Below are 57,671 nucleotides of genomic sequence, written 5' to 3'. Positions count from 1 at the left end.
CGGCGGTCGCCGCGGCCATCGCCACGAAGTTCCACAGCGTGATGCGCGCCCCGCCGAACCGGTCCGCGAGCCGGCCGCCGACCGGCCTGATGAGCGAGCCGAGCAGCGGGCCGATGAAGGTGATCGACGCCGCCTGCAGGGGCGTCCGGCCGAACTGCGTCTGCAGGACCAGGCCGAACGCGAACGAGTAGCCGATGAACGAGCCGAACGTGCCGATGTAGAGGAACGCCATGATCCAGGTGTGGGCGTCCTTGACGGCCTCCTTGGCGGCGCCGGTGTCGTTCTTCACCGTCGCCAGGTTGTCCATGAACAGGGCCGCGCAGACCGCCGAGACGACGATCAGCGGGATGTAGATGCCGAGCAGGACACGCGGGCCGCCGTTCGCGCCGATGACGGCGAGCGCGATGAGCTGGATGACGGGGACGCCGATGTTGCCGCCGCCCGCGTTCAGGCCGAGCGCCCAGCCCTTCTTCCGCATCGGGAAGAAGGAGTTGATGTTCGTCATGGAGGAGGCGAAGTTGCCGCCGCCGACGCCGGTGAGCGCCGCGCACAGCATGAACGTGCTGTACGAGGTCCCCGGCTCCATCACCACGAACGCGACGACCGTCGGCAGCAGCAGCGTGGTCGCCGCGATGACCGTCCAGTTGCGGCCGCCGAACAGCGCGACGGCGAAGGTGTAGGGCACGCGCGCGAAGGCGCCGACGAGCGTGGCCATGGACACGAGGAAGAACTTCCCCGCCGGGTCGATGCCGTACTCGGGCCCCATGAACAGGACCATGACCGACCACAGGGTCCAGATGGAGAACCCGATGTGTTCGGAAAGGATGGAGAAGACGAGGTTGCGCCGGGCCACCTCGGCGCCCGTCTCTGCCCAGAACGCCTCGTCCTCGGGGTCCCACCGCTCGACCCACTCACGGGTCCGGCTCCGGCCTGCCATCTCACGCCTCCAGGGTCGCGGTTCGTGCCTGATGCGACCGAAGGTAGGGAGGCCGGATTTCCGGACTGTGCCGTGGAGTGACCGTGGGGGAACGTTGCTCTCACCTGGCCGCCGGGCGAGTGGTGAGGCTCAGGGCGGAGGTTGACCGGGCAGCCGGATCAGGTCGAGCCGGGACCGGACCACGGCAGCTGCACCGAACCGCCCTTGTCCCACTTCAGCGTGACCACGTCGGAGGCCTGGGTGAGATTCGCGGCGAAGACCTCGTCGCCGGTGTCCTGGCCCACGCACGACACCGCGATCCGGAAGCCGTTCCCGCTCTGGGGCTGGCCGATGCCGCTGCAGATGCCCTTACCGCCCGCGTCGATGTAGGAGACGCTGTACTTGCCCTTGGCGTTGCCCGAGGCGATCTTGGCGCCGACGGTGAGGGTCTGCGCCTTCTCGTTCTGCCACTGCCCCTGGTACCCGGTGTCGCCCGCCGGGCGCTCGCTGGGCTCGTCGTCGGCGTACGGGTCGTCGGTCGGCTCGTCGCTGTACGGTGCGTCGGACTCGGGCCCCTCGGGGCTCGGTTGGTCCGTCTCGCTCGGGGCCTGGCCCGCGCTTCCCGTCGCGACGACGCTGCTCCGCGCGGCGACCGGCTTGTCGTCGCCGCCGTCGTCCCCGCTGGTGGCCAGCAGGATGCCGCCACCGGCGAGCGCGGCGACGACCACGACCGCGACGGCGATCAGCACGGCCCGCTGCTTGCCGCCGCCCTGGTTCGGCGGCGGGGGCGGGAACGGGCCCTGGGGCGGCGGGAACTGACCGTACGGCGACTGCTGCGGCGAGGGCTGCTGACCGTAACCGGGCTGCGCGGGCTGTCCGTAGCCGGGCTGCGGCGCGGTGGGCGCGCCCGCGTACGGGTTGTCGGCGCCGTACGGTCCCGGGGGCTGTGGCGGGGCGCCGTAGGGACCCTGCCCTCCGTAGGGCCCGGCCGGGGGCTGTCCGGGCGGCGGCTGCTGGGGCGGCGGGCCCCCGTACCCGTACCCCTGACCGTCCTGCGGCGGCTGCGTCATGGCTGTCCCCGTCCCCCGTGGTTCCCCGTACGAACCATGCGGCCCACGCCGCACAGTTCGCACAAGTCAACCCGGAGGGGGCCTGCGGGCACAACCCCGCCCGGCGGCCCCGGAACCCGGGATCAGTGCCGCTTCCGCTTCTTCCGCGCGCCGTCCGGCCACAGCCGGGGCGAGCGCTTGGCGGCCAGGTCCTCGATCCAGCCCACGCTCACGATCGCGAGTGCGATCAGTGGCCACACGAGAACGAACATCCAGATCATGTACGTCGTGTCGAGCGCGCCGCTCCAGCGCGCGTCCTCCATGAACGGCAGGTCGTACGCGAGGTCGATGAGCGGCACCGTGGCCATGATCAGCATGTTGTGCCAGAGATAGATCGTCACGGCACGGTTGTTGGACAGCGTGATGAGCTTGTCCCACTTGGCGAGCGCGCCGGGCAGCTGCTGCCAGGACGGCGAGTACTGGAGCAGGATGACGACGAACCCGAAGGACCAGGTGGCCTGGGCCATCGGGATGTCGTTCAGGTCCCAGCCGTCGGGCCCCAGATGGCCCGAGGCCCACCACAGGCCGAACGCCATGACGAGCGCGGCGCACGACACCGCGAGATACCGCGGGACCTTGGCGAGCAGGCCCTCGTGGTGCGCGAAGCCGAGCACCCAGCAGCTGCCGTAGACGGCGAAGTCCGTCACCGCGTTGCCCGTCTCGCCCGGGATGGTGACGAGGCCGGTGCCGACGATCGCGGTGAGGCCGAGCGGGGCGAGCAGCGTCGCCCACGGCACCTTGCGGAACGCCCACAGCAGCAGCGGCGAGGCGATCACGAACCACAGGTACGCCCGCAGGTACCAGAGCGGACCCGCGGCCTGGGCCGGCCAGGTGTCCTCCAGCAGGCCCGCCTTCTCGCCGAGGTGCCACGGGAAGCTGGGCGCGCCGATCGGCACGAGGTAGTTGAAGAGGCTGACCCAGCCCCAGGTCCCGCCGTTGTCCGGGTCCTTGCCCGGGTTCCAGCCGCCCAGGAACAGCAGGGCGAGCACGGCCGCGCTGAACGCCCACATCGGCGGCAGCAGACGCCGGACGCGCCCGCGGATCACGCCGAGCGCGGGGCGGCTGAGGGAACGCGCCATCAGCGACCCGGCGAGCGCGAACATCACGCCCATGGACGGGAACACCACGCTCAGCCACGCCCACCCGAAGAGGTGGTAGATGACGACGCGGACGAGCGCGATGGAGCGCAGGAGGTCGAGGTACCGGTCCCGGCCGGGCTTCTTGGGCGCGGCCGGAGCCGGGGCCTGGGTCTGAGGCTGGGCCTGGGTCTGTTTCTGGGCCGGAGCCCGGTCGGTGGCCACGGCGGACCGGTGCGGCGGGTGCGGCAGCGGTCGCGTGGCGTACGTCTGCGGGGGTGCCTCGGCGACGCGGGGGGCGACGGGCTCGGGCTGCGGCCAGGACGACGTGCGGGGCCCGCCCGCCGCCGCCGAGGGCCACTCCGTCAGCGCCGCGGCGGGCTCCGCCGTCTCCGCCTCGCGCCGCCACTCCGACTCGCGGCGGGATGCCCCGGGGACCGACTGCCCGGTCCCTTCGGACCAACCGCTCTGCCCGGCCTGCCCGGTGACCCCGGAGCCGTCCTCGTACGGAGGGTGCGTCATCCCACCGGCCTCCTGTCGTCACCGGGCACCGAGGCGGACCGCTGCCGCGGCAGAGCGCCGGCCGGGGCGGAGCCCACGGCGCCCGTGCGGCGCAGCTTCTGCCAGCGCAGCCGGCCGCCGGTGAGCGCGGTGATCCAGGACTGGAGCAGCACGACGTACATCAACTGCCGGTAGAGGAGCTGCTGGAGCGGGAGGGATATGAGGTGCGTCATGCGTTCCTTGTCGAGCCGGAAGGCGTACGCCGCGCAGACCGCCTGGACGGCGAGCACACCGAGCCAGGCCACGACCGTCTTCTCGGTGGGACCGAACACCACCCCGTACAGCAGGAAGACGTCGATCAGGGGGGCGAGGAGCGGGGCCAGGACCATGAACAGGGAGACCAGGGGCAGGCCGACGCGGCCGAAACGGCCGGACGGGCCGCGCTCGATCAGTGCGCGGCGGTGCTTCCAGATGGCCTGCATGGTCCCGTACGACCAGCGGTAGCGCTGCGACCAGAGCTGCTGCACGGACTCGGGGGCCTCGGTCCAGGCGCGGGCCTTCTCCGCGTAGACCACGCGCCAGCCGTCGCGGTGCAGCGCCATGGTGACGTCGGTGTCCTCGGCGAGCGTGTCGTCGCTCATGCCGCCGATGGGTTCGAGCGCCGACCGGCGGAAGGCTCCCACGGCGCCGGGGATCGTCGGCATGCAGCGCAGGATGTCGTACATGCGGCGGTCGAGGTTGAAGCCCATCACGTACTCGATGTGCTGCCAGGCCCCGATGAGGGAGTCCCGGTTGCCCACCTTCGCGTTGCCCGCGACGGCGCCCACGCGCGGGTCGCCGAACGGCTGGACCAGTTCGCGCACGGTGGCCGGCTCGAAGACGGTGTCGCCGTCCATCATCACGACGAGGTCGAACCGGGCGTTCGCCAGGCCCCTGTTGAGCGCGGCCGGCTTGCCCGCGTTGTGCTGGCGCACCACCCGGACGTTGGGCAGCCGCAGGTTCTCCACGATGCGGGCGGTGCCGTCGGTGGAGCCGTCGTCGATGACGATGACCTCGACGGGGTGCTCGCTCGCCATCAGCGAACGGACGGTGTTCTCGATGCACTTGGCTTCGTTGTACGCCGGTACGAGCACCGACACCGGTTCGGTGACCGGCGGGCCCCAGGCGAAGCCGCGGCGGCGGACCCGCCGGGCGTGCGCCGCGGACAGGATCAGCATGAGGCCGAAGCGGCCCATGACGAGGACGCCGATGACGGCGAGCCCGGCGACCAGGACGTCCGTGATGTGCTCCGAGGCCTGGACCGCGTAGATCCACGCCCGGCCCTTCCACAGCTCGACGCCGGTCACGGGCGTGTGCGCGCTCGGCATGCCGAGGGCCTCGGTGAGGTTCTGGAACCTGTAGCCCTCGCCCTGGAGGTCCGGCAGGAAGCGGTCGAGGGCGGCGACGGTCTGCGCGCGGTTGCCGCCGGAGTCGTGCATCAGGACGATGGCGCCCTTGCCGCCGTGCGGCGTGGCACGGCGGATGATCTCGTCGACGCCGGGGCGCTTCCAGTCCTCGCTGTCCGTGTTGTTGACGACGGTGATGTAGCCGCGCGAGCCGATGTACTGGGTCACCGGCCACGACTTGTCGTCCATGGCGTCGGCGAACGAGGAGTAGGGCGGCCGGAACAGGGAGGTGCGCACGCCCGCCGCGCCCTCCAGCGCCAGCTGGTTCTGCGACAGCTCCCAGTCGATGCGCTTCTTCGACTGGTAGGAGAGGTCGGGGTGGTTGAAGGTGTGCAGGCCGACCTCGTGGCCCTCGTCCACCATGCGGTGCACCAGGTCCGGGTAGCGCGAGGCCATGGTGCCGGTGACGAAGAAGACGGCGTGCGCGTGGTGCTTCTTGAGGACGTCGAGGACCTTCGGGGTCCACTCCGGGTCGGGCCCGTCGTCGAAGGTGAGGACCAGCTTGTGCGGGTCGATGGAGCGGCTGCTCTCCTGGCCGCCCCGGGTGTCGATGACGGGTCCGCCGTCGAGGATCTTCTCGGGGACGCGGTCGGTGGCGGCCTCGGGCTGGATGCGGTGGTCGGCCATGATCTCGCTGTGCACATAGCCGCGCAGCATGAGCATCGCGATCATCGCCACGAGGAGCAGCGAGGGCAGCAGGTAGCGCAGCGGAAGGCGGCGCTTTCGGGCACGGGCCCGCCGGGGACGTGAGCGGTCGGACATTTAGAGGACGCTGCTTTCCAGGGACGCGACGAACGGTGCCGTCGGCTCGGCGCCGAGGCTCTGCGCGATGAGCGCGCTCAGGGCGCCGACGGCGACGGTGCCGGCTTCGGCGCCGCCGCCCACGGGTTCGGTGGCCGGGTCGGACGGCTCGACGGGCGGGGTGGACGGGTCGGCCGGCGGCGTCGACGGGTCGGCCGGCGGCGTGGTGTTCTTCCCCGGCTCGGAGGGCTTGGCGGGCGGCGTCGTCCTGTCGTCGGCGGGCTTGCCGGGCGACTCGGTGCCGGCGCCGGGCCGGTCGTCGTCCGGGCTGGTGCCCGTGGACGGCGCTTCGCTGCCGCCCGGGGTGGCTTCGGCCCCGGACGCGGTGCCGGAGGCACTCGGGTCCGGGGTGCCGCCGGGCGACGCGGACGGTGCCGCGGATTCGGCGGGCAGCACCGGCTTGGTGTCGACCTGGCCCGCGGGCCCCTTGTCGTCGGGCATGGGCAGCCAGGGCGCGCTCGAATTGCCCGACAGCAGCGTGACCACGATGACGACGGCGTACACCGCGCAGGCGATGCCCATCATGACGCCGACGCGTCTGAACGTACGGCTGCGCCGCCCCGAGTCGTCGACGAAGACGGGGACCTCTTTGCCGTCACCCGGCGGCGCCGTCGGCGCTCCCGGCTGCCCGTCCATGCCGAGCAGTGCACCCAACTGGCGGCCTGCGCCGTCGAGTTGGACCGTCACCTCGTTCGGATCATGGGTATGCCCGGGCAGGGCATCCTCTCGCCAGCTCTCCACCGTACGCACATCCCCCCAAGGACATGATCAACGGGTGCGCACGCGACTCACCGGGCACTTGTCGGTTCGGACCGGGCCCCCACCCGATCCGAGCGCCCCCCTTATCACATGGCACCCGGACCACGAATGTAGCGCACACATGTGACAGCCGTGTCCCGGTGTCATCTCCGGCTCATCATGATGAGTGCATCCATGGCCGGTATCCACCCGTTCTCCGGGCGGCGAAGCCAGCCGTTCTCCTCGGCGAGCGCGGCCGCCGCGGCCCTCAGCGCATCGATTCCGGGGTGCTGTCGCCCCTTTCGCCACACCAGCGACACGGGCGACAGCGGTACGGGATCGACGAGCGGCCGGAGCACCGCGCCCGGCATTGCCGGAAAGTCGACCCCGGTGAGGACCGGATTCCGGTACTTGGCCATGATCCGCCGGAACTCCTCCTCGCCGACGGCGAGCGGCGCGGGCGGCGCGATCCCGATACCGCGCCCGGCGAACAGCTGCCGGGCCAGATCGGTCCATTCGGGCGTGCGCGGATTGCCGGCTCCCGCGTAGACCGTCTCCCCCGCGAGCCGGTCCAGCGGCACGGTGTCGAGGGCGGCCAGCGGATGGTCCTCGGGGAGCACGACCGCCATCGGCTCGTACCGCATGGGCTGTTGGGCGAGGCGCTCGCGCACGGCCGGGTCGAGCCCCGCGAAGCGGCCGAAGGAGACGTCGATCCGTCCCGCGAGGAGTTCGGCGGCGGCGCCGGTCAGGCCGCTCTCGTAGCGGGCCATCAGTTCGCAGTCGGGGGCGAGTTCGCGGGCCCGCGCGAGGACGCGTTCGTTGACGAGGCCGGGGCTGTTGACGTCGACGAGCAGCGGCCGGACCTCGGGCGCGGGCCGGGTGAACGCGGTGAGCAGCTCGTCCTGCGCCTCGATCGCACGCCGCGCGTACGGCAGCAGCCGGGCGCCCTCGGCGGTGAGCGTGACCTGCCGCGTGGTCCGGCCGAACAGTTCGGCGCCCAGCTCCCGCTCCAGGCGCCGGATGTCGCGGCTGAGGGCCTGCTGCGCGACGTAGAGCCGGGCGGCGGCACGGGTGAAGTGCAGCTCGTCGGCGACGGCGAGGAAGGCCCGCAGCAGGCGCGGCTCGACGTTGCGCGGGGAGATCGACATCGGGCGAACTTACAACGCAGGCGCGTGAATCGGTACCGAGTAGGTGTTGGACCTCACAGGTGACCTGCGGCGACGCTCTTGGCATGGCCGACACCACGACTGCCGCCCCGCCCCGCAGGACCACCTACACCCGGCTCTTCACGATCCCCGGCGCCCGCGCCTTCACCCTCGGCAACCTCATAGCCCGCTTCCCGCAAGGGATGTTCAGCATCAGCGCGGTCATCATGATCTCGGGAGCGCGGGGTTCGTACGCGCTCGCGGGCGCCGTCACCGCGACGGGCCTGGTGGCCAACGCGGTCGTCGGCCCGTGGACGGCCCGGCTGGTCGACCGCCACGGGCAGGCGCGCGTCGCCGTCCCGGCCACGGTGATCTCCGCGTGCGGCTCCCTCGCCCTGCTGCTGTGCGTGCACTTCGGGGCGCCGGACTGGACGCTGTTCGCCGCGTACCTGGCGTCGGCGGCGACCCCCAACACGGGCGGCATGTCCCGGGCCCGCTGGGCGCATCTGCTCAAGGGCGACGCGGACGCGCTGCACACCGCGAACTCCTTCGAGCAGGCGGCGGACGAGCTCTGCTACATGCTCGGCCCGGTGGTGGCCGCCTTCTTGTGCGGGTCCCTCTTCCCCGAGGCGGGCACGCTGGTCAGCGCCGTGCTCATGGTGACGGGCGTCCTGATCTTCGCCGCACAGCGCGCCACGGAACCGCCGCCCCACGCGCGTACAGAGGCGACGAGGTCTCCGCTCCGCGCGCGTGGCATGCCGCCCCTGCTGATCGCGTTCCTCGCCACCGGCGCGATCTTCGGTTCGCTGGAGGTCGTCACGGTGGCCTTCGCGGACGCGCGGGGCCACAAGGTGTGGGCGGGCGGCATCCTGGCGCTGCAGGCGGCGGGGTCGTGCGCGGCGGGACTGGTCTACGGAGCGCTGAAGCCGGCGGGCCCGGCCGACCGGCGCCACCCGCTGTGCGTCGCGGCGATGGCGGTCCTCATGACGCTGCCGCTGCTGGCGGCCGCTCTCACCGGCTCGCTCCTCGCCCTCGGCGGGGCGCTCCTGATCGCCGGGATGGCGACGGCGCCGACGATGGTGACGGGCATGACCCTGGTCCAGCAGCGCACCCCGGAAGGACAGTTGAACGAGGGCATGACGCTCGCGGTGACCGGTCTGCTCGGCGGCATCGCCTGCGGCTCGGCGACGGGCGGCGCCGCGGTGGAGCACTGGGGCCCCACCGCGGCGTACACGGTGCCCGTCACGGCGGCGGCGACGGCACTGCTGCTGTCCCTCTACGGCTCCGTACGACGGGCCGGGTAGCTCTGTGCGCTCAGCACGTGGCGGGCTTGCGCCACGAGCACTCCAGGTCGCCGTCCCGCTCGGCGGCGGGCAGGGAGCGGGTGGACTTCGGCAGGACGGCCGCGGCCTCCTCGGCGGTGGACTTGGCGAGGGTCACGACGATCGCGTCCTCCAGGGGTTTCACGGAGTCGACGAGGTAGTTGTTCTGGACGACGCTGTAGACCAGCTCGCGCCCGTCGGCGTCCTTCACGTAGCCGGACAGCGCGCTGGCTCCCGTCAACGACCCGGTCTTTCCGACGGCGTTGAGGGCGGCCGGGGTGCCGCACATCCGCGACCGCAGCGTCCCGCCGACGAACCGGTCCGGATCGCAGGCCACCGGCAGCGCCGTGCGCCAGTCCGCGTACCAGGGCTCCTGCCGTACGGACAGCAGCAGGTCGGCGAGCTGCCGGGCGGCGAAGTTGTCCTTGCGCGAGAGGCCCGAGCCGTCGACCTGCCGGATCTTCCCGGCGTCCACCCCGGCGCCCTTCAGGTAGGAGGCGATGGCGGCGGTCCCGTCGCCCCAACTCCCCGGCCGTCCGGTCGCCTTGTACCCCATGGCCTTGGTGAGCGCCTCGGCGTGCATGTTGTTGGACAGCTTCATGAAGGGGACGAGCAGGTCCTTCAGGGGCATGGACTCGTGTGCGGCCAGCGTCCTCGCGCCCGCCGGGGTGGCCCGGCCCAGCTCGGTCGAGCCGCTCACCCGCACTCCGTGGGCGGCGAGCGCGTCGCGGAAGACGGCCGCCGCGTACCCGGTCGGCTCCCACACGGTGACCCACTCCTTGGTGGTGTCCCCGCCCACCGGCACGGTCCCGCTGACGCTGATCGTGTTGGTGCCGTGCCGCCGCTGGACGACGACGCCGTCCTCGCCGCCGGCGGCCCCGGTGCGCGCCCGCACGTCGAGGTGCACGTAGTCCGTCTTCGGCGTGACGTGGACGACGGGCCTGTCCCCCGCCTTCTTGCCCGGCGCGACCTCGACGATGACGGTGCCGGTGTCGTAGTCGGTGTCGGGGGCGACGCTCAGGGCGGAGATCTGGGCGGCGTAGTACGAGGACTCGTCGTCGGCGCCCCAGGTGTCGCCCTGCCGCTGGTCGTCGAACCGGGTGTCGTCGGCGACGAGCCGCCCGCCGACCTTCTTCACACCGGCGGCGGCGACCTCGGCGGCGAGCTTGTCGTAGTCGGCGGCGAGCGTGGTGGGATCACCGGTCCCGCGCAGATACAGGTCCCCGTCGAGGACCCCGCCGCGCACCCGCCCACCGGCCAGCACGTCGGTGCTGAAGCGGTGGTCGGGGCCGAGGAGTCCCATGGCCGCGGCCGACGTGGCGAGTTTGGTGTTGGAGGCGGGCATGAGCCGCCCGGTCGGGTTGTGCTGGTACAGGGTCTCGCCGGTCGTGGCGTCGGCGACCACGACACTCGCGGCGCCGCCCTCCATGCGCGGGTCGCCGAGGATGGTGTCGATGGCCTCGGGCAGCCCGCCGGGGGTGGAGTCGGCGCCGGCGGGCGCGCCCCAGGAGAGCGTGGCGGCGGCCACGCCCAGGACGGCGGGCCAGACCCATTTCCTGAACCGCGTGCGGGAGTTGACGCGTGGGATCGCGAATCCGTCAGGTCTGCTCATGGAAGAGGAGCATTCCGGATCCCGGCGGCCGGGGACAGACCTTCCCCGGCCGCCGGTGCCCGTGTCTCAGCCGAGCCCCCACGAGTGGCCCATGGCGTAGGCGGCGCACAGGTTCACGTCGAGGACGTACGCCCCGGCGGTCCCGCACTGCGCGGCCCCGCTCCCGGGATCGACGGGCTGCCCGTGTCCCATCCCCGTGATGCTGTACGTCTCGACGGCCGCGGCGCCGGACGCGTCCCGGAAGACCTGGTGCGGATAGCCGCCGACGGTGTCGCTCACATCGGCGGTCTGGTCGGCGCCCCGCACATTGCTCCACTGCTTCATCAGGTCGGTCATGTTGACGGGCTTCACGGTGTAGTCGGCGCTGCCCTGGAACACGGTCAGCCGCGGCCACGGCCCCGTGTACCCGGGCCGCGCGGCCCGCACCCGGTCGCCCCACTGCGCCGCGGTCTGGGTGGCCCCCACGTACATGCACACGTACGGCGACCCGGCGGCCTGCGCGCACCCGTAGGGCAGCCCGGCGACGACACCGCCGGCGACGAACTTCTCCGGGTACGCGGCCATCATCACGGACGTCATGCCGCCACCGGCGCTGAGCCCGGTGACGTACACCCGGGTGGCGTCCGCGCCCGCGTCGGCGACCTGCTTGTCGACCATCTGCGCAATCGAAGCGGCCTCGCCCTGGCCGCGCTCGATGTCGCCGCTCTGGAACCAGTTGAAGCAGGAGTTGAGGTTGTTGCCGGAGGTCTGCTGCGGCAGCACGACCGAGAAACCCCACCGGTCGGCGAGCTCGGTCCAGCCGCTGCCGGTGCCGTACCCGGCGGCGTTCTGCGTACAGCCGTGCAGGGCGACGACGACGGGCCGCCCGCTCGGCAGGCCGTCGGGAACGTAGCGGAACATCTTCAGCGCCCCCGGGTTGGTCCCGAACCCGGTGACTTCCTGGATGCTCGCGGCGGCAGAGGCATGGGGGACGGCGGGCAGGAAGAAGGCCAGCAGGGCCACGAGGACGGTGGCGGCTCTGGTTCTGCTGTGGGAGGAGGTCATGAGCAGGGACCGTAGAACCGTCCCGCGACCCCAGACATGTAGTGGGCCCACACAACGACAAAGGCCCGACTGTGGTGAACAGCCGGGCCAAGGTCTACATGGGTTGGTGGAGATGGCGGGAATCGAACCCGCGTCCAACGGTGCAGCAGCAGGGCTTCTCCGTGTGCAGTTCGCTTCGATTTTCTCGGCCCCGGTGATCACGCGAACAAGTCGCCGACGGGCCCAGTCACTGTTTGATTTCCCATCGAACCCCGTGACCGGGCTCGATGGTTTAGTTCCCTAGATTATGCCAGGGTCCGGGTCGGGAACACCCCCGGGCTGACACCCTTTTAGGGTCCTTCAGTCGCTGTTATTAGGCAGCGAGGGCGAAGGACTGGGAATCGCTCTTGGAATTGGCGATTATTGGTTGCGACATATGGTTAACGAGATCATTGCCGCTTCCTCGACACGCTTCACCTGCTTCGACAGCCGCTGTCGAAACCGATCATCCCCATGTTGATTTTTCAAAGTGGATCTCTCGATCCGGTGCCCCTGCGTGAGGAGCAGTGCCATCGTACGTGACCAACGCCCGACGGTGCCAGCGTATTCCCCGGCGCCCGTCGCGGCCGGTCAGCGCTCGCGGGCCCGCTGGCGCCGCTTCGCCGCCGCGATGGCACGGTCCGAGTCCCTGCGGTCCTGCTGTTCGCGCAGCGTCTGCCGCTTGTCGTACTCCTTCTTGCCCTTGGCGAGCGCGATCTCGGCCTTGGCGCGGCCGTCCTTGAAGTAGATCGCGAGGGTCACGATCGTGTGACCCGACTCCTGGGACTTCGACTCCAGCTTGTCGATCTCCTCGCGGTGCAGGAGCAGCTTGCGCTTGCGGCGCACGGCGTGGTTGGTCCAGGTGCCCTGGCTGTACTCGGGGATGTGGGCGTTGTGCAGCCACGCCTCGCCCCCGTCGATCTGGACGAAGGCGTCGGCCAGGGAGGTCCGCCCCTGGCGCAGCGACTTGACCTCGGTGCCGGACAGCACGATGCCGGCCTCGTAGGTGTCCATGATCAGGTAGTCGTGCCGCGCCTTCTTGTTCTGCGCGACGATCTTGCGCTTGCCGTCCTTCTGGTCGGACGCCTTCCCCTTGCCCTGCTTGGGCTGGGACTCCTTCGGTACGTACATTCCCTTGGCCATAGTGCTGGCCATTTTCGCACTACGAGGGGTCCCCGAGGCCACTCAATACTGTCTCGGCCCGCTCCTGGGCCCCGTCGGCGGCCTCCAGGTCGGGGGTGATGCCCCGGCCGTCCACGCTCCGGCCCGAGGGGGTGCGGTAGTGGCCGACGGTGAGCTCGGCGACGGAACCGCCGGGCAGCCGGCTCGGCATCTGGACCGAGCCCTTGCCGAAGGTACGGGTGCCCACCACGACCGCGCGGCCGCGGTCCTGCAGGGCTCCGGTGAGCAGCTCGGCCGCACTCATCGTCCCGCCGTCGACGAGCACGACCACCGGTCTGGTGGTGTCGCCGCCGCGCTCGGCGTGCAGGGCGCGCTGCGCACCGCGTACGTCGTACGTCGCCACGAGCCCGCCGTCCAGGAACGCCGAGGCCGCGCTGACCGCCTCGGTGACCAGGCCGCCCGAGTTGCCCCGCAGGTCGAGGACGAGGCCGGCGCCCGCGGGCAGCGCGCGCACCGCCTTGCGGACCTGCGCGCCGGAGCCCTTGGTGAAGGCGCTGACCTTCAGCAGGGCGGCGCCGGAGCCGAGACGGGTGGCGGTGACGGAGTCGGTCGACAGGTTGGCGCGGCGCAGCGTCTCGCTCCACGCGCGCGTGCCGCGCTGCAGACCGACGCGTACGGGCGTGCCGGCGTGCTCGCCGCGCAGCAGGCCGAGGACCTCGGTGACGGGGCGGCCGGTGACCGGGCTGCCGTCGACGGCCGCGATGCGGTCGCCCTCGCGGATGCCGGCGAGCTGCGCGGGCGATCCGGAGCGGACCCTGGTGACCTGGACGTCGCCGTCGGCGGCCCGTCGCGCCCAGAGCCCGACGCCGGTGTACTCGCCGTCCAGGGACTGCTCGAACTCCTCGTACTCGCCCTGGGAGTAGACCGCGCCCCAGCGGTCGCCGCTGCGGCTGACGGCCTCCTCGGCGGCCTGCGTGGGGGACTTGCCGTCCTCCATCGCCTCGGCGGCGGCCTCGGTCGGGTCGGCGAGCGGTTTGTCGTGCGCGGCGGCGGCCACCGAGCTGCCGGTGTCCGCCCCGGTCCCGTCGGCCTCGTCGGGCCAGGACCCGGTCGCGGCGCCGGTCGCGAGGATGCTCGCGAAGACCAATGTCAGGGTCGCCCCACGGCCGATGCGGCGGGGCCGGGAGAACAGTTCCGGGCCTGACATGTCGGTGAGTCTAGGACAACGCGGGGCGCCGTACGGGGTGTTGACCCGCTCGGCGCCCCGCGTTCCGGGGGACTCTCGTCACACCTTCAGGTACTTGCGCAACGCGACGAACGCGGCCAGCGCAGGCATCAGAACGCTCACCGCGAGGATGAGCGGCAGCTTCGTGAGCACCGCGTCCCAGCCGATGAAGTTGATGAGCTGGAGCTTGTCGGAGAGCGCGACGCCGTTGTCGATGACGAAGTACTGGCCGGCCGCCAGGAAGACGCAGGCGATACCGCCGCCGATGAGTCCGGCGACCGCGGCCTCCATGATGAACGGCGCCTGGATGTAGAAGCCGGACGCGCCGACCAGGCGCATGATGCCGGTCTCGCGGCGGCGGCTGAACGCGGACACCCGGACGGTGTTCACGATCAGCAGCAGCGCGACCACGAGCATCACCGCCATCACCGCGCCGGCCGCGTAGTTCAGGTAGCTGAGCAGCCGGAAGAGGTTGTCCAGCACGCCCTTCTGGTCCTGCACGGACTGCACGCCGGGCCGCCCGTTGAACGCGGTCGCGATGACCTGGTACTTCTCCGGGTCCTTCAGCTTGATCCGGTACGACTCCTGCAGCTGGTCCGGCGTGAGGGAGCTGGCCAGCGGGGAGTCGCCGAACTGCTCCTTGTAGTGCTTGTACGCCTGGTCCTGGGACTCGTACGACACCTTCTGTACGACGCCCATCTTGCCGAGGTCGTCCTGGATCTGCTTCTTCTGCTCGGCGGTGACCGGGCCCTTGGCGCAGTTCGGGTCGGACTCGGAGTCTCCCTTGTTGCACAGGAAGATCGAGACGTTGACCTTGTCGTACCAGAAACCCTTCATCTGGTTGACCTGGTCGCTCATGAGCAGCGAGCCGCCGAACAGGGCGAGCGAGAGGGCCACCGAGATGATGACGGCGAAGGTCATCGTGAGATTGCGGCGGAGACCGACGCCGATCTCCGACAGAACGAATTGGGCACGCATAACGCTTACTGAGCCTTTCGCAGCTTCTCTCTCGGTACTTCTCAGTGCTGGTAGCCGTAGACGCCGCGCGCCTGGTCGCGGACGAGACGGCCCTTCTCCAGCTCGATGACGCGCTTGCGCATCTGGTCCACGATGTTCTGGTCGTGGGTGGCCATCACCACGGTGGTGCCCGTGCGGTTGATCCGGTCGAGCAGCTTCATGATGCCGACCGAGGTCTGCGGGTCGAGGTTGCCCGTGGGCTCGTCCGCGATCAGCAGCTTCGGCCGGTTCACGAAGGCGCGGGCGATGGCCACGCGCTGCTGCTCACCACCGGACAGCTCGCCCGGCATCCGCTCCTCCTTGCCGCCCAGGCCGACGAGGTCGAGGACCTGCGGCACGGCCTTGCGGATCTCGCCGCGGGACTTGCCGATGACCTCCTGCGCGAACGCGACGTTCTCGCCGACGGTCTTGTTGGGCAGCAGGCGGAAGTCCTGGAAGACCGTGCCGAGCTGGCGGCGGATCTGCGGGACCTTCCAGTTGGAGACGCGGCCCAGGTCCTTGCCCAGGACGTGCACCTGGCCGTGGCTGCACCGCTCCTCGCGCAGGATCAGCCGCAGGAACGTCGACTTGCCGGAGCCGGACGAGCCGACCAGGAAGACGAACTCACCGCGCTCGACCTCCAGGGAGACATCCCTGAGGGCGGGCCGGGTCTGCTTGGGGTAGACCTTGGAGACGTTGTCGAATCGGATCACGGGTGCGCCTCGGAGCGTCGTGGGCGTCGGGGGCGGGGCGTCTTCCGAGACGCCCCCTCGGTGAGCGTGACCATACGCGAACCGGGGCGCGGGGCGCAGGCGCCGTCCCTGGTTGCGCGTTTTGTCCCGGTGCGGGGTCTACGGTAGGGCCGGTTTTGTCCGGGCCGTGCCTGGTCAGGGACGGTCCTGGGGGTGAGGCGCGCCGAAAATCCCGGAAGCTGGCACAGTGGTAGGGGGAACGGTTGCGTTTCCCGGAGCGTTGAGCGGAGAGAACCAGTGGGAAACTGGCAGCCGGTTCAGTCGGCTCCGCCGCGCGGGAGGAGGAGAGCGCATGACCTATGACCGGTTGGTGTGCGCGAACTGTGCGGCGCCGGTGAGCGAGGGCCGCTGCCCGGTGTGCCGGGCGAACCGGGAGCGGCTGCAGCAGCAGAACCCGCTGTCCGGGCTGAACCCGATGGCGCTGGTCGCGCTCGTGGCCGTCCTCGTGGCCGCGGTGGCCCTGCTGGCCCATCAGACGGTGTAGCCCGCCGAAGACCCGCCGAGACCCGCCGAGACATACGGAAGGGCCCGGAGCCGTTCGGCTCCGGGCCCTTCCGCGTGCGCCGGGTCGGTCAGGCAGGCGTTACGCGGCAGCGCCGCGGTTGCCGGCGAGACGCGGCAGCAGCCGGAAGCCGACACCGCCCGCGATCATCGTCGCGGCACCGATCAGCAGGACCGTGGTGCCGTCGGCACCGGTCTCGGCCAGCTCGCCGCCCTTGCCCTGGGCACCGGTCTGCTCGGCCGGCGTGGAGCCGGTGTCCTGCAGGCTGTCCTTGCCCTGGCCCTGCTCGACGGGGTTGTTGTTGCCGTCGGGGTCGGTCTGGTCGCCGCCGGTGGACGAGCCACCGTTGCCGCCGCCGTTGCCGTTCCCGCCGCTGTTGCCGTTGCCGCCGTCGGTGGAACCGCCGTCGGTCGAACCGCCGTCCGTGGCACCGCCGTCGGTCGCGCCACCATCCGTGGCACCACCGTCGGTCGCGCCACCATCCGTGGCACCACCGTCGGTCGCGCCACCATCGGTCGCGCCACCGTCGGCACCGGCGATCGCGCCGCCGTCCGTCGCGCCACCGTCGGTCGCGCCACCGTCCGTGGCACCACCGTCGGTCGCGCCGCCGTCCGTGGCACCGCCATCGGTGGCGCCGCCGTCCGTGGCACCACCATCGGTCGCGCCACCGTCGACACCGGCGATCGCGCCGCCGTCCGTCGCGCCACCGTCGGTCGCGCCACCGTCGTCACCGGTGCCGCCGAGCAGGCCGACACCCACGCCGTCCTCGTCGGCGCTCACGTGCGCCAGGCCCGGAACGTCGACCTCCAGGGCGGAAGCGGCACCCGCGGCGGTCAGCGACGCACCGGCGGCGATCACCGCACCGGCGGCTATCCGCGCTACACGGATCCGCGTCTTCTTGGTCATCTGTCTGCTACCCCCAGTAGCCAATCGTCAATGGAGCAGCGCCCGGGACCGCGTTCAACCGGGGGGCAGCAGAGATCGCGTACGACCAGCCCCCGTTCACACGCGTCCCACTGATACGCATGCCGCGCGCCAGCCTTCCCAGTTTTCAGATCAACGTCAAGGTCGTTGCGCACGCGATGACCCGAAATAGGGGGAGTTGACCGCCGTACGGACATGTGACTGTGACGTAAAAGGCCGTAAGACCTTCACAGTCGGAAGCACCACCGGAAAACAAAAGGCAACTGCCGCTCGGTGAGCGGCAGTTGCCTTGTCGATAAATCGCGGGTTACTTCTCCTGCTGCTTGCGCCAGCGAATTCCGGCCTCGATGAAACCGTCGATCTCGCCGTCGAGCACGGCCTGCGGGTTGCCGACCTCGAACTCGGTGCGGAGGTCCTTGACCATCTGGTACGGGTGCAGCACGTACGAACGCATCTGGTTGCCCCAGGAGCTGCCGCCGTCGCCCTTGAGGGCGTCCATCTTGGCCCGCTCCTCCTGGCGCTGACGCTCCAGGAGCTTGGCCTGCAGCACGTTCATCGCCGTGGCCTTGTTCTGGATCTGCGAGCGCTCGTTCTGGCAGGAGACCACGATGCCGGTGGGGATGTGCGTCAGACGGACCGCGGAGTCCGTCGTGTTCACGCCCTGGCCGCCGGGGCCCGAGGAACGGTAGACGTCCACGCGCAGGTCCGACTCGTCGATGTCGACGTGGTCGGTCTGCTCGACGACGGGGAGCACCTCGACGCCCGCGAAGGACGTCTGGCGGCGGCCCTGGTTGTCGAACGGGGAGATGCGCACGAGGCGGTGCGTGCCCTGCTCGACGGAGAGCGTGCCGTAGGCGTACGGGACCTGGACGGCGAAGGTGGTCGACTTGATGCCGGCCTCTTCCGCGTACGACGTCTCGTAGACCTCGGTCTTGTAGCCGTGCCGCTCCGCCCAGCGCAGGTACATGCGCTGCAGCTGCTCGGCGAAGTCCGCGGCGTCGACGCCGCCGGCCTCCGCGCGGATGTTGACGAGGGCCTCGCGGGAGTCGTACTCGCCGCTCAGGAGCGTACGGACCTCCATCTCGTCCAGGGCCTTCTTCACCGAGGTCAGCTCGGACTCGGCCTCGGCGCGGGTGTCCGGGTCGTCCTCCTCCTCGGCCATCTCGAAGAGGACGGAGAGGTCGTCGATACGACCGCGCAGCGCCTCGGCCTTGCGGACCTCCGCCTGGAGGTGGCTCAGCTTGCTGGTGATCTTCTGCGCCGCCTCCGGGTCGTCCCACAGGGACGGCGCGGCCGCCTGCTCCTCGAGCACGGCGATATCTGCCCTCATCTTGTCGAGGTCCAGGACGGCCTCGATCGACTCCATGGTCGAGGAGAGGGACTTCAGCTCTTCGGAAACATCGACGACTGCCACGAGACCAGCCTAACGGCTGGTGCAAGTGGTCTCCGCCGGGTGCCGGTGCGTGGGTGCTCCGGGGGCGGGTTCGGGGGTGTGTTCTTGTCCGCGGGCCGGTGGGGGCTGGTCGCGCAGTTCCCCGCACCCCTGGGATGCGCACTTCGTGCGCCATCCCAGAGAAGAAGGCTGCGGCTTCGCCGCAGCCGAGAACGTGTCCCCTACGGCTGGGCCGGTGCCGAGTTCTGGTTGTCGGACGGGGGCGGTTCGTCGCCTCCGGAGGAGACCGCCCAGATGCCGCCCCCGATCGCCGCCGCGAGGGCGACCCCGGCCACGCCGAGCGTGATCCGGCGGCGGCGCGCGGGGTGCCGGTTGCGGGCCGAGCCGGGCCGGGGCGCACCCGCGGCGCGCGGCGCGCGGGCCGTGCCGCGGGCGCCGCCGGCCAGCTCGTCCGGTGCCGGGACCCGCATCGACGTATGGGTGTCGCGGTTGGAGTCGGCGGGGGCGGAGCCGGGGACCAGGGAGACCGCGCCGCGGCGGGGCGCGGCGGGCTCGGCGGGCTCGGGCTCGGTCTGCTGGGACTCCTCGGGGGCCGGGTCCGCGTCGGGCTCGTCCACGTCCAGCGGGGCCATGCCCGCCAGGAGGGGCTGCAGTTCGCGCAGCCGGGCCGCCAGCTCCGAGGCCCGCAGACGGGACGCCGGGGCCTTGGCCAGGCACTGGATCAGCAGCTGCCAGAGCTCGTCGGGGATGCCGGGGAGCGGGACCACGGTCTCCGTGACGTGGCGGCGCAGGATGGCGCCCGGGTGGCCGCCGCCGAAGGGGGTGAAGCCCGCGAGGAGCTCGTACAGGACCGTCGCGAGGGCGTAGATGTCGACGGCGGCGCGGGGCGGCAGGCCCTCGATGATCTCGGGGGCCAGGTAGTCCGGCGTACCGATGATCTTCGTGGCCTTCGTGCGGCGCGGGGTGTCGATCAGCTTGGCGATGCCGAAGTCGGTGAGGAGGGCGGGGTGCGAGCCGCCGGGGCCGAGCGGGCCCTGCATGTCGAGCAGGACGTTCTCGGGCTTCACGTCGCGGTGCACGATGCCGGCGGCGTGCGCGGCGGCCAGGGCGTCGGCGACGTCCGCGGCGATGGCGACGGCGGCCTCGGGGGCCAGGCGCCGCTCGCGCTCCAGGCGGGTGCGCAGATCGGTGCCGCGGATCAGGTCCATGACCAGTGCGAGGTCGTTCCCGTCGACCACCAGGTCCTGGACGCCGACCACGCGCGCGTGGTCGAGGCTCAGCAGGGCGGTGCGCTCCTGGACGAAGCGGCCGACCAGCTCCTGGTCGGAGGCGAGGTCCTCGCGCAGCAGTTTGATGGCGACGGGACCGTCGGGTCCCTCGCCCAGCCACACCGTGCCCGCACTGCCGCGCCCCAGGATCTGGTGTGCGGTGTACCGGCTGCCGATCTTCCGTGCCAAGGCTGCTCCTACAGACGCGTGTTGGCGCCCAAGCTACGCGGCCCGGACGCCAACCAACGCATCAGAGGGGGAAATCACCCGTCGGATGTCGACAAATCTCCAACGTCACCGCTCAGTTGCGGTGCCGGACGGCTCAGTTGCCCGTTTTGCTTCCCAGGTCGCCGACCCAGTCCTTCGCCGTCGAGAACCAGTCGGACAGCTGCGCCCAGTAGCCCTTGCCGGTGCCGATCCAGTCCTGCAGCGGCGTGAACTCCCAGACCAGCCAGCTCACCACGAACAGGATCACGATCATGAACAGGCAGCCCTTGAGGCAGCCGAGACCGGGAATCTTCATCGGGTTGGAGCTGCGCCGGCGCGGCTCGCGGGGCTCCCGGGCGGGCGGGGCCTGCCGGGGCTGCTGCGGCGGCGCGTACTGCTGCGGCTGCTGGCGCTGCGGGGCGTACGGCTGCGGCTGCGGTGTCTGCCGGCGCGGCTGCTGAGGCGCGTACTGCTGCTGCCGGGGCTGCTGCTCGGGACGCGACACCTGGCGCTGGGGGCGGCGGCGCAGCGGGTCCTCGTTCGGGTCGAGGTACTGGACCTGCGTCTGCTCGTTGCGGTCGCGGGCCGCGCGCAGCTGGTTCTGCCAGGGGTGCGGGTCGTCGGGGTTGCCGCCCGCCGGGTTCTGGCCGGGCTGGTGCGGCGGGACCGGCGGCATGACGGCGGTCGGATCGGCGGCACCTCGGTTCGGCAGCACGGAGGTGGGGTCCGCGTCCCCGTACTGGTTGGCCTGGCCGCCCTGATGGTTCATGACGCTGGTGGCGGCGTTCGGGTCGTACTGGCCCGCGTTGTTCGGCAGCACCTGGGTGGGGTCGGCGGCGCCGGGGACGTCCGGCACCTGCGCCGGGTCGGGGTCCGGCATCAGCAGGACGCCCACGCCCTCGGCGGCGGCGATCTGCGCGCTGTTCGCGTGCACGCCGATGCCCTCGGCGACGGTACGCAGGCCCCGCGCGAGGTTCTCGGCGCTGGGCCGCTCGTCCGGGTTCTTGCGCAGACAGCGCTCGATGACCGTCCACAACGGGTCGGGAACCGTGGAAGGGCGGCGCGGCTCGGCGCTGAGGTGCTGGTGGAGCACCTCGAGGGCGGAGCCGCCGGAGAACGGGGGCCGGCCGGTGACCAGCTCGTACAGCAGGATGCCCGCGCCGTAGATGTCGACGGCGCTGGTCTGCGGACGGCCCTCGGCGGACTCCGGGGCGACGTACGCGGGCGTGCCGACGAACTCGTGGGTGCGGGTCAGGCCCGGAGAGTCGGCGAGGCGCGCGATGCCGAAGTCGGTCAGCATCGGGTGCATGCCGCCGTCGTCCTGCTTGAGCAGCACGTTCGCCGGCTTCAGGTCGCGGTGCACGACGCCGTCCGCGTGGCTGGCGGCGAGCGCGTCGGCGATCTGCGCGGTCAGCAGCGCGGCCGCGACCGGCGAGAACGGACCGTTCTCGCGCAGATAGCGGTGCAGGTCCGGGCCGTCGATCAGGTCCATGACGAGAGCGAGCAGCTCGCCCTCCACGACCAGGTCGCGGGTACGCACGATGTTCGGGTGGGTGAGGCGCAGCAGGACGGAGCGCTCGCGCAGGAAGCGCATCACCACGTCCGCGTCGTTCGCCAGCTCCTCCTTGAGGACCTTGATCGCGACCGTCTCGCCGGGCTGCCCGGCGACGGCCGCCTCGGCGCCCGCGGTCTCGCGCTGGCGGGCCCGCCAGACGGTGCCCGTGGCGCCGCGTCCGAGCGGCTCCTCGAGCAGGTACTTGCTCCCTACCGGCCGCACGTCATGCGCTCCCTGCATCGGTACTTGCTTGGTCTGCCCGGTCCCGGGTGTTCCGACCCACTCTAGTGGCGGCGCCCCCGGTACAGGCTGTCGATCTTCTTCGACCCTTCTTGACCACTTTCCATGACCACGCCCCCCGACAAACCCGTGTTCGACGAGAAGACGCAAGCGCCGCGTTCTTGGTTGCCGTCCGCGCGACGTGACCGATCTCAAGCGGCCTCCAGGAGGCATGCACCAGGCACTTTTGCGGGCAGAGCCGACCAATCAAGATCACTTACGGGTGGGGGGCGGGCGTGTTGTCAGTGGCAGGTGCGAGGATGCCCCCAGCACTGGCTGACGTGCCCGTGGTGGTGGGGGGAATCCGCGGTGGGGACCGCGGGCCGGCCCCGTCCCGGGCGCCCGCGCAGAAGGGACCGCAGACGGCGATGCAGATCCGCCTTTCCGTCGTAGACCCCCTGGGCACGCGCCCCGACGCGTCCGCGCGCGACGCCGCCGCGGGCGGCGCCGTGGATGTGCTGGTCACCGCGCCGGCGGGCACCGCGCTCGCCGCCGTCGCCTCCGGACTGGCCACGGCCGTCGCGGGCGGCGACGCCCCGTCCTCCGTCCTGTACGCGGGTGCCGAGCGGCTCGACGCGCAGCGCTGCCTGCTCGGGGAGCCGCCGTTGACCGACGGTGCGGTGCTCTCGCTGGGCGCCCCCACGGACCCCGGGCCCGAGCCGGACGGCGCGGCCGCGCAGCTGCACGTGGTGGCCGGTCCGGACGCGGGCGGCGTCCATCTCCTGCACGGCGGGCAGATCCGCGTGGGGCGCTCCGCCGACGCGGACGTGCCGCTGGACGACCCGGACGTGTCACGGCTGCACTGCGCGGTGACGCTGGCCGCCGACGGCCGGGTCACGGTGGTGGACCTCGGTTCGACGAACGGGACGACGGTGGACGGCCGCCCTCTCGACGAGCGCCCCGTGCGCCTCTCCCCCGGCGCCCTGCTGCGCCTGGGCGAATCGGCGCTGCGGGTCTCCTGCGCGGGCGACGGGGCCCGCCCGGCGCCGCTCGCCACGGCGCCCGACGGCGAGGGGCACGTCCGGGTGACCTTCGGCGCGGCCGCGGAGCCCCAGGACACCACCGCCCCGGACGAGACCCGGCACGCGTACGGGGACGCCGCCTGGGGCGCCGCGGGTGAGCACCCGGCGGGCGCCGAGCCCATGGTCCCCGAGCAGGGCACGGCGCCCAACGTGGAGCAGACGCGGGCGGGCACACCGCCCCGCGGCACCGCGCTGCCCCGCACCCCGCGCCGGCGCGGGGGCCTCGGGCGGCTGCTGCGGCGCGGCCGCGACGAGCAGGACCAGCAGCACGAGATCCACGAGCCGTACGCGCTGCGCACCCCGCACACCCCCGAGACGTACGAGGACGGGCCGGACCCCGCGCCGGGCCCCGGGCCCCTCGCCGCCGAGACCTGGCCCGACGCCGCCTCCCTGCTGCTCACCGCGCTCGGCCCCGGTCCCCGGCTGTGGGAGCGCGGGCCCGGGCACCCGGAGTCGCTGGCCGTGCGGCTCGGCACCGTCGACCGGACGGGCCCCGGCGGTGGCGGGCTGCTGCCCGCGGTCCCGGTGACCGTGGGGCTCGCCGAGGCCGGCGCGCTGGGGCTCGCCGGTCCGCGGGCGCGGCTGGCGGGGCTGGCCCGCTGTGCCCTCGCCCAGCTCGCGGCGCTGCACGCGCCGGACCGCCTGGAGATCGTGCTGATCGCCACCGACCGGGCCAGGACCGTGCCGGAGCGCGTCGCCGAGTGGTCCTGGCTCGGCTGGCTGCCGCACGTCCGCCCGGCGCACGGCCAGGACTGCCGGCTGCTGCTGGCGTACGACCGCGAGCAGGCGGCGGCCCGCACCGGCGAGCTGCTGCGGCGGCTCGACGACCATGCGGCGGGCCTTCGCCCGGCGCGCACCGGGTCGGCGGAGGCGGAGGCGGCCGCCGTCTCGACCGTCGTCGTCATCGACGGCGACCCCGGGTCCGCCGCGCTGCGGGAGGCCACCGTGCGGCTCGCCGCCGAGGGGGCCCCGGCCGGGATCCATGTGCTGTGTCTGGCGGAGACGCCCGCCACCTCCCCCGCCTCGCCGGTCACCGAGACGTACGAGGCGGCCTGCGCGCAGTCCCCGGCGTTCCGGGCGTGCGGCGCCGTGGCCCTGCTCAGCGGGGACGTGGCGACGGCGCTGCGGCTGCACCGGGCCGCCCGCGGTCAGCTCGTCGGGCACGGCACGGTCGCCACGGTGGACGCCGTCTCGCTCGCCTGGGCGGAGCGTTTCGCGCGGGCGCTGGCCCCGCTGCGGACCGACGCGGGCGGGTCGGGTGCCCGGCACGCGCGCGTGTCCGCTCCGCTGCCTCATATCGCGCGGCTGCTGGACGAGTTGGGGCTCGCCCGGGCCACCCCGGCGTCCCTGATGGCCCGTTGGGCCGCCGCCGCGGACGATCCGGGGTCGATCGGCGGCCGGGTGTGGGCGGTGCTCGGGGCGGGGCCGCGCGGTCCCGTCGCCGTCGACCTGGCCGCGGACGGACCGCATCTGCTGGTCGAGGGGCCCGCGGGCAGTGGCCGTACGGAACTGCTGCGTTCGGTCGCCGCGTCCCTCGCCGCCGCCGAGCGGCCCGACCGGCTCGGCATCGTGCTCGTCGACGGGCAGGCCGGCGGCACCGGCGGCGACCGCGCCGAGGGGCTGCGGGTCTGCACCGACCTGCCGCACGTCACCACGCATCTGGGGGCCAACGACCCGGTGCGGATGCGGGAGTTCGCCCAGTCGCTGACCACGGAGCTGAAGCGGCGGGCCGAGCTCATAGGGCGTACGCACTTCACGGAGTGGCACACCCAGCGCGCGGTCTCGGGGCGGATGATCACCCAGCGCACCGCGCCGCCCTCCAGCGGTACCGGTGACCTGGAGGCGCCGCCGAGCTCCACGATCCGACTGCGGCCCGGTGCGGCGCGGGAGAAGACGGAGGCCGCGCCCCCGCTGCCGCGGCTCGTGGTCGTCGTCGACGATCTGGACGCGCTGCTCGCGCCGCCGCTCGGTTCGCCGGGGCGGCCCGCCGCCGGGTCCGTCGTGCGCGCCCTGGAGGCCGTGGCGCGGGACGGGGACCGGCTCGGGGTGCATCTCGTGGCGGCGTTCGCCGCCGGCGCGGCTCCGGGGTGGACGGCCCGGCCGCTGGTGGTGCTCGATCCGCCCGGGTCCGGCGTGGAGGATCCCGCGCCGGGGCGGGGGCGGTTGCACGGGGCCGACGGGCGGGACGTGGGGCTTCAGGCGGGCCGGGTGACCGGGCGGATCCCGCGGACGGCCACGCTGCGGCCGACGGTCGTCGCGCTGGACTGGGCGCGCATGGGGGATCCGCCGGACCGGCGCCCCGTAAGGGAGTTGGGGAACGGGCCCACGGATCTGGCCCTGCTGGCCAGTGCGCTGGAGCGGGCCGCCCGGTCCGTGGCCGCCCGGGAGGTGCCGTCGCTGTTGTGACGGGCCTGAGGACGAACGGGCCTGAGGACGAACGGGCCTGAGGACGGCTTGAGCGGGCATCGATCATGGATCGGGCCCGGCACCGTCACATCATCGGGCCCCTGGCTCAACTCCCGTGCTGCATATAGACGTTGACGTATCACGACCCCGTCACGATCACCGCCTTGACACCACGGGCACTCTTGCCGGTTCTCCCTGGTCGGGCGTAGACCAGTGCGCACGGGACAGCGCTCGGTACGTACGTTCAGCGTTCAGGACGAGAACGGGGCAGTGATGCGCAGCACTCTTCGGACACCCATATTCCGCCGGGCCGTCGTGGCGGTGACCGCGGGGTCACTGGCCCTCGCGCTCACCTCCTGCGGGGGCGACAGCAAGGACGACGAGCCGAGCGGGGACAGCGGCGGCACGTCGCCGTCCTCCGGGCTTCAACTCCCCAAGCTGGACGGTGAGTCGCTGGAGATCGCCGCGGTGTGGACCGGTGACGAGCAGAAGAACTTCAAGCAGGTGCTCAGCGAGTTCGAGAAGCGGACGGGCGCGAAGGTCACGTTCGTACCGGCGCAGGACCCGATCATCAACTTCCTGGGGTCGAAGGTGGCGGGCGGCGCCCCGCCGGACGTCGCGATGCTGCCGCAGCCCGGCGCTATCAAGCAGGCCGTCGACAAGAAATGGGCCAAGCCGCTCGGCAAGGACGCCCAGGCCCAGCTCGCCAAGAACTACAGCAAGGGCTGGCAGGACCTGGGGACGGTCGACGGGACGCAGTACGCGGCCTACTACAAGGCCGCCAACAAGTCGCTGGTCTGGTACAACGCCAAGGTCTTCGAGAACGCGGCGGCCCAGGAGCCGAAGACCTGGAAGGAGTTCCTGTCGACCGCGCAGGCCGTCTACGACTCCGGTGTGACGCCGGTGTCGATCGGCGGCGCCGACGGCTGGCCGCTGACCGACTGGTTCGAGAACATCTACCTCTCCCAGGCGGGCCCGGAGAAGTACGACCAGCTGGCCAAGCACGAGATCAAGTGGACGGACCCGACGGTCAAGAAGGCGCTGACCACGCTCGCGCAGCTGTGGGGCAAGAGCGACTTCATCGCGGGCGGCAACAAGGAAGCGGTGCAGACCGAGTTCACGAAGTCGGTCGAGCAGACCTTCACCGGCGGCGACCAGCCCAAGGCCGGGATGGTCTACGAGGGCGACTTCGCGCAGGTCAACATCCAGCAGACCAAGGCGAAGATCGGGACGGACGCGAAGGTGTTCCCGTTCCCGGCGGTCGGCGACCAGGCGCCGGTGGTCAGCGGCGGTGACGCGGCGGTGATCCTGAAGGACTCCAAGGCCTCGCAGGCCCTGGTGACGTGGCTGGCCTCGCCGGAGGCGGCGACCATCCAGGCCAAGCTGGGCGGCTACCTCTCCCCCAACAAGAACGTGGACCTGTCGGCGTACCCGAACGAGGTGCAGCGCACGATCGCCAAGGCCGTCATCGACGCGGGCGACGACTTCCGCTTCGACATGTCGGACCAGACCCCGCAGGCGTTCGGCGGCACCCCCGGCAAGGGCGAGTGGAAGGCGCTGCAGGACTTCCTGGTGAACCCGAAGGACGTCGCGGGCACCCAGCGGACGCTGGAGGCCGAGGCGGCCAAGGCGTACAAGGACTGACGGGGCGATGACACCGGCCGCCGACGGCGGCGGCCCGGACAACGCCGCCAAGTCACCGGACACCTCGGCCGACTTGGCGGCGACGCCCTCCGGGCCCGCCCCCGACAAGACCCCCGAGAAGACCGCCGTGAAGAACTCCGCGAAGACCTCCGTGCAGACCACCGACACGGCTTCCGGCCGGGCTTCCGCCACGCCTCCAGGCCGCTTCAAGAGCGTGACCGGCACCCGCCGGACGGTCGCGGTGCTGTTCCTGCTGCCCGCGCTCGTGCTGCTCGGCGCGCTGGTCGTGTACCCCATCGGGTTCTCGATCGTGCGCAGCTTCTTCGACGCGTCGGGCGACTCGTTCATCGGGTTCGACAACTACGAGACGCTGTTCACGCGCGCCGACACCAAGGCCGCGATCAACAACAACATCTTCTGGGTGGTGCTCGCCCCGACGGTCGCCACGGCACTCGGCCTGATCTTCGCCGTGCTGACGGAGCGCATCCGCTGGGGCACCGCGTTCAAGGTCGTCGTCTTCATGCCGATGGCGATCTCGATGCTGGCCGCGGGCATCATCTTCCGGCTGGTGTACGACCAGGACCCGGAGAAGGGCGCGGTGAACGCGGTCTGGGTCGGCATCCACGACACGTTCGCCGAGTCGTCCGCGTTCCCGAAGGCGCATCCGCGGCCGAACGGGACGCTCGCCGGGCAGAGCGGCGGCCCCTACCTCACCAAGGAGCCGGTGCGGGCCGGGCAGCCGGTGAAGCTCGCGCTCGTCGGTGTCGCCGCCGATCAGATGCCGAAGGACGCGAAGCCGGCGAAGGAGCCGCGCAACGCGCCGGCCGAGGTCACCGGCACCGTCTGGCAGGACTTCACGCTCGGCAAGGGCGCGGGCGGTGTGAACGGTCTCGACTCCACCGAGCTCGGCTACCCGGGCATGCGGATCGAGGCCGTCAAGGGCGGCCAGGTGGTGGCCTCCACCACGGCCGCGGCCGACGGCACGTTCGCCCTGCCCGCCAAGGCCGACGGCGCGAAACTCCGGCTGCCCGCCTCGAACTTCAAGGAGGCGTACAACGGCGTCGACTGGCTCGGCGACAAGAAGTTCTTCACGATCCACCTGGGCGGCTTCGACTTCTACCTCAACATCGTGACGACCTCGATCATGGTCTCGTACGTGTGGATGTGGGCCGGCTTCGCGATGGTGCTGATCGGGGCCGGACTCGCCAGCATCCCGCGGGAGTTGCTGGAGGCGGCCCGGGTGGACGGGGCGTCCGAGTGGCAGGTGTTCCGGCGGGTCACGGTGCCGCTGCTCGCGCCGGTGCTCGCCGTCGTCCTGGTGACCCTGATGATCAACGTCCTGAAGATCTTCGACCTGATCTTCATCATCGCGCCCGGTGCCTCGCAGGACGACGCCAATGTGCTGGCGCTGCAGCTGTACCGGTCGGCGTTCAACGACGACGACGTAGGCCTGGCCAGCGCGATCGCGGTCCTTCTGCTGCTGCTCGTGATCCCGGTGATGTGGTTCAACATGAGGCGACTTCGGCGGGAGGCACGGCGATGACCACCGTCGACGAGTCAGTGAAGGCACGGCGCTCGTTCGCGAGCCGCGTCACCGAGAGGGTCGGCGGCGGCGTCGTGCAGTTCGTCCTGGTGCTGGTGGGCGCCATGTGGCTGGTGCCGACGGTGGGGCTGCTGCTGTCCTCGCTGCGCAGCCCGGCGGACATGGCGGCGAGCGGCTGGTGGAAGGTGTTCAGCGAACCCTCGCAGCTCACCTTCGACAGCTACCGCAGCCTGCTGGAGAACTCCGACATCACCAAGTCGCTGGTCAACACGATCCTGATCACGGTGCCGGCGACCCTGCTGGTCATCGTCATCGGCTCACTGGCCGGGTACGCGTTCGCCTGGATGGAGTTCCCGGGCCGCGACTGGTGCTTCCTGATCGTGGTGGGGCTCCTGGTGGTGCCGGTGCAGCTCGCCCTGGTGCCGATCGCCAAGCTCTTCGGCAGCATCGGGATCTTCGGCTCGCTGCTCGGCGTGATCCTCTTCCACGTCGGGTTCGGGCTGCCGTTCGCGGTGTTCCTGCTGCGGAACTTCTTCGCGGAGATCCCCCGCGAACTCCTGGAGGCGGCACGCCTGGACGGCGCCGGTGAACTGCGCCTGTTCGTCCGGGTCGTGATGCCGCTGGGCGGTCCGGCGATCGCCTCGCTCGGCATCTTCCAGTTCCTGTGGGTGTGGAACGACATGCTGGTCGCGCTGATCTTCACGGACACCGGCAGCCAGCCGATCACGGTCGCCCTGCAGACCCAGGTCCGGCAGTTCGGCAACAACATCGACGTGCTCGGCCCCGGCGCGTTCATCTCGATGGTGATCCCGCTGGCCGTGTTCTTCGCGTTCCAGAAGCAGTTCGTGTCCGGCGTGATGGCGGGCGCCGTGAAGTAGTTCCACCGTCGCGGCATCGGGGGGGGCGGGCCAGGAGAACACGGCCCGCCCCTCTCGCCTGCGACGTTGTCCCCCGGATGGCACATCCGGCGTAACCCGGTCACTCCGTCGGGCGTTCCCGGGCAGTATGCCCGCGCCGACCCATGGATGTGCGACCTTGCCCCGGTTCAGTGTCATCGTCCCCGTGTACAAGGTGCAGGCATACCTGCACGAGTGCCTCTCCTCGGTCCTGGACCAGTCCTTCACCGACCTCGAAGTGATCGCGGTGGACGACTGCTCGCCGGACGCCTGCGGGTCGATCATCGACGAGTTCGCGGCGCGGGACGCCCGTGTCACGGCGGTCCACCTCGACGAGAACGTCGGCCTCGGCCGCGCCCGCAACGCGGGCCTGCGGCACGCCACCGGCGACTACGTCCTGTTCCTCGACAGCGACGACACCCTCACCCCGGGCGCGCTGCGGGCGATCGCGGACCGCGTCAAGGAGACCGGCTTCCCCGACGTCCTGCACTACGACTACGCGCGCACGTTCTGGGACGGCCGCGAGGTCCGCAACCAGTACGCGCATCTGCTGACCCAGGAGGGCCCCGCACCGTTCCGTCTCGCGGACCGTCCGGGCCTGCTGAGGATCCTGATGGTGGTGTGGAACAAGGCGTACAGCCGGGAGTTCATCGAGCGGGAGGGCTTCTCGTTCCCCCCTGGTTACTACGAGGACACTCCGTGGACCTACCCAGTTCTGATGGCCTCCGAGACCATCGCGACCCTGGACCGGGTCTGCGTCCACTACCGCCAGCGCCGCCAGGGCAACATCCTGGGCACGACGTCCCGCAAGCACTTCGACATCTTCGACCAGTACGAGCGCGTCTTCGAGTTCCTCGACCAGCACCCCGATCTGGACGCCGAGTGGCGGCCGGTCCTCTTCCGCCGCATGGTCGACCACCTGTCCACGATCTTCACCAAGCGGGGCCGGCTGCCGCGCCGCAGCCGGGCCGAGTTCCTGCGCAGATCCCGCGCGCACTACGCCCGGTACCGCGTCCAGGGGGTCCGGGTCCCGCGCCGGACCCGGCTGCGGCACGCCCTGGTCCGTCTCGGCTCGCACCGCACGTACCGGGCCCTGTGGCTGGCCCTGCGCGTCGCGCGGCGCGCGGGCCGGTACGCGGCGACGGCCCGCCGCACCCTGCGGGCGGCCGTCCTGCAGCTCCACTACCGGGTCCAGCTGCGGCTCCCGGTACGGCCGCACGAGGCGGTGTTCACCAGCTACTGGGGCCGCGGCCACGGCTGCAACCCGGGCGCCCTGGAGGAGGCGTTCCGTGAGCACGCCCCGCGGGTGCGCACCTCCTGGATCGCCCTTCCCGAGCACCAGCACACGATCCCGGCGGGCACCCGGCGGCTGACGCCGGGCACGGCCGCGTACTGGACGGCGCTCGCCCGCTCCAAGTACCTCGTCAACAACGTCAACTTCGACCGCCGCCTGGTCAAGCGCCCCGACCAGGTCCTGATCCAGACCCAGCACGGCACCCCGCTGAAGAAGATGGGCCTGGACCTCCAGGACCATCCCGCGGCCGCCCGCGACACGGACTTCGGGCAGCTGCTGCGCAACGCCGACAAGTGGGACTACGTCCTGTCCTCCAACCGCCACTCCACCCTGGTCTGGGAGCGCGTCTTCCCGGCCGCGTACACGACCCTCGAGTACGGCTATCCGCGCAACGACCGCTTCCGGAGAGCCACTTCGGAGGAGGTCGCGCGCATCCGGGAGTCGCTCGGCATCCCGCGCGACGCCGTCGCGATCCTCTACGCCCCCACGCACCGGGACTACCGGGTCGCCCAGCGCCTCACGCTGGACCTGGACCGGATGCTGCGCACCCTGGGCCCGCGCTTCGTGATCCTCACCCGCGCCCACCACGCGTACGACGCCCCGCTGACCAGCGCGGCGCGGGACCGCCTCATCGACGTGTCGGACCACCCGAGCGTCGAGTCCCTCTGCCTGGCCTCGGACGCGCTGGTCACGGACTACTCGTCCCTGATGTTCGACTACGCGTGCCTGGACCGGCCCCTGGTGATCCACGCCGACGACTGGGAGGCATACGAGGCGGCCCGCGGCACCTACTTCGACCTGCGGTCCTTCCCGCCGGGCGCGGTGGCCCGCTCCGAGGACGAACTGATCGACATCTTCGCCACCGGGCACTGGCGCGGCTCGCGCTCCGCGCAACTGCGGGCCGCGTTCCGCGAGCGGTTCTGCGCGTACGACGACGGGCGCGCGGGCGAGCGCGTCGTGCGGCACCTGGTGCTCGGCGAGACGGTGGCCACGCCGTCGGCCGCGCGCGGCGTACCGCACCAGACCGCCGAACCGTCCGGCACGGCTGTTCCCCACCTCTGACCCCACCTCTGACCCCACCTGAGACCCCGCATCCGGATCCGCACCCCCGGATCTCCACACCGACACGGGAGTTGACATGCAGCACGAGCCCCATGCTCTGCCGCGCCCGGCCGCCCTCGCCGAGGTGAAAGGCTGGTTCCACAACATCGACCAGGTGCTCTTCGACTGGTTCCTGACCCGGCAGCGCGAGCGCGGCCAGAAGGGCGATCTGCTCGAGATCGGCGCCTACATGGGCAAGAGCGCCGTCTTCATGGGCCAGTACCTGGAGGCGGGCCAGACGTTCACCGTCTGCGACCTCTTCGACTCGCCCGCGTCCGACACCGCGAACGACAAGGAGATGAACAAGTCGTACAGCACCCTGACACGGGCCGCGTTTGAGGCCAACTACCAGGCTTTCCATGACGAGTTGCCGCGGGTCGTCCAGGGGCCCTCGCACGTGATCACGTCCCTGGTGGACGCGGACAGCTGCCGCTTCGTGCACGTCGACGGCTCGCATCTGTACGAGCACGTGCGGGGCGACATCGAGGCGGCCCGCGCGCTCCTCGGCGAGGACGGCATCGTGGTGCTCGACGACTTCCGGGCCGAGCACTGCCCGGGCGTGGCCGCGGCCACCTGGGGCGCGGTCGCCACGACCGGCCTGAAGCCGCTGTGCATCACGGCGACCAAGTTCTACGGGACCTGGGGCGCGACCGAGCCGGTCCGCGGCGAGCTGGGCACGATGCTGGCCGGCCGGGACGACTTCTGGCACGGGGCCGAGGAGGTCGCCGGGCAGTCGATGATCCGGATCGACGGCCGCAAGGCGCGGATCCCGGCCCAGCCGAGGTCCCGGTACGAGGCCGAGGGCGGGGCCGCGACCGCGGCGGCCCCGGCGCCGAAGGTCTCGTCGAAGGGGCTGCTGCGGTCGCTGCTCGGCCGGTAGCTACCGCTCCAGCAGGCCGAACAGGTCCTCCCACAGCTCCAGGACCCGCTCCTCGGAGAACCGCTGGACGTTGATCCGTGCCCGCTCCCCCATGGCGTCCCGCATCCGCGGGTTGCCGGTGAGGCGCAGCAGCCGGTCGGCGAGGGCGTCGACGTCACCGAGCGGCGCGAGGAGCCCGTCCTCGCCGTCGCGGACGATCTCGCGGACACCGGGCGCGCAGTCGAACGCGGCGCACGGCACGGCGCTGGCCATGGCCTCCATGAGGGCCAGCGGGAAGCCCTCGCCGCGGGAGGACTGCACGAACACGGAGGAGGCGGCGAGGGCGCCCGGCACGTCGTCGGTGCGCCCGAGCCACTTCACCGACCCGTCGAGCCCCAGCTCGGTGCACTGGCGCCGCAGTTGGGGCTCGTCCGCGCCCGCCCCGTACACGTGCAGCTGCCAGTCGGCACGGAACGGCGCGACCTTCGCCCAGGTGTCGAGCAGCATGTCGACGCCCTTCTGGTCGGCGAGGCGGCCGATGGAGCAGACGACGTTCTCGGCGCGCGGCGAGGGGACGGCGGGCAGGTGGGCGAGGGCGTTGGGCATGAAGTCGACGTTGTCCAGGCCCTCGGCCGTCCAGATGTCGGCGTCCTCCTGGGTGAGCGCGAGCCAGCGGTCGACGTGCGGGTAGTGCCGCTTCACCCAGTGGTAGCGGTGGCAGGCGCGGGAGTACGCGAACGACTCGTGGCTCATGCCGATCAGCGTCAGGTGCGAGGTGTCGATCTCGCGCAGCCACTCCATCGGCCACACCTGGGTGACGACCACGACGGAGCCGGGTCGCGCCTCGCGCAGGATCCCGTCGAGCGTGGCGACGGCCCGCTTCTTCGCGGCGATCCGGCGGCTCTCGCGGCGGCGGGCGGGCACGCTGAGGCGGCGGGCGCCGCGCAGCGGGCGCGGGGTCGGCGGGTGCTGCTCGTAGAGGCTGGTCACCGGGTAGCCGGGGGCCTCGGGCACCGCCATCTTCAGGTCGGACTCGTGGACGCCGATGACGTGCACGCGGTGTCCTGCGCCCGTGAACAGGCGGGCCATCTGGTGGGTCCAGGCGGTGACGCCGCCGAGTTCGTCGGTGGTGTTGGCGACGAGGAAGAGGTCGCGGGCCGCGGTCATGAGCCTGCCTTTCGCGTGAAGAGCGCGTCGACGACGGCGCGGGCGGCGCCTCCGTCGTCGTACGTCCCGAACTCGGCGGCGAACGCGCGCCGCGCCTCCCGCCAGTCGCCGTCCGACTCCTTGATCCCGGCGAGGGTGCGGTGCAGCTCGTCCTGCGTCGCGACGACCGGACCGCCGGCGCGGGCGCGCAGGTCGAAGTAGCTGCCGCGCTCGGCGGCGTACGTGTCGAGGTCGGGCGCGAAGTGCACGATCGGACGGTCGAGGAGCGCGTAGTCGAACATGATCGACGAGTAGTCGGTGATCAGCACGTCGGCGAGGCAGAGCAGTTCGCTGACGTCGTGGTGGGCGGACACGTCGAGGACGGTGCCGGGCGGGGTGACCGGCAGGGTCGCGGCCTCCATGTAGTGGGCGCGCACGAGCAGGACGTGCGTGTCCCCGAACTGCTCGGCGAACGCGCGCACATCGAGCGGGAGCCGGACCTTGCGGTTCTTGGGGGTGCCGCGGAACGTGGGCGCGTACAGGACGACGGTCCGGTGGTCGGGGATGCCGAGTCCGGCGGCCAGGGCCGGGCGCGGGAAGCGGCCCTGGCGCTCGTCGCGCTTCCTGGTCTCCACGAGGCGGTCGTTGCGCGGGTAGCCGACGCGCATCAGCCGCTCCTCGGGGAGGCGGTAGGCGCGGGCGAGGGTCTTCACGTCGTGCTCGGAGCGCACCAGGAAGTGGTCGAACCGGCCGACCGCGCGGGCGAGTTGCTCGCGCTGCGGGGCGTTCTGCGTCTTGTGCCGGATCTCGTCGAAGCCCATCCGCTTGTACGCGGAACCGTGCCAGGTCTGCAGGTACGTGGTGTGCTTCGGCTTGTCGAGGGCGTGCGGGAAGCCCTGGTTGTCGACCCACCACTCGGCGCGGGCCAGCGCCCACAGGTATCGCCACGACCAGCGCCGGACCAGTGTGGCGTCCTTGGGGAAACCGGTCGGGTCCTTCGCGTACGACCACACGACACGCGCGCCGCGCCGCCGTGCGATCAGTTCCTCGTGGACGGCGCGGGGGCTGTCGCCGTAGCACTTGCCCATGTGGCTCTCGAAGACGACGGTGCCGCGGCTGACGGGCAGCCGGCACAGGACCCGGCGGTAGACGCGGATCTTGACGCGCTGCGTGTGCAGGGCCTCGTGCTTCTTGCGGAGCTTCTTCCAGAGCTGCTTGACCTTGCGGGCCGGGCGGAAGTTCGTGGCGTAGCGGGCGAGCGCGTTGGCCTTGCGGGCGGGGCGCCTGCGCGGCAGCAGGCACACGGCGAGGTGGTGCTTCGCGGTGACGTACGGCTGCCAGGTGTCGGCCGTCAGCCGGGACAGCCGGGGCCTGGCCGGCAGGGCCGTCGCCTTGGCGGGGACGGCGTCCTTCTCGGCGAACAGGTCGAGCGGGGGCAGGAGTTCACCGTCGATGCCGAGGCGCAGCCGGGGGTCCCACACACGGTCGCCGATGCCGCGCGGGCGCAGCGCCCGGGTGAGGGGGACGGCGGCGCGCCAGCTGACGGTGTCGCCGTGCTCGCCCCGCAGCCGGACGTCGTCGACGGGCACGGTCACGGTCCGCTCGCCGGCGTCGCGCACCTTGAAGTCGAGGGTCGCGGTGAGGACGCCGGCGCGGGCGCCGTCGAACAGGCCGAGCGGCACGACGACCTCGCCCTCGATGACGAGCGTCCCGTTCTCGCGTGCGCACCGGGTGACGCGGTTGAGGAGGGTGAGGTCGCGGTGCGCCCGGTGCTGGTGGCCGAGTTCGGTGACGTCGTAGGCGGCGTCGGTGTGGCGCGCGCTCCAGTGGACGCGCCCTTCGGTGCGGGCCAGCGGGGTCACGACGGTGCCGGGCCGCTGCAGGGCGTACGCGGCGGTGTGCACGCCGTCCGCGTCCCCGTCGGCGAGCAGCCGGACGGCGACGCGTTCCAGGGGCGGGAGCCCGGCGAGCACCTCGGCGTCGACCAGTCCGTCCAGCAACTGTGCGATCTGGGCCGCGTGTTGGGCCCTGCGGGTCCGGTCGGGGCCGAGGAAGGCGCGGGCGCACGGCAGGACGTGGTCGGCGACGAAGGCGTGCGCGCGGCGGTCGCGCAGCTCCGGGTCGGCGATCAGGGTGAGGGCGTGCCGGTGCGCGGCGACGGCGGCCTGGAAGTCGCGCAGCGGGTCGGGGGCGGCGCGGTGGGTGGTGATCAGGTTCGGGACGAGGGCGATCCGGCGGGCGGCGACGGCGAGCGCGAGCCCGGTCGCGCCGTCGCCGAACAGCGGACGGCGCACGCAGTACCCGGCCGTCAGCGCGTCCCGGGTCACGAGCTCCGGCGCCTGGGCCACCGTCTCCAGGACCCGTGACCTGGCGTACAGGCCGGCGGACCACTCGGGGGCGCGCTGCTTGCCGCCGTTGCCGGTGAGCCGGGTCCAGCGGCCCGCGACCAGGTCGGCGCCGGTGCGGCGGGCAGCCGCGAAGAGGTTGCGGCAGGCGTTGCGCTCCAGGATTTCGCCGGGGGCCAGCGGCAGGACGTACGTGCCGCGGGGGGCGCCGACGCGGACCCGGTGCGGGTGGTCGGCGGCGAGGGCGGCGCCCGCCTCGCCGGCGCCGGCGCCGGTGAGCGCGGCCTCCGTGCCGGCGAGGGTCTGGTCCAGGGCGGAGCGGACGGTGGCCCGCAGCCGCGCCGGGTCGGTGCCCGCCGGGCAGTCGACGAGGACGCTGACGTCGAAGAGTTCGGCGGCGCTCATCGGCGGCCCCCGTCCACACCGTGGGCGAGCATCGCGTCGGCGACCTGCGCGGCGGCGCTGCCGTCGTCGAGATCGCAGAACGCCTCCCGGAACCGCGCGTACCCGTCGCGGTGCCCGGCGACCGCGGCGTCCGGGTCGAGGAGCGCGGCGATCACCTCGTCGCTGGTGCGCAGCAGCGGCCCCGGCGCCTGCGCGGCGAAGTCGAAGTAGAAGCCGCGCAGGGAGTCCCGGTAGTGGTCGAGGTCGTAGGTGTGGAACAGCATCGGCCGGCCGGTCTGCGCGAAGTCGAACATCATCGAGGAGTAGTCCGTCACCAGCACGTCGGCGATCAGCAGGAGTTCGGCCGCGTCCGGGTGGCGGGACACGTCGCGGACGAAGTCGGACACGGGCACGGCGCCGCCGACCAGGTAGTGGCGGCGCACCAGGAGGACGTGGTCGTCGCCGAGCGCGGCCTGCGCCGCCGCCAGGTCCAGCTGGAGGTCGAGGCCGTAGCGGCCCGCCTTGCGGGGCTGGTTCTCGCGCCAGGTCGGGGCGTAGAGGATGACGCGCTTGCCGTCGGGGATGCCGAGGCGCTCGCGCACGGACGCGGCGAGCTTGTCGCGGTCCGCGGCGTGCAGCACGTCGTTGCGCGGGTAGCCGGAGGCGAGGACGTCGCCGGTGTAGCCGAAGGCGCCGCGCAGGACGGGCGTGGAGAAGCTGTTCGGGGAGACGAGCAGCGACCACTGGTCGGCGCGGGCGGGCAGCGTGGCGATGTACTTCGCGTCGGCGGAGGCGCTGCCCAGCAGGTCCCGGCCGATCCGCTTGAGGGGCGTGCCGTGCCAGGTCTGGACGACGTACTGGCCCTCGGCGCGCTCGAACCACTCGGGCAGGTGGGTGTTGGTGACGATGTACCGGCAGCGGGCCAGCGCCTCGTACCAGGCGGCGCTCCACAGGGCGACGGGCGTGGCGCCGGGCGGCAGTTCCACCTGCTGGTCGCGGACGGCCCACAGGTGCTCCAGCTCGACGCCCCGGGAGGCGAGTTCGTCGAAGACGGCGCGCGGCGAGTCGGAGTGCTGGCGCCCGTCGAAGCTGACGTAGAAGACGGCGTCGCGGCGCGGCAGGGTGCGCTGCGTGGCGTAGGCGGTGCGCAGCGCCTGCTGCGCACCGCGCCCGCGGTCCCGCTCGGGCAGTGACGAGCCCGAGGTGAGCAGCAGCTGGTCGTGGTGGCGGCGCTGCACGGTGAAGTCCCGGCCGCCCAGGGCCCGGGTGAGCGGCAGGTCCGGGTGGCGGACGGGCGCGACGAGGACGGGGACGCGGTGGTCGGGGTCGCTGTCGCCCGCCGGGCGCAGGAACAGGTACCAGTTGCCCTCGGCGAGCGGCAGGGTGCCGGCCGGCCCGGGGAGGGCGTGGGCCGTCAGCGTGGCCTCGAAGCGGCCGTCGGCGAGCGTCACCGGGACGACGGTCTCCTCGGCGTGGCCGCTGTGGGCGAGGACCAGTTCGCGCCGGCCGGCGTCCGGATAGCTGCCCGCGAGGAGCAGCCGCCCGGACTCCTCCCAGCGGACGGTGTCGACGACGGGCCGCACGGTCTGGTCGCGCAGTTCGGTGTTGCCGGACGGGTTGGCGAGGATCATCAGCTCCCGGCCGCCGGGCAGGCCGTAGCGGCCGGGCGCGATGTCGGGGCGCACGGCGAGCGAGGACCAGCCGCCGCCCTCGCGGACCAGACCGGCGCCCCACGGGTCCGCGGGCCCTTCCGACGCGCCGAACAGGGCCAGCGGGACCCGGGCGGTGAAGGTGCGGCCGTCGACGGCGACGGGCAGGTCGTGGGCCTCCTTGCTGCGCCAGTTCTCGACGCGCAGGGCGACCAGGCCGCCGGGCGCCCCGGCGCTCAACTCGCCCTTGATCGTGATGTGTTCGCCGTCGCCGGTGTGCTCGACGAGCCGCGCCTGCAGCCTCTCCACCCGCAGCCGCAGCCGGCCGCCCCGCAGGGTGGGCGCGATCCGCAGGAAGTCGTCGAGGTGGCGTACGGGCAGCGGACAGGGGCCGCTCATCCGGACCGGCCCGGTGCGCGGCAGCAGGCCGCCCGCGAAGGCGCCGAGCTCCAGGTTCCAGGTGGTGCCGGTCTGTCCGGTGACCAGCTTCGCCGGGTCGACGACGGTCTCGAACCCGGCCCGGTCGTAGCTGTGCAGGCCCTGCTTGGAGGCGAGCGTGGCCTCGCGCGAGCGGACGGTGCGCAGCCGCAGCGGCACGGCCCGGCGCCGGCCCGCGCGCAGCCAGGCGACGCGGGCGCGGGCGCGGAACCGGCCCGCGGGCAGGTTGCGCACGTACGCGTAGCCCTTGAGCCGCAGCTTGCCGTCGTCGCCCCAGGCCGCGTGCGTGACCCGGGCGTCCAGCGGCAGGTCGGCCTTGGCGAGGCCGACGATCCTGCGGGGCAGCCGTCCGGTCACGGCGGGGAAGTCGGCGCGGCGCCCGCGCAGCCCGCGCCGGGCCCGGAAGGCGCCCGGGTTCGCCTTCTCGTACGCCATGAAGGCGAGCAGCTCCGTAGTGCGGCGCTCGCGGATCAGCCGCCAGCGCACCCGCAGGCCGAGCGGCAGCGCGTCGAGGACGGCCGGGTCGACGCTGTCGGCGAAGGAGTTGGCGTGGTCGAGGAACGCCTCGTGGTACTCGGCGTCGCCGTCGGGCAGCGCCTCCATGAACATCCACAGGTCACCGGCGAGCACCGAGGAGTCGTAGCGCCGCTTGGCCTCCTGCCACTCGGCCCGCCCCGCGAGGAAGTCGCTGACGTGGGCGACGGAGGCGGTCCGGTCGTGCACGGCGCGCGGGATGGCGCGCCGGTTGGAGATCGAGCCGTCGCGGTCGCGCCAGAGGTAGACGGTGTCGTGCAGGACGTCGACGGAGCGGGCTTGGAAGTGGGCGGGCAGCACGACGGGGATGTCCTCGAAGAGCACGCCTTCCGGGAAGGCGAAGGAGTGCGCGTCCCAGAAGTCGCGCCGGAACACCTTGTTGCAGGCGATCCGGTCGGCGATCAGGTCCCAGTCGCGGGTGATGTGACTGACGGTGCGGGTGGTGGCCATCGCCTTGCGGAACATGGGCGACTGGTCCGTGGAGCCGTCGGCGCGCAGCCGGAAGACATTGCCGGTGACGAAGTCGGACCCCGACTCCTCGATGGTGGCGAGCATCAGCTCGTAGGCGCCCTCGGGGATCACGTCGTCGCTGTCCACGAAGGCGAGGTGGGTGCCGGTGGCGTGCCGGGCACCGGCGTTGCGGGCGGCGCCGAGGCCGGCGTTGGCCTGCTCGACGAGCCGGAACCGGGAGTCCCCGGCGGCGAATGCGCGCGCGATCCCGCCGCTGCCGTCGGTGGAGCCGTCGTCGACCATCACGACCTCGAGGTCCGGCATGGTCTGCGCCGACAGCGACTCCAGGCAGGCGCCGAGGTAGTCCTCGACGTTGTAGATGGGGACGACGACGGTGAGGCGGGGTGTCATGCGCTGCGCACATTCCTTCCGGCGAACGACGATGGACCGGCGGTGGGCCTTCGAGAGGCCTACTCGTTAACAACCGGTGACGCCGTTCCCGGTCACCCGTCCTGGGCCATACGAGTGATCACGCCTCGGCCCCCGCATCCTTCGACGCGGGGGCCGGTCGCCAAATACGCGCAGGTGAGCAGCAGTTCACGGCTTGACCGCGATGCGCCCCTCGTCCATGCGGAGCAGCAGCAGCCGCTCGCCGGTGCGCTCCAGGAACTCGTCGACGGCCTGGCGGGAGCCCTGCCAGTAGCCGTAGTCGTCGATGAGCAGGACGCCGCCGGGCACCAACCGGTCGTAGAGGTGGTCGAGTTCGTGCTTGGTGGAGGCGTACCAGTCGGTGTCGAGCCGCAGGATCGCGATCTTGTCGGGGGCCTCGCCGGGCACCGTGTCCTCGACCTTGCCCGGCACGTAGTGGACGCGCTCGGCCGGGTACGGCACGTTCCCGAAGCCGGACTTGACGTCGTCGAGGGTGGCGTACGCCCAGATCGCCTTGTCCTTGTCGTTGCGCGCGAGGATGTCGGCGGCGGGCGTGCCGTCGCGCCGCAGGTCCTCCTCGGTGGGCGGGGTCATGCCCTCGAAGGTGTCGAAGAGGTACAGGTCGCGGTCGGTGACGCCACAGCCGAGCAGCGTCTTCGCACAGGCCTGCATCGAGCCGCCGCGCCACACGCCGCACTCGACGACGTCGCCGGGGATGCCGTGCCGGACGACGTACCGGGTGGCGAGGATGAACGCGTTGAGCCGCTCCGGGGACGTCATGGTCCACGGCTTGACCGCGCGGATCGTCTCCTTGGCCTCGTCGTCGTAGTCGACGGGCAGCTTGAGCCCCTTGGGCCTGGCGGGTGCGGGCGCGGGCGGCGCGGGCTTCGGGGGCTGCGGGGCCGCGGCGCGCGGGGCGGGCACCTGCGGTCGGGTCAGCTGGTATCCGGTGAGCGTCCGCAGGGCGCCGTTGACAGCTTTCTTCCATGCCATGGGGCGGGACACTACGCGCATTTCACCCTTCATGTCACACTCAGTCAACTCCTGATTACTTTAAGTGCGTTGACGGTGTGCCCACCAGCGGCGGGCCGGTTCCTCGACATAGGCGTACGCGGCCCAGGACAGGGCGACGACGACGGTCGCGACGCCGATCAGGGCGAACACGTTCTGGTCGCCGGGCGCGGCCTGTCCCCAGCGGTCGAGGATCAGCCGGTTCACGGTCTGGTGCAGCAGGTAGAAGGCGTACGACCAGGCGCCGAGCCGCACCATGAGCGGCGTGCAGAGCCAGCCGCGCTCACCGTCCCGCTCGCGCCGCACATACGCGACGATCACCAGCGCGGAGAACAGGGCGACCAACGGCCGCACGGTCCAGTCGAGTTGGCCGGAGACGGCCGGACCGAACCAGTCCTCGCGATGCACGTACACCACGGTGTACGCGGCGAAGGCGGCGGTCAGGACGCCCGGCCGCAGCGGCAGGCGCAGCCCGCGTCCCACCGCCAGCGCGAGGGCGACGCCCAGCGCGAACTCGGGCAGCCGGGTCACCGGGTGCCGCATCAGCCATTCGCAGTGGAAGGGCGAAAGGTGCGTGGCGGCCCACCAGTTGACGCCCCACATGGCGACGAGCCCGGCCGCCGCGACGGCCAGCAGGGCCCGGGTGCGCAGCCGGTAGGCGCCCCGGATGACGAACGGGAACAGGAGGTAGAAGAACGCCTCGACGCTCAGCGTCCACGACACCCCGTTGCCCGGGAACATCGGCACGACGCCGGGGAACCAGGTCTGCACGAGCACCAGTGAGGCGAGGAAGCTGGGCAGGTCCCAGGGCACGCCGCCCCACACGTGGAACACCCAGATGCAGGGCACCGTCGCGGCCAGGTGCAGGGGCAGGATGCGGCCCGCGCGCCGCAGGTAGAAGTCGCGGGCGGGGGTCCCGGCGCGGTGTCCCCAGGCCAGCAGGAACCCGGACAGGACGAAGAAGAACCCGACGCCGTTGACGCCCATCGTCGAGTACGGGAACAGGGCGGGCGCGTGGGCGACGCCGCCGGTCGGGCTCGCGCCCGTGAAGTGGTGGGTGAACACGGCGAACGCGGCGAGGAAGCGGAGGCCGGTCAGCGAGTCGAGCCGGTCCGTACGGGGGACGTGGGCCCGCTGCCGCAGCGGGGGCTGGTGCGGGACCAGGGCGGTGGTCATCGGGTCACCTCCGCGGCGGCGAGCACGACGGGGGCGCTGCGCACGGGGGCCAACGGGATGGGTTCAGCGGCGCCGGGGGGCGGGACGCGCCTGCCGGGGGGCGGTACCTCGCCCCGTGCGGGCGCATAGTGGCCGATCGCCGCGGCCCGGCCCGGCACCAGGCGCGCCCCGCAGTCGCCGAGGCGGCCGCCCTCCGCGTGCTTCTCGTGGCGCATCCGGTCGACCCGGGGCCGCGCCCACTCCCGTACGGCGGCGATGCGGCGGGCCCCGCCGGGGACGGCGGAGGCGAGCACGTAGTCGCCGCCGTTGTCCTCCCGGTACAGCGGCACGTATCCGGCGGCGGCGAGCCGGGCGGCGGTCAGACCGGACCGCCCCGGCCAGGCGCCGTGGGAGTGGATCAGCTCGGGGCGGACCTCGTCCAGCACGTACCGCGTGAGGGCCGCCTTGTCGTGGGCCGCGTACGCGTCGGCGATCCTGCGGTCGGTGAGCCCGGCGACGTCGACGACCCGCAGCCGGCTGGCGAGCAGCGTGCCGCCGAGGTCGGGCAGCGCGGCGGTGGCGCCGGGGCGCAGGGCGAGCCGGTCGGCGTACGTGTCGAAGGTGCGGCCGTAGCGGTCGGCGACCCAGCACATGGAGAGCGTCGGCTCGGCGGTGAACCGCTCGTCGTGCGCGCCCTGCCCGGCCAGGGAGAGGGTGAGCGCGCCGCCGAGGGCGCAGCCGAGCAGGGCCCGGGCGCGCGGCCGGGCCCCGCTCCACGCGGCGGTGACGGCGAGCGCGGCGACGGCCGAGCCGAGCACCCACACCGGGGTGGCGAACCGGTACAGCGGCATCCAGTCCCGCGCGAGCGCCCCGTACGCGAGGAGGGTGAGGGTGAGCGGCACGCACAGCACGCCGATCACCCGCCGCACGGGACCCGGCCGCCCGAGGGCGAGCCCGGCGCACGCCACGCAGACGAGGACGAAGGCCCAGCCGGCGTACCCGATGAGCTCCCCCACCTTCGCCAGCTCTGCGGTGTCCGGCGGCTCCTGCGACTTGGCGACGGCCGTGTTGGGCACCCAGCGCCCGAACTCCGCGTGCCGCCACAGCAGGAAGAGGCCGTACCCCGCGCCGAACACCGCGCAGTGGCACAGGGCCGCCCGCAGCGCGCCCGGGCGGCGCAGCAGCAGCACGGTCAGCGGGTACGCGGCGGCGAGCACGGCGCCGTCGGGGCGGGTCAGGGCGGCGAGCAGCGCGAGAGCGGCGGCGGCGCACGCGGCCCGGGGCGTGGCGCCGCCGCGGACGAGCAGCAGGGCGAGGGCCGCGGCGAGCAGCCCGTACAGGGAGTTCTCCAGACCGGAGAAGCACCACACGACGTACGCCTGGTCGGCGGCGAGCAGCGCGCCCGTACCGAGGACGACGAGCCACGCGCGCGCGGGCAGCGCCACCCGCGCCGCTCCCCCGACGCACGCCAGCGTCCCGGCGACACAGCCGAGGGCGAGGGCCTTCGGGAACAGCGCGAGATCGCTCACCCCGAACCACGCGCCGCGGTCGAAGAGGCCGAGCACCCGCCCGACGAGCAGCAGCGCCAGCCAGGCCGGGTTCGAGTACCCCTCGACGGGCGGGGATCCCGCCTGCTGCACCGGGCCGAGCCCCTCCCCGATGCTGCGCACATAGGCGAAGGTGACGGCGGCGTCGTCGACGATCCACTGCCCGAGCCCCGCGGCGCGGACGGCGACGAGGGCGGTGCCGGCGAGCACGGCGACGGGCACGGCCCAGGACCGGGACGGGGTGTCGGGCGGAGCGCCGGAGCGGCGGGCGCCGGGGACGGCGGGGCGGGACGGGGCGGGACGGTTCAGGATCTTCATCCACTGCCCAACCCCCGCGGGCCCGCTCGGTCACTTGTACTAGCCCACCCGTGTGACCCGGCTCAGTTGGCCTGTGACGGCACGGTTTGTGGCCGCGCGCAGCGTGCGCGGCCCTCGACCGGCGCCGGGACCGGGATCCCGTCGACGCCGCCGACCCGGTTCGCCCACCAGCGGGTCACCCCGCGCACCAGCCGCATGCGCAGGGCCGGGTACTTCCGCGGCCGGCGGAAGACGCCGACCGTGTCGCCCCAGTACGCGTGCTTGGCGTCGATGGCCGGGTAGTCGTGGCGGATGCCCTTGAAGGGCGGGAAGTCCGTGTGCACCTCGACCAGTTCGAGGCCGGTGTACGCGGCGAGCGCCCGCATGCCGTCCGGGTAGTAGCGCCAGCAGTCCTGCGCGTCGTGGACGTGGCCGCGCGAGGGCGCGGTGACGAAGGCGGTGCCGCCGGGCCTGAGCACCCGGGCGATCTCCAGCATCGTCGCCCAGAAGAACGGGATGTGCTCGAAGGCCTGCCCCGAGATGACGAAGTCGGCGCTCTTGGACTTCACCGGGATCCGGTACGGCCTGGTCATCACGCGGTCGACGTTGCGGCCGTCGAGCACGTCGACGCCCACGTAGTCGATGTCGTGGCCGGCGAGCAGCGAGCGGTGGGTGCGGGTCTGCTTGTCGGAGATGCGCGAGCCCAGGTCGACGAGGCGGTGCCGGCCCTCGGCGGGGAGGTACTCCTCGACGCAGAGCTTCATGTGGGCGTAGGCGGAGGGATGCATGGGGCCGGTTCCTCTCGGCTCAGGTGCGTCGGCGCAGCATGCCGAGGCAGCGCCTGACCAACTGGCCGACGGGAACGCGGGTTACGCGCAGCGTCAACACATCGGGGTGCTCGTCCGCGGGCTCGACGCTGATCCGGTAGGAGCGCATCCGGTGCCGGTGACGGCGCGCGGGGACCACGGCGGCCAGCGGCACGACGTGGGTGACACCGAGGGCCGTCGCCTTCAGGCCGAGGGTGCAGGTGCTCCACACGGCACCCTTCCGCGGGAACAACTGCCGCCCGTCGTAGCGCAGTTCGATGTCCGTACCGCCGGCGCCGTCCGTCTCCACGGCGGTCAGGCCCACCGAGCACTGTGCCGCCTGCCGGTCCCCCGGCCGCAGCGACTCCGCCCGCGCGCGGACCACGTCCGTGCCCGCCGTCCGGGCCAGCTCAGGCAGCGAGCCGCGCATCCGGATCACCAGTTCCTCCCCGGACCAGGACGCCTCGGCCGGCGCGAAGGTCTGCTCGGCCCAGGGGTTCTTCAGTTCCTTGGTGATGTCGAACCAGGCGTCGGGCAGGCCGAGTCCGGCATCGCGGAAACAGGGGTGTCCGGCATAGGCGCGTTTCCCGTCGACGACGATGCGCGGACCGCCGGCCGCCGCGCACTCCAACACCGCACGCATCAGCCCGAGTTCGCCTCTCTCCGCGAGCCGCAGCAGCAGCCGCTGCTCGGACGTCAGCTTGCGCAGGGCGAACTCGCTGCCGCACTCACGGTGCAGGTCCCCCACACCGTCACAGACCGTCCGCTGGTCCTCGGGGCTGAGCTCCAGGAACTCCGGACCGATCAGCCGCGCCACTTCCCAGGTGAAGTGGCGCCGGTGGATCCAGTCGCGCCCCTGCCCCGGCTCGGTCATCCGCCGGGTGAGGTCCATGAGCCGCCGGGTGCCGCGCAGCCGGTCGAGGGCGCGGTACGAGACGGTGGCGTTGGTGGCGTCGTCCCGGCGCACGGCGAAGTAGTAGTCGTAGTCGGCGAGTACGGTGATCCGCCCGGCCCGGAAGCAGGCCTCCAGGGTGAACGGCTGATCGCTGAGGACCGGCAGGTCCTCCGGGAAGCGCAGCCCGTGCTCCTCGACGAGGGAGCGCCGGAAGAGCTTCGTGTTGGACAGCGCCCACGGCAGCGCGGAGTCGAACAGCGTCGCCTCGTCGCGGCTCTCGGTGAAGACGGCGCGCGACACCCAGCGCCCGTTCACCCCGACCATCCGGCCGAGCACGATGTCGGAACCGAGCCGGTCGGCGGCCTCCACCATCCGCTCCAGCGCCTCGCTGCCCAGGTGGTCGTCGGCGCCCAGGAAGAACACGTAGCGCCCGCGCGCCAGGTCGAGGGCCCGGTTGCTGGGCGCGGCGGGGCCGCCCGAGTTCTCCTGGTGCACGACGGTGAGGACACCGGGGTACCGCTCGGCGAACGTCTGCAGTTCCTTGTCGCTGCCGTCCGTCGACCCGTCGTCCACGGCGACGATCTCGATCCGGTCCGTCCCGATGGTCTGCCCGACGAGCGAGGCCAGGCACTCGGTCAGATACGGCATCGTGTTGTACACAGCGACGATGACGCTGACGTCCGGCTCACCGACGGCGGTCTTCTGCATGCCATGCAAACGACTGACGGCGCCGCTCGTTGCATAGTTCATGACGACTACGACGGTTACGAGCGCTTCCCCCGCCCCTGTCCGTATCGCACAGGGCGCCCAGGTGCACGACACGGCGACACTCGGATCGGGCACCTCCGTATGGGAGTTGGCGCAGATCCGGGAGGGCGCGACGCTCGGCGCGGGCTGTGTGGTGGGCCGGGGCGCGTACATCGGGACGGACGTCGCGATCGGCGCCCACGTCAAGATCCAGAACTACGCCCTCGTCTACGAGCCCGCGACGCTCGGCGACGGCGTCTTCGTCGGCCCGGCGGTGGTCCTCACCAACGACCACAACCCGCGTTCCGTGGACCCCGAGGGGAACCTGAAGCGGGCGGCGGACTGGGAGCCGGTCGGCGTCACGGTCGAGGAGGGGGCGTCGCTCGGGGCGCGTTCGGTGTGCGTGGCGCCGGTGCGGGTGGGGCGCTGGGCGATGGTCGCGGCCGGGGCCGTGGTGACCCGCGACGTCCCCGACTTCGCGCTCGTGGCGGGGGTGCCGGCGCGGCGGATCGGGTGGGTGGGGCGGGCCGGTGACAGGTTGCGCTCCGCTGGGGACGGGGTGTGGGTCTGTGACCGTACGGAAGCGCGCTACCGGGAGTCCGGCGACGGGCTCGTCGAGGAGTGACGGCGGGGTCGTCGGGTCCGCCCTCTCGTCTGCCGGGTCGTGGAGGTGCGGCGGCTGACGGTCGGTGGGGCTTCTCGCGCAGTTCCCCGCGCCCCTGAAGGCTGCGGCTTCGCCGCGCCTCCCCGCCATGGCGCGACGGAACTGCGCGAGAAGCCCCACCCGGCGGCGAGCCCTACGCGGGCGCGCCGAGCACCACCCTGCGGACGCCCTCCCAGCGAGCCGGATCCGTCACCCGGCGGCCGTCCACCAGAACCCCGACCCCGGGCAGATCGGCGGCCCCCAGATCCCGGTACTCCGCGTGGTCGGCCTGCACGACGGCGGCGGTCACGGCCTGCCCGGCGTACGGGGTGAGCCCGAGCTCGGCCAGCTCCTCGTCCCCGTACAGCGGGTCGGAGACGTACGGCACGGCCCCGGCCGACCGCAGCGCGCCCACCACCCCGAACACCCCGGAGAACGCCGTCTCCTTGACCCCGCCCCGGTACGCGGCACCGAGCACCAGCACCTCGGCCCCGGCCAGATCCCCGTACGCCTCCGCGAGCCGCGTGACCGCGTACCCGGGCATGGCCGCGTTGGCCTCGCGGGCCGCGCGCACCACCGTCGCGTCGGGGTCGTTCCACAGGTACATGCGCGGGTAGACAGGGATGCAGTGGCCGCCGACCGCGATGCCGGGCCGGTGGATGTGGCTGTAGGGCTGTGAGTTGCAGGCCTCGATGACCTTGAGGATGTCGATCCCGGCGCCGTCCGCGAACCGCGCGAACTGGTTGGCGAGCCCGATGTTCACGTCCCGGTACGTCGTCTCGGCGAGCTTGGCCAGCTCCGCCGCCTCGGCCGAGCCGAGGTCCCACACCCCGTTGGGCCGCGGAAGGTCGTCGCGGGGGTCGAAGTCGAGGACGCTCTCGTAGAACGCGACGCCCGCGCGCGCGGAGGCCGTGTCGAGGCCGCCGACGAGCTTCGGGTAGCGCCGCAGATCGCTGAACACCCGCCCGGTCAGGACGCGTTCGGGGCTGAAGACGAGACTGAAGTCGTGTCCGGCGCGCAGCCCGGACCCCTCCTCCAGCATCGGCGCCCAGCGCTCCCGCGTCGTGCCGACCGGCAGCGTCGTCTCGTACGCCACGAGCGTGCCGGGGGTCAGCCCGCGGGCCACGTCGCGGGTCGCCGCGTCCATCCAGCCGAAGTCCGGGGTGCCGTCGGCGTCGACGTACAGCGGGACGACGAGGACGACGGCGTCGGCGGTCGCGACGGCCGCGGCCGTGTCGGCGGTCGCGGTCAGCCGCCCCTCGGCGACGGCCGCCTTGAGGCGCGCGTCGAGGTCGTGCTCGCCGGGGAAGGGTTCGACGCCGTCGTTCACGAGGGCGACGACGCCCTCGTCGACGTCCGCGCCGATGACCTCGTGGCCCTTGGCGGCGAACTGGACGGCGAGCGGGAGTCCGATCTTGCCGAGCCCGACTACACAGATCCGCATGACTACTTGACCTCCATCGGAGCGACGGACGCGAGCGCCGACGGCTCACGGGCGGGCTGGGGGAACCTCGGTACGTCCGGCAGCAGCCGCGCGTACACGTCGTCGAGCACCTCGGCCTGCGCCTCCCAGGTCCATTCGTCCAACCGGCCCGGCACGTCGTACGCGGCCCGGTAGGTCCCGGGGTCGGCGAGCACCGCGCGTACGGCCCTCAGGTAGTCGTCGAGGTGCGCGGCCTCGTACACCTCGCCCTGGCCGGTGGAGCGCACCTTGGCCGCCATCGTGCGGATGTCGCTGACCACCAGGGGGAGCCGGGCCTGGGAGTACTCGAAGAACTTGTTGCTCAGCGCGATCTCGTGGTTCGGGAGATGGAGCAGCGGGCTCACGGCGGCGTCCGCGGTGGCCAGGAACTCCGGCACCTGCCAGTGCGGCACGTAGGGCAGCGCGTGGACCCGGTCGATCACGCCCAGCTCTCGCGCCCTGTCGAGCAGATGGTCCGCGTTCCGCTTGCCCTTGTGCAGCGACACCAGGGCGATGTGCACGCCGGGCAGCTGCGGCAGCGCCTCCACCATGATGTTCACCCCGCGCTGCTCCGCGACGCCCCCGCAGTACACGAGCAGCGGGGTGTCCGGGCCGATGCCGCACAGTTCCCTGAGGTCGTCGACGGGGGTGTCGCGCTGGTCGTCGGTCAGGGCGCGGACCGGGGCGTTCATCACGATGGACGGGCGCTCGGCCAGGCCGTGCTCCGCGACCAGCAGATCGCCGAGCCCGTCGGAGACGGTCACGACCGCGTCGGCGTGCGGCGCGTACTCCCGCTCGTGGGCGCATTGGGCCGTCATCCAGCGGGCGTTGGGGGCGACGAGTCCCGGCAGGTACTCGTGCGCGTCCCAGACGAGCTTGACGTCCCTTCCTGCCGCGCGGGCCCGGAGCTTGGCGCGGGCGGCGACGCCGAGCATGCGGAAGTCGTTCGCGTGGATCAGGTCGGGGGCGAGCTTGTCGATGGTGTGGCCGAGGGCCAGCTCGTAGGACCACAGCAGCGGTTCGAGCCGCCGCCAGCAGCGCCGTCCCCGCACCGTCTTCCAGAAGGCGGTGACCATCCGGGCGTAGGGCCGGTCCATGTTCCCTGCGGCGGCCCAGGCGTCCTCGGTCTGCCGCAGCCGCAGGCCGGCCCAGCGCAGACCGATCCTGGCGACGAGCCGGCGGACCGGGAAGCGGCGCTTCTCCGCCACGCCGCGCGCCCGCAGATCCGCGCGGCGCGCCTGGGCCAGCTGGAGGCGCCGCTGCGCCGTGCTCCCGGGCGGGCAGGAGAGCGGGTAGCGCAGTCGGGAGCGCTTCAAGTGCTGCTTGTTGCGCCGCAGTTCGCGTCGGTACGGCAGCAACTTCACCTGGGCTTCGCCGATCCGCCAGGAGCGGTGCCGCGTGTCCCGCGACAGTCCGATGAGCGTGACGGTCCAGCCCGCTTCCGCCATGGACCGGGCGGCCTTCTGGACGCGGGAGTCGCCGTCGACCGCGTTGTCCACCAGCATGACGACGCGGCCTCTGCTCTGCTGCCGCTCTGCCGACTCCTGCCCCACCATCACCGGCTCCTCTGTCCTTTCGGCGGCGACCGCGTTCGGATCGCCCGCCGGGGCAACGAACTTCGCCGGAAGGGCGCTACGGGAGGCGCTCGCGCGTCACCCGTACGGCCCTCTGCGGGACGGCCCGAGTATTCGTTGACCTCCCCGTAAGGCCGGTTCGCGAGCCACTGGCATCCCCCAACGCCCCCGCAGGAGTCATCGGTGAAGGTCCTCAGCGTCGTCGGCGCCCGCCCTCAGTTCGTCAAACTCGCTCCGGTGGCGGCCGAGTTGACCGCTTCGGGCCACGAGCACGTCATCGTGCACACCGGCCAGCACTACGACGCCGAGCTGTCTGACGTGTTCTTCACCGGGCTCGGCATCCCCGCTCCCGACGTGCATCTCGGCATCGGCTCCGGCAGTCACGGGGCGCAGACGGGTGCCGCGCTGACCGCCCTCGACCCGGTTCTGGAGGCTCATCGGCCGGACTGGGTGCTGGTCTACGGCGACACCAACTCGACGGTGGCGGCGGCGCTTTCGGCCGTGAAGCAGCATCTCCGGGTCGCCCATCTGGAGGCGGGCCTGCGTTCCTTCAACCGCCGGATGCCCGAGGAGCACAACCGCGTCCTGACCGATCACGCCGCCGATCTGCTGCTGGCGCCCACCGAGGAGGCCATGCGGCACCTGGCGGCCGAAGGGCTCGCGGCCCGCTCGGCCCTCGCCGGGGACGTGATGGTGGACGTGTGCCTGCGCGTCCGGGACGCGGTCCGTGCGGGCGGGCACGCGGCACCCGAACTGCCCGACGGGATCAGCCCGGTTGAGCCGTATCTGCTCGCGACGGTGCACCGCGCCGAGAACACCGACGATCCGGCCCGTCTCTCGGCCCTCGCGGACGCGCTGGCCGATCTGCCGCTCCCGGTGGCTCTGCCGGCGCATCCGCGGCTGGTCGCCCGGGCCGAGGAGCACGGCGTGAAGCTGGAGCGGGGCGCCGTCCGGGTGGGCAGCCCGCTGCCCTACGCGGGGCTCGTCGCCGCCGTCATCGGCGCGGCCGGTGTCGTCACCGACTCGGGGGGCCTGCAGAAGGAGGCGTTCCTGCTGGAGCGGCCGTGCACGACGCTGCGTTCGGAGACGGAGTGGCCGGAGACGCTCGCCGGCGGCTGGAACGTCCTGGTGCCGGAGCCGGGCGGGCTCGGCGCCGCCCGGTGGGCCGACACCGTCACGCGCCCGGCGCCCACGGCCGGTCGCGGGACGCCGTTCGGTGACGGGCGGGCGGCACGACGGGCCGTGGAACTGCTGGAACAGCGACTCTGACCGCCGGCCGGGGCGAGCGCCCGCCGGCGCCCGCCCCGCGCCTCAGTGCCGCGCCCCGGACGCCGCCCGCCGTGCCTGCGGGAGGCGCACCGACACCCGCTCCCGCGCCGACTCCAGCACGGCCGCCGCCACCTCCACCGTCCGCAGGCCTTCCCGCAGGGAGACGATGCCGGGGGCGTCCTTGCCGGCCACGGCGTCGCGGAACCGTTCGTGCTCCACGAGGAGCGGTTCCCGTTTGGGGGTCGCGTAGCGGATCATGTCGCCCTCGCTGACCCCGCGGAAGGCGGCGATCGCCTCCCACTCCGTCGCGACGGCGCCGTTCGCGTGGAAGGTCAGGTCGGCGGTGAGGGTGTCGGCGACGAAGCAGCCGCGCTCGCCGGTCACCGCGGTGAAGCGTTCCTTGAGGGGGCTGAGCCAGTTCACGAGATGGCTGACGAGGGTGCCGTCGGCCAGGTCGCCCGTCACCGTGACCATGTCCTCGTGCGCGCGGCCGGACTTGGAGAGCGTGCGGGCCGACACCGACGCGTACTCCTGGCCGGTCACCCAGCCCGTGAGGTCGATGTCGTGCGTCGCCAGGTCCTTGACCACGCCGACGTCCGCGATGCGGTGCGGGAAGGGGCCCTGGCGGCGGGTGACCACCTGGAAGACCTCGCCGAGCTCACCGGCCTCCAGACGGGCGCGCAGGCTCTGCAGGGCCGGGTTGAAGCGCTCGATGTGGCCGACCCCGGCGACGAGGCCCGCCGTCTCGAAGGCGTCGACGAGGCGGCGGGCCGCCACCACCGAGTGGGCGAGCGGCTTCTCGACCAGGGCGCACACGCCGTGCGCCGCGAGCGTCATGCCGACCTCTTCGTGCAGTCCGGTGGGGCAGGCCACGACCGCGTAGTCGAGACGCAGGGCGAGGAGTTCCTCCAGCGTCCGCACCACCGGGACGGCGTCGGGCAGCGTCCCGCCCGCCGGGTCCGCCGCGCCCGCGAAGTCGACGCCGTCGAGGAGGCCGAGCACCCGGGCGTGGTTGCGGCCCATCGCGCCGAGGCCGATCAGTCCGGCGCGCAGCCGAGCGGCTTTCGAGGTCATCGGAGTTCTCCCGCAACGGAGTTGACGGTGTCCGCGATCCGCTCGATCTCGGCGTCCGTGAGGTCCGGGTGCACGGGCAGCGACAGCACCTCGGCGGCCGCGCGGTCCGTCTCGGGGAGGTGGTCGCCGGTGCTGTAGGGGGTGAGCCGGTGGATGGGGGTGGGGTAGTAGACCGCGTTGCCGACGCCGCGGGCGGTCAGCTCCCGCTGCACCGCGTCCCGTCGGCCGCCCGGGACGCGCACCGTGTACTGGTGGTAGACGTGCCGTGCGCCGTCGGCGACGTACGGCGTGGTCACCGCGTCGGCGGTGATGAGCGCGTCGAGGCGCTTGGCGTGGGCGCGGCGCCGCTCGGTCCGGTCGGCGAGGCGGCTCAGCTGGACGCGGCCGATCGCGGCGTTGACGTCCGTCATGCGCATGTTGGCGCCGACGATCTCGTTGGCGTAGCGCTGTTCCATGCCCTGGTTGCGCAGCAGGCGCAGGGTGCGGGCGAGTTCGGGGTCGGTCGTGGCGACCATGCCGCCTTCGAGGGCGTGCATGTTCTTCGTCGGGTAGAAGCTGAAGCAGCCCGCCGCGCCCCGGGCGCCGACCGGGCGGCCGTGCAGGGCCGCGCCGTGCGCCTGGCACGCGTCCTCCAGGAGCGCGAGGCCGTGCCGCCGGGTGAGGGGCAGCAGGTCGTCGAGGGCCGCCGGGTGGCCGTACAGGTGGACCGGCATCACGGCCGCCGTGCGCGGGCCGATCGCGGCGGCCACCGCGGCCGGGTCCATGCAGTACGTCGCCGGGTCGATGTCCGCGAAGACGGGTTCGGCGCCCACCAGGCGCACCGCGTTGGCGGTGGCGGCGAAGGAGAAGGACGGGACGATCACCTCGTCGGACGGGCCGACGCCGAGGGCCATCAGGCTCAACTGGAGTGCGGAAGTGCCGGAGTTGACTGCGACGCAGTGCACCCCGTCCAGCACCTGCTGCCCGAACTCGGCTTCGAAGGCGGCCACTTCGGGGCCCTGCACGACACGGCCGCTGCGCAGCACGCGCACCGCCGCCTCGATCTCCGCGTCACCGATGACCGGCTTGGCCGCCGGGATCGGCGGCGCGCCGTCGTACGTCTGCATGCTGTCGTGTGGCCCTTCTCGTGGCGGCTCCGGCGGAAGGGTTCAACCGGGGTTCATCGGGGCGAGTTGTGCCGTACGCCGACAGGTCACTCCATCGGCTCAGCGCGCGCAGCCCGGCGCGCGGCCGCCCGTCCGCGCGTACAGCACCAGCACCCCGCTGCGCCGCCGCATCTCGGACAGCGGCACGAAGTCCCGCCGCAAAAGGGCGAGTTCGGCGCGCTCCGCGGCCGAGCGGGTGCGCCGGCCCGGTCGGGCGGTCTCCGCGTCGAACAGGACGTGGACGCGGGGCAGGCAGGCCAGCCGGGCGGCCAGTTCGCGGGGGCCGACGTCGGTGCCGTAGAGCGTTCCGGCGGCGGCGCCGGAGGTGTGCAGGGCCACGTCGCGGACGCCCGCGACCGACGCCGGGTACGCCTCGGCGTACCTGCGGCCGGTCTTCGGCAGGTACAACAGGGCGTCACCGGGGTGCAGTTCGGCCGCGAGCATCCGGGCCACCGCGCCGAGGTCGTCGCGCCGGGCGTCCGCCGAGCGCTGGTGCTGCTGGAGCGGGAGCTGGGCGAGGAAGGCGACGGCGACCAGGCCCGCGCCCGCCAGCGCCGGGGCCGCAGGTCCTGCCGCCGGGAGCAGCCGCGGCACCCGGGCCAGCAGCGTCTCCGCGCCCGCCGCCACCAGCAGCGGCACCCCGGCGAAGGCGAAGAGGGTGTACCGGGCGGCGTACAGCGGGTGCCACTGGGAGGCCGTGAGCAGGATCAGCGGGGGGACCAGGGCGAGGGGCAGGGCCGTCGCCACGAGACCGCACGCGCCGGGCGCCCGGCGGGCCGGCGGGCGGCACAGCGCCACGGCGATCAGCGCGAGCGTCACCGCGTACAGCGGCCCGGAGCGGCCGGTCGCCGTGCGCAGCAGGGTCTCGGCATCGGCCCAGCCGGGCCGGGCGATCCACGCCACCTGCCCGCTCTGCCCCCGGGTCACGGCGGCGAGCGGCAGCAGGAGCAGCGCGGCGCAGCCGGCCGAGACGGCCCAGCCGCGCCGGGTCCGCCCCGGCACCCGGGTCACGGCGAGCGTCACGGCGTGCGCGGCGAGCAGCAGGACCGCGAACTCGTGCAGCCAGGCGGTGACGGTGACGGCCGCCGCGTAGCCGGTCCAGGCCCGCGGCGACGGCCGTGCGACGCAGCGCACGAGCAGCAGCGTCGCGGCGGCGGCACCGGCCGCGACCAGGGCGTAGGAGCGGCCCTCCTGCGCGTAGTACTGGGCGAGCGGGGCGATCGCGTACAGCAGCCCCGCCCACAGGCCGACCCGCGGCCGGGCCAGCCGGGTGCCGAGCGCGGCGACCAGGCAGGCCGTGGCGCTCGCGCCGAGCACGGAGGGCAGCCGGAGCATGGACTCGCCGGGGCGCAGCGGCAGCAGGAAGTGCATCAGCAGGTAGTAGAGGCCGTGCACGGCGTCGATCGTGCCGAGCACGTGCCACAGCTGGGGCAGGGTGCGCGAGGCGATCATGACGGTGGCGGCCTCGTCGCGCCACATCGTGCCCCGGTCCAGGTGCCACAGCGCCAGGGCGAGCGCGGTGGCGCCGGGGAGACCGACGGCCAGGGCCCGGGCGCGGACCGGCCCCGGCTGCGGGATCAGCGGCATGCGACGAGCGTGGCCGACGGGACGGCCGGGGCGGTTTCTCGCGCGGCCGGTGCCGCGCGAACGTCACCCGTTCAGAAACAGCTTCCGTACGACCCGGTCGGCCGCGCCCCCGTCGTCGTAGGCGCAGAAGCGGTCGCGGAACGCCGAGCGCAGCCGGGTCGTGGCGGGGGTGTCCCACCCGCCGTCCCGGAAGAGGCCGATGAGGTCGTCCTCGGTCGTGGCGACCGCGCCGGGGGTGTCGCCGGGCAGGCCGGACAGCAGGTCGAAGTAGGTGCCGCGGGCCAGCCGGTAGGCCTGCCAGTCGGGGGCGTAGCTGACGATCGGGCGGTCCAGGCAGGCGTAGTCGAACATCAGGGACGAGTAGTCGGTGACCAGGGCGTCCGCCGCCAGGCACAGGTCCTCGACGCGGGGGTGGCCGGTGACGTCGAGGATCCGGGAGTGGGTGTCGGCGAGTCCGGCCTGCGCGCCGTAGAAGTAGTGGGCGCGGACCAGGACGACGTGGTCGTCGCCGAGCGCGTCGGCGAACCGGGCCAGGTCGAGGCGGGGCAGGAAGCCCTTCTGGTAGTCGCGGTGGGTCGGGGCGTAGAGGATCGCCCGCTGCCCGTCGGCGATGCCCAGCTCCCGGCGGGTGCGGAGGATCTCGTCGTCGCCGGTCGTGAAGTAGACGTCGTTCCGCGGATAGCCGAGCTCCAGCGGGGCGTACGCGGCCGAGGGGTAGACGCGCTCCCAGACCTGGGTGGAGTGCGGGTTGGCGGAGAGGCTGTAGTCCCACTGGTCGGTGTGGGCGAGGACCTTGGCGAAGCTGATGCCGTGCGTGCCGGCCGGGTAGCGGCGCTGGTCGAGGCCCATCTTCTTGAGCGGGGTGCCGTGGTGGGTCTGGAGGTAGACCTGGCCGGGGCGCTTGGTGAAGCCGCCGGGGAACGACGAGTTGTTGATCAGGTACGTCGCCGTGGCCATGGTCTGCCAGTAGCGGCGGGAGCCCTCGATGACGTACGGGACGCCGGCGGGGACGCGGTCCTTGTGCCGGGAGGAGACGACGAAGACGCCCTTGACGTGCGGGGCGAGCCGGCGGGCCGCGGCGTGGACGGCGGCCGGGTTGCAGCTGACGCCGCGGTTCCAGTAGGCGCCGTAGACCGCGAGGTCGGGGTCGAGCCGTGCGGTGCGCAGGTCGGTGCGGTAGGCGGCCTTCATGACGCGCGAGCGGAGCTTCTTCTTGTGCCGCTTGAGCGCCGAACTCACGCTCTTCTTGCGGTCCTTGGCCTTCTCCTGCTTCTGGTACGCGGACCAGGACCCGGCGGCGAGCGCCTGTTCGCGCGGGCCCTGCGGGGTGTGTCCGGCGGGGCGGTGCGCGCGGTGCAGCTCGGCGGCGAGGCGGAAGAGTTCGGGTCGGTCCCCGGCGGTGGTGCGCGAGCCGTCGTCGAGGACGGCGAGGACGCGGCGGACGGCGACCGGGAAGAGGCGGGCCGTGTCGGCGGTGGCGGCGAGCAGTTCCCCGTAGCGCTCCACGACCGCGAAGTGCTGCCGGCCCGGCGTCCCGGCGAGGCCGCCCGCCCGGCGCTTGCGCCAGCGCACGCAGGGGCGGGGCAGCGTCGCGAGGGTGCCCGCCTCCAGGACGGCGCGGTGGGCCGGGACCACGTCCTCGTAGGGGCCCTCGGGGGTGAAGGCGAGGCCGCGCCCGGTCCAGAAGTCGCGGCGGACGGCGCGGTTCCAGGCGGCGGGGGTGAGGGCCAGCGGGTCGGCGCCGTCGAGGTCGTCGCCGCTGCCCCAGACCTTGTCCCACCAGTCGGTGCGGTCGTGGTCGTAGAGCAGGACGTCGGGGTCGTCCGCCGCGGTGAGCGCCGTGTCGATCGCGGCGAGGGCGCCGGGCAGCAGGGCGTCGTCGGCGTCGAGGAAGAGAAGGTAGTCGCCGGTGGCCGCGTCCACCCCGGCGGTGCGGGCGGCGCCGACGCCCTCGCGGGCGGGCCGGGTGACGACGCGCACCCGTGGATCGCGCTGCGCGTACTCCGCGGCGATCGCGCCGGAGGCGTCCGGGGAGGCGTCGTCGACGACGATCAGCTGCCAGTCGGTGTGGCTCTGACCGAGCACGGAGTCCAGGCACTCACGGAGGTAGCCCTGGACGCGGTAGGCGGGGACAACAACGGAGAATCGGGACATAACACCTGACGGTACCTCAGCCCTCCGCGCGCCGGGCCGGGCTCGCTCACCCACACGGATTACCCGAGGCAAAATCATTGACGCGATCGGGCACATCGAATGAATGCCGCAAAAGCCTCATATCACGCGCCTCAGTGTCGTCGTCCCCGTCTACAACGTCGAGGACTACCTGGCCGAGTGCCTGGAGTCGATCGCCGCTCAGACCCTGACCGACC

Annotated in this window: 41 protein-coding genes and 1 other RNA gene (2 of these 42 cut by a window edge); 11 read left to right on the top strand and 31 right to left on the bottom strand. The window is 72.7% G+C overall.

Annotated elements, in window-relative coordinates; all coding sequences use genetic code 11:
• From ACQUQD_RS24970 to ACQUQD_RS24945, 6 genes are all read right to left on the bottom strand, one after another.
• Positions 1–937, bottom strand: partial view of a nitrate/nitrite transporter gene (locus ACQUQD_RS24970; RefSeq protein ID WP_428954359.1) — the 5' portion only. The gene continues 425 nt to the left of window position 1, outside the view; the window shows 937 of its 1,362 coding nt (coding positions 1–937); its start codon is at positions 935–937; its stop codon lies beyond the left edge, outside the window.
• Positions 938–1,095: 158 nt separating this feature from the next.
• On the bottom strand, positions 1,096–1,986 hold the full coding sequence (locus ACQUQD_RS24965; protein ID WP_428954358.1) for a hypothetical protein: 891 nt from the start codon (positions 1,984–1,986) through the stop codon (positions 1,096–1,098).
• 122 nt (positions 1,987–2,108) lie between these two features.
• Positions 2,109–3,623: an acyltransferase family protein gene (locus tag ACQUQD_RS24960; protein WP_428954357.1), complete on the bottom strand. Its 1,515-nt coding sequence runs from the start codon at positions 3,621–3,623 to the stop codon at positions 2,109–2,111.
• Complete coding sequence (locus ACQUQD_RS24955; RefSeq protein ID WP_428954356.1) at positions 3,620–5,809, bottom strand: glycosyltransferase; 2,190 nt, start codon at positions 5,807–5,809, stop codon at positions 3,620–3,622. Before ACQUQD_RS24955 ends, ACQUQD_RS24960 begins: the two co-directional genes overlap by 4 nt.
• Positions 5,810–6,535 (bottom strand): hypothetical protein, encoded by a 726-nt coding sequence (locus tag ACQUQD_RS24950; protein ID WP_428954355.1) that lies wholly within the window; start codon positions 6,533–6,535, stop codon positions 5,810–5,812.
• A 215-nt stretch (positions 6,536–6,750) separates the two neighbouring features.
• Positions 6,751–7,734: a LysR family transcriptional regulator gene (locus tag ACQUQD_RS24945; RefSeq protein ID WP_428954354.1), complete on the bottom strand. Its 984-nt coding sequence runs from the start codon at positions 7,732–7,734 to the stop codon at positions 6,751–6,753.
• Positions 7,735–7,817: 83 nt separating this feature from the next.
• On the opposite strand from ACQUQD_RS24945, the gene ACQUQD_RS24940 reads away from it, so the two are divergent.
• Entirely contained in the window at positions 7,818–9,035 is a 1,218-nt protein-coding gene (locus tag ACQUQD_RS24940; RefSeq protein WP_428954353.1) for an MFS transporter, read from the top strand.
• A 10-nt stretch (positions 9,036–9,045) separates the two neighbouring features.
• Here the strand turns inward: ACQUQD_RS24940 and dacB are convergent, their stop codons facing one another.
• The 7 genes from dacB to ftsE all read right to left on the bottom strand — a co-directional run bounded on the left by dacB (position 9,046) and on the right by ftsE (position 15,783).
• Positions 9,046–10,665, bottom strand: a complete 1,620-nt coding sequence (dacB, locus tag ACQUQD_RS24935; protein ID WP_428954351.1) for a D-alanyl-D-alanine carboxypeptidase/D-alanyl-D-alanine endopeptidase — start codon at positions 10,663–10,665, stop codon at positions 9,046–9,048.
• 66 nt (positions 10,666–10,731) lie between these two features.
• Positions 10,732–11,709 (bottom strand): extracellular catalytic domain type 1 short-chain-length polyhydroxyalkanoate depolymerase, encoded by a 978-nt coding sequence (locus ACQUQD_RS24930; RefSeq protein WP_428954350.1) that lies wholly within the window; start codon positions 11,707–11,709, stop codon positions 10,732–10,734.
• 104 nt (positions 11,710–11,813) lie between these two features.
• Positions 11,814–12,201: a transfer-messenger RNA gene (gene ssrA, locus ACQUQD_RS24925) on the bottom strand.
• 117 nt (positions 12,202–12,318) lie between these two features.
• Positions 12,319–12,870 carry an SsrA-binding protein SmpB gene (gene smpB / locus ACQUQD_RS24920; protein ID WP_428954349.1) on the bottom strand — a complete coding sequence of 184 codons (552 nt, stop codon included), beginning with the start codon at positions 12,868–12,870 and terminating at the stop codon, positions 12,319–12,321.
• A 19-nt stretch (positions 12,871–12,889) separates the two neighbouring features.
• Positions 12,890–14,056, bottom strand: coding sequence for a S41 family peptidase (locus ACQUQD_RS24915; protein ID WP_428954348.1), 1,167 nt, complete (start codon positions 14,054–14,056; stop codon positions 12,890–12,892).
• Between the two features lie 78 nt (positions 14,057–14,134).
• On the bottom strand, positions 14,135–15,052 hold the full coding sequence (gene ftsX, locus ACQUQD_RS24910) for a permease-like cell division protein FtsX (RefSeq protein WP_428954347.1): 918 nt from the start codon (positions 15,050–15,052) through the stop codon (positions 14,135–14,137).
• A 41-nt stretch (positions 15,053–15,093) separates the two neighbouring features.
• The gene (gene ftsE, locus ACQUQD_RS24905; RefSeq protein ID WP_365573138.1) at positions 15,094–15,783 is read right to left on the bottom strand and encodes a cell division ATP-binding protein FtsE; all 690 of its coding nucleotides are present in this window, start codon (positions 15,781–15,783) and stop codon (positions 15,094–15,096) included.
• 331 nt (positions 15,784–16,114) lie between these two features.
• On the opposite strand from ftsE, the gene ACQUQD_RS24900 reads away from it, so the two are divergent.
• Positions 16,115–16,306 (top strand): hypothetical protein, encoded by a 192-nt coding sequence (locus tag ACQUQD_RS24900; RefSeq protein ID WP_428954346.1) that lies wholly within the window; start codon positions 16,115–16,117, stop codon positions 16,304–16,306.
• Between the two features lie 99 nt (positions 16,307–16,405).
• Here the strand turns inward: ACQUQD_RS24900 and ACQUQD_RS24895 are convergent, their stop codons facing one another.
• The 4 genes from ACQUQD_RS24895 to ACQUQD_RS24880 form a co-directional block, all read right to left on the bottom strand.
• A complete protein-coding gene (locus ACQUQD_RS24895; RefSeq protein WP_428954345.1) occupies positions 16,406–17,230 on the bottom strand; it encodes a hypothetical protein in 825 nt (274 codons plus the stop codon).
• A 325-nt stretch (positions 17,231–17,555) separates the two neighbouring features.
• Positions 17,556–18,662 (bottom strand): peptide chain release factor 2, encoded by a 1,107-nt coding sequence (gene prfB / locus ACQUQD_RS24890; RefSeq protein WP_428954344.1) that lies wholly within the window; start codon positions 18,660–18,662, stop codon positions 17,556–17,558.
• A gap of 200 nt (positions 18,663–18,862) precedes the next feature.
• Positions 18,863–20,098, bottom strand: a complete 1,236-nt coding sequence (locus ACQUQD_RS24885; RefSeq protein WP_428954343.1) for a serine/threonine-protein kinase — start codon at positions 20,096–20,098, stop codon at positions 18,863–18,865.
• A gap of 133 nt (positions 20,099–20,231) precedes the next feature.
• The gene (locus ACQUQD_RS24880) at positions 20,232–21,893 is read right to left on the bottom strand and encodes a serine/threonine-protein kinase (protein ID WP_428954342.1); all 1,662 of its coding nucleotides are present in this window, start codon (positions 21,891–21,893) and stop codon (positions 20,232–20,234) included.
• 425 nt (positions 21,894–22,318) lie between these two features.
• Between ACQUQD_RS24880 and ACQUQD_RS24875 the strand changes: the two genes are divergently transcribed.
• From ACQUQD_RS24875 to ACQUQD_RS24850, 6 genes are all read left to right on the top strand, one after another.
• Positions 22,319–25,378, top strand: coding sequence for an FHA domain-containing protein (locus ACQUQD_RS24875; protein ID WP_428954341.1), 3,060 nt, complete (start codon positions 22,319–22,321; stop codon positions 25,376–25,378).
• Between the two features lie 273 nt (positions 25,379–25,651).
• Positions 25,652–27,022, top strand: a complete 1,371-nt coding sequence (locus ACQUQD_RS24870; protein ID WP_428954340.1) for an ABC transporter substrate-binding protein — start codon at positions 25,652–25,654, stop codon at positions 27,020–27,022.
• A gap of 214 nt (positions 27,023–27,236) precedes the next feature.
• On the top strand, positions 27,237–28,565 hold the full coding sequence (locus ACQUQD_RS24865; RefSeq protein WP_428957646.1) for a carbohydrate ABC transporter permease: 1,329 nt from the start codon (positions 27,237–27,239) through the stop codon (positions 28,563–28,565).
• Positions 28,562–29,443: a carbohydrate ABC transporter permease gene (locus tag ACQUQD_RS24860; RefSeq protein ID WP_428954339.1), complete on the top strand. Its 882-nt coding sequence runs from the start codon at positions 28,562–28,564 to the stop codon at positions 29,441–29,443. The genes ACQUQD_RS24865 and ACQUQD_RS24860 overlap by 4 nt, the downstream gene beginning before the upstream one ends.
• A gap of 157 nt (positions 29,444–29,600) precedes the next feature.
• The gene (locus tag ACQUQD_RS24855; RefSeq protein WP_428954338.1) at positions 29,601–31,817 is read left to right on the top strand and encodes a bifunctional glycosyltransferase/CDP-glycerol:glycerophosphate glycerophosphotransferase; all 2,217 of its coding nucleotides are present in this window, start codon (positions 29,601–29,603) and stop codon (positions 31,815–31,817) included.
• Positions 31,818–31,893: 76 nt separating this feature from the next.
• The gene (locus ACQUQD_RS24850; protein WP_428954337.1) at positions 31,894–32,736 is read left to right on the top strand and encodes a class I SAM-dependent methyltransferase; all 843 of its coding nucleotides are present in this window, start codon (positions 31,894–31,896) and stop codon (positions 32,734–32,736) included.
• Here the strand turns inward: ACQUQD_RS24850 and ACQUQD_RS24845 are convergent, their stop codons facing one another.
• The 8 genes from ACQUQD_RS24845 to ACQUQD_RS24810 form a co-directional block, all read right to left on the bottom strand.
• Positions 32,737–33,882, bottom strand: coding sequence for a glycosyltransferase (locus ACQUQD_RS24845; RefSeq protein ID WP_428954336.1), 1,146 nt, complete (start codon positions 33,880–33,882; stop codon positions 32,737–32,739). It abuts the gene before it with no gap.
• The gene (locus ACQUQD_RS24840) at positions 33,879–36,611 is read right to left on the bottom strand and encodes a CDP-glycerol glycerophosphotransferase family protein (protein WP_428954335.1); all 2,733 of its coding nucleotides are present in this window, start codon (positions 36,609–36,611) and stop codon (positions 33,879–33,881) included. Before ACQUQD_RS24840 ends, ACQUQD_RS24845 begins: the two co-directional genes overlap by 4 nt.
• Positions 36,608–40,072: a bifunctional glycosyltransferase/CDP-glycerol:glycerophosphate glycerophosphotransferase gene (locus tag ACQUQD_RS24835; protein ID WP_428954334.1), complete on the bottom strand. Its 3,465-nt coding sequence runs from the start codon at positions 40,070–40,072 to the stop codon at positions 36,608–36,610. The genes ACQUQD_RS24840 and ACQUQD_RS24835 overlap by 4 nt, the downstream gene beginning before the upstream one ends.
• Before the next feature lie 186 nt (positions 40,073–40,258).
• Positions 40,259–41,083, bottom strand: coding sequence for a TylF/MycF/NovP-related O-methyltransferase (locus ACQUQD_RS24830; protein ID WP_428954333.1), 825 nt, complete (start codon positions 41,081–41,083; stop codon positions 40,259–40,261).
• Between the two features lie 60 nt (positions 41,084–41,143).
• Positions 41,144–42,277: an acyltransferase family protein gene (locus ACQUQD_RS24825; RefSeq protein WP_428954332.1), complete on the bottom strand. Its 1,134-nt coding sequence runs from the start codon at positions 42,275–42,277 to the stop codon at positions 41,144–41,146.
• Positions 42,274–44,121, bottom strand: coding sequence for a hypothetical protein (locus ACQUQD_RS24820; protein ID WP_428954331.1), 1,848 nt, complete (start codon positions 44,119–44,121; stop codon positions 42,274–42,276). Before ACQUQD_RS24820 ends, ACQUQD_RS24825 begins: the two co-directional genes overlap by 4 nt.
• 62 nt (positions 44,122–44,183) lie before the next feature.
• Positions 44,184–44,888: a methyltransferase domain-containing protein gene (locus tag ACQUQD_RS24815; protein ID WP_428954330.1), complete on the bottom strand. Its 705-nt coding sequence runs from the start codon at positions 44,886–44,888 to the stop codon at positions 44,184–44,186.
• Between the two features lie 19 nt (positions 44,889–44,907).
• On the bottom strand, positions 44,908–46,509 hold the full coding sequence (locus ACQUQD_RS24810; protein WP_428954329.1) for a glycosyltransferase family 2 protein: 1,602 nt from the start codon (positions 46,507–46,509) through the stop codon (positions 44,908–44,910).
• 40 nt (positions 46,510–46,549) lie between these two features.
• Here ACQUQD_RS24810 and ACQUQD_RS24805 point away from each other — a divergent pair, with 40 nt between their 5' ends.
• Positions 46,550–47,173 carry an acyltransferase gene (locus tag ACQUQD_RS24805; protein ID WP_428954328.1) on the top strand — a complete coding sequence of 208 codons (624 nt, stop codon included), beginning with the start codon at positions 46,550–46,552 and terminating at the stop codon, positions 47,171–47,173.
• A 172-nt stretch (positions 47,174–47,345) separates the two neighbouring features.
• Here the strand turns inward: ACQUQD_RS24805 and ACQUQD_RS24800 are convergent, their stop codons facing one another.
• Together ACQUQD_RS24800 and ACQUQD_RS24795 are read right to left on the bottom strand one after the other, a co-directional pair.
• Positions 47,346–48,635 carry a nucleotide sugar dehydrogenase gene (locus ACQUQD_RS24800; RefSeq protein WP_428954327.1) on the bottom strand — a complete coding sequence of 430 codons (1,290 nt, stop codon included), beginning with the start codon at positions 48,633–48,635 and terminating at the stop codon, positions 47,346–47,348.
• A gap of 2 nt (positions 48,636–48,637) precedes the next feature.
• Positions 48,638–50,209: a glycosyltransferase family 4 protein gene (locus tag ACQUQD_RS24795; RefSeq protein ID WP_428954326.1), complete on the bottom strand. Its 1,572-nt coding sequence runs from the start codon at positions 50,207–50,209 to the stop codon at positions 48,638–48,640.
• 201 nt (positions 50,210–50,410) lie between these two features.
• Here ACQUQD_RS24795 and wecB point away from each other — a divergent pair, with 201 nt between their 5' ends.
• Positions 50,411–51,496, top strand: coding sequence for a non-hydrolyzing UDP-N-acetylglucosamine 2-epimerase (gene wecB / locus ACQUQD_RS24790; RefSeq protein ID WP_428954325.1), 1,086 nt, complete (start codon positions 50,411–50,413; stop codon positions 51,494–51,496).
• Positions 51,497–51,538: 42 nt separating this feature from the next.
• Here the strand turns inward: wecB and ACQUQD_RS24785 are convergent, their stop codons facing one another.
• The 4 genes from ACQUQD_RS24785 to ACQUQD_RS24770 form a co-directional block, all read right to left on the bottom strand.
• Entirely contained in the window at positions 51,539–52,570 is a 1,032-nt protein-coding gene (locus tag ACQUQD_RS24785; RefSeq protein WP_428954324.1) for a Gfo/Idh/MocA family oxidoreductase, read from the bottom strand.
• On the bottom strand, positions 52,567–53,676 hold the full coding sequence (locus ACQUQD_RS24780) for a DegT/DnrJ/EryC1/StrS family aminotransferase (protein WP_428954323.1): 1,110 nt from the start codon (positions 53,674–53,676) through the stop codon (positions 52,567–52,569). The genes ACQUQD_RS24785 and ACQUQD_RS24780 overlap by 4 nt, the downstream gene beginning before the upstream one ends.
• A gap of 99 nt (positions 53,677–53,775) precedes the next feature.
• Positions 53,776–55,302: a glycosyltransferase family 39 protein gene (locus ACQUQD_RS24775; RefSeq protein ID WP_428954322.1), complete on the bottom strand. Its 1,527-nt coding sequence runs from the start codon at positions 55,300–55,302 to the stop codon at positions 53,776–53,778.
• A gap of 63 nt (positions 55,303–55,365) precedes the next feature.
• Positions 55,366–57,456, bottom strand: coding sequence for a bifunctional glycosyltransferase/CDP-glycerol:glycerophosphate glycerophosphotransferase (locus ACQUQD_RS24770; protein WP_428954321.1), 2,091 nt, complete (start codon positions 57,454–57,456; stop codon positions 55,366–55,368).
• Positions 57,457–57,559: 103 nt separating this feature from the next.
• Between ACQUQD_RS24770 and ACQUQD_RS24765 the strand changes: the two genes are divergently transcribed.
• Positions 57,560–57,671, top strand: partial view of a bifunctional glycosyltransferase/CDP-glycerol:glycerophosphate glycerophosphotransferase gene (locus tag ACQUQD_RS24765; protein WP_428954320.1) — the 5' end (the start) only. The gene runs 3,353 nt beyond the window's last position; the window shows 112 of its 3,465 coding nt (coding positions 1–112); the start codon lies at positions 57,560–57,562; the stop codon falls past the right edge of the window.

It is taken from the genome of Streptomyces sp. cg35 (assembly GCF_050410835.1).
Taxonomy (GTDB): domain Bacteria; phylum Actinomycetota; class Actinomycetes; order Streptomycetales; family Streptomycetaceae; genus Streptomyces.
The sequence above is the reverse complement of the archived record's forward strand: the minus strand, read 5'-3'. Positions and strand labels throughout refer to the sequence as shown.

Coding starts and splice junctions, on each gene's coding strand:
- ACQUQD_RS24845 (WP_428954336.1), bottom strand. CDS start 33,882: ATGACCGCGGCCCGCGACCTCTTCCTCGTCGCCAACACCACCGACGAA.
- ACQUQD_RS24840 (WP_428954335.1), bottom strand. CDS start 36,611: ATGAGCGCCGCCGAACTCTTCGACGTCAGCGTCCTCGTCGACTGCCCG.
- ACQUQD_RS24800 (WP_428954327.1), bottom strand. CDS start 48,635: ATGCGGATCTGTGTAGTCGGGCTCGGCAAGATCGGACTCCCGCTCGCC.
- ACQUQD_RS24930 (WP_428954350.1), bottom strand. CDS start 11,709: ATGACCTCCTCCCACAGCAGAACCAGAGCCGCCACCGTCCTCGTGGCC.
- ACQUQD_RS24795 (WP_428954326.1), bottom strand. CDS start 50,209: ATGGTGGGGCAGGAGTCGGCAGAGCGGCAGCAGAGCAGAGGCCGCGTC.
- ACQUQD_RS24870 (WP_428954340.1), top strand. CDS start 25,652: ATGCGCAGCACTCTTCGGACACCCATATTCCGCCGGGCCGTCGTGGCG.
- ACQUQD_RS24940 (WP_428954353.1), top strand. CDS start 7,818: ATGGCCGACACCACGACTGCCGCCCCGCCCCGCAGGACCACCTACACC.
- dacB (WP_428954351.1), bottom strand. CDS start 10,665: ATGAGCAGACCTGACGGATTCGCGATCCCACGCGTCAACTCCCGCACG.
- ACQUQD_RS24815 (WP_428954330.1), bottom strand. CDS start 44,888: ATGCATCCCTCCGCCTACGCCCACATGAAGCTCTGCGTCGAGGAGTAC.
- ACQUQD_RS24820 (WP_428954331.1), bottom strand. CDS start 44,121: ATGAAGATCCTGAACCGTCCCGCCCCGTCCCGCCCCGCCGTCCCCGGC.
- ACQUQD_RS24810 (WP_428954329.1), bottom strand. CDS start 46,509: ATGCAGAAGACCGCCGTCGGTGAGCCGGACGTCAGCGTCATCGTCGCT.
- ftsX (WP_428954347.1), bottom strand. CDS start 15,052: ATGCGTGCCCAATTCGTTCTGTCGGAGATCGGCGTCGGTCTCCGCCGC.
- ACQUQD_RS24960 (WP_428954357.1), bottom strand. CDS start 3,623: ATGACGCACCCTCCGTACGAGGACGGCTCCGGGGTCACCGGGCAGGCC.
- smpB (WP_428954349.1), bottom strand. CDS start 12,870: ATGGCCAAGGGAATGTACGTACCGAAGGAGTCCCAGCCCAAGCAGGGC.
- ACQUQD_RS24805 (WP_428954328.1), top strand. CDS start 46,550: ATGACGACTACGACGGTTACGAGCGCTTCCCCCGCCCCTGTCCGTATC.
- ACQUQD_RS24955 (WP_428954356.1), bottom strand. CDS start 5,809: ATGTCCGACCGCTCACGTCCCCGGCGGGCCCGTGCCCGAAAGCGCCGC.
- ACQUQD_RS24875 (WP_428954341.1), top strand. CDS start 22,319: ATGCAGATCCGCCTTTCCGTCGTAGACCCCCTGGGCACGCGCCCCGAC.
- ACQUQD_RS24895 (WP_428954345.1), bottom strand. CDS start 17,230: ATGACCAAGAAGACGCGGATCCGTGTAGCGCGGATAGCCGCCGGTGCG.
- ACQUQD_RS24945 (WP_428954354.1), bottom strand. CDS start 7,734: ATGTCGATCTCCCCGCGCAACGTCGAGCCGCGCCTGCTGCGGGCCTTC.
- ACQUQD_RS24860 (WP_428954339.1), top strand. CDS start 28,562: ATGACCACCGTCGACGAGTCAGTGAAGGCACGGCGCTCGTTCGCGAGC.
- ACQUQD_RS24965 (WP_428954358.1), bottom strand. CDS start 1,986: ATGACGCAGCCGCCGCAGGACGGTCAGGGGTACGGGTACGGGGGCCCG.
- ACQUQD_RS24785 (WP_428954324.1), bottom strand. CDS start 52,570: ATGACCTCGAAAGCCGCTCGGCTGCGCGCCGGACTGATCGGCCTCGGC.
- ACQUQD_RS24780 (WP_428954323.1), bottom strand. CDS start 53,676: ATGCAGACGTACGACGGCGCGCCGCCGATCCCGGCGGCCAAGCCGGTC.
- ACQUQD_RS24900 (WP_428954346.1), top strand. CDS start 16,115: ATGACCTATGACCGGTTGGTGTGCGCGAACTGTGCGGCGCCGGTGAGC.
- ACQUQD_RS24835 (WP_428954334.1), bottom strand. CDS start 40,072: ATGACACCCCGCCTCACCGTCGTCGTCCCCATCTACAACGTCGAGGAC.
- ACQUQD_RS24775 (WP_428954322.1), bottom strand. CDS start 55,302: ATGCCGCTGATCCCGCAGCCGGGGCCGGTCCGCGCCCGGGCCCTGGCC.
- ACQUQD_RS24770 (WP_428954321.1), bottom strand. CDS start 57,456: ATGTCCCGATTCTCCGTTGTTGTCCCCGCCTACCGCGTCCAGGGCTAC.
- ACQUQD_RS24915 (WP_428954348.1), bottom strand. CDS start 14,056: ATGTCAGGCCCGGAACTGTTCTCCCGGCCCCGCCGCATCGGCCGTGGG.
- ACQUQD_RS24825 (WP_428954332.1), bottom strand. CDS start 42,277: ATGACCACCGCCCTGGTCCCGCACCAGCCCCCGCTGCGGCAGCGGGCC.
- ACQUQD_RS24850 (WP_428954337.1), top strand. CDS start 31,894: ATGCAGCACGAGCCCCATGCTCTGCCGCGCCCGGCCGCCCTCGCCGAG.
- ACQUQD_RS24830 (WP_428954333.1), bottom strand. CDS start 41,083: ATGGCATGGAAGAAAGCTGTCAACGGCGCCCTGCGGACGCTCACCGGA.